General features: G+C 71.2%; 50 protein-coding genes and 1 riboswitch. Of the genes, 21 read left to right on the forward strand and 29 right to left on the reverse strand.

Features of this window, described 5'->3' with window-relative positions; genetic code table 11:
- Positions 1-147 precede the first annotated feature (147 nt).
- Positions 148-492 (reverse strand): DUF1330 domain-containing protein, encoded by a 345-nt coding sequence (locus ABTY04_RS18090; protein WP_352214325.1) that lies wholly within the window; start codon positions 490-492, stop codon positions 148-150.
- Between the two features lie 93 nt (positions 493-585).
- Positions 586-1584, reverse strand: a complete 999-nt coding sequence (locus ABTY04_RS18095) for a GlxA family transcriptional regulator (RefSeq protein ID WP_352214326.1) — start codon at positions 1582-1584, stop codon at positions 586-588.
- Between the two features lie 123 nt (positions 1585-1707).
- Here ABTY04_RS18095 and ABTY04_RS18100 point away from each other — a divergent pair, with 123 nt between their 5' ends.
- Positions 1708-2631: an NADP-dependent oxidoreductase gene (locus ABTY04_RS18100; protein WP_352214327.1), complete on the forward strand. Its 924-nt coding sequence runs from the start codon at positions 1708-1710 to the stop codon at positions 2629-2631.
- 94 nt (positions 2632-2725) lie between these two features.
- Here ABTY04_RS18100 and mnmA read toward each other — a convergent pair whose 3' ends face one another.
- Positions 2726-3862: a tRNA 2-thiouridine(34) synthase MnmA gene (mnmA, locus tag ABTY04_RS18105; protein WP_352214328.1), complete on the reverse strand. Its 1137-nt coding sequence runs from the start codon at positions 3860-3862 to the stop codon at positions 2726-2728.
- A 69-nt stretch (positions 3863-3931) separates the two neighbouring features.
- Here mnmA and ABTY04_RS18110 point away from each other — a divergent pair, with 69 nt between their 5' ends.
- Entirely contained in the window at positions 3932-4606 is a 675-nt protein-coding gene (locus tag ABTY04_RS18110) for an N-acetylmuramoyl-L-alanine amidase (RefSeq protein WP_352214329.1), read from the forward strand.
- Here the strand turns inward: ABTY04_RS18110 and ABTY04_RS18115 are convergent.
- The 11 genes from ABTY04_RS18115 to ABTY04_RS18165 form a co-directional block, all read right to left on the reverse strand.
- Positions 4603-5766, reverse strand: coding sequence for a cysteine desulfurase family protein (locus tag ABTY04_RS18115; RefSeq protein WP_352214330.1), 1164 nt, complete (start codon positions 5764-5766; stop codon positions 4603-4605). The two genes, ABTY04_RS18110 and ABTY04_RS18115, sit on opposite strands and share 4 nt — an antisense overlap.
- A 117-nt stretch (positions 5767-5883) precedes the next feature.
- Entirely contained in the window at positions 5884-6735 is an 852-nt protein-coding gene (locus tag ABTY04_RS18120; protein ID WP_352214331.1) for a thioesterase family protein, read from the reverse strand.
- Positions 6736-6793: 58 nt separating this feature from the next.
- The gene (locus tag ABTY04_RS18125) at positions 6794-7450 is read right to left on the reverse strand and encodes a trimeric intracellular cation channel family protein (protein WP_352214332.1); all 657 of its coding nucleotides are present in this window, start codon (positions 7448-7450) and stop codon (positions 6794-6796) included.
- 342 nt (positions 7451-7792) lie between these two features.
- Complete coding sequence (locus tag ABTY04_RS18130) at positions 7793-8887, reverse strand: ABC transporter ATP-binding protein (RefSeq protein WP_352214333.1); 1095 nt, start codon at positions 8885-8887, stop codon at positions 7793-7795.
- 5 nt (positions 8888-8892) lie between these two features.
- A complete protein-coding gene (locus ABTY04_RS18135; RefSeq protein ID WP_352214434.1) occupies positions 8893-9909 on the reverse strand; it encodes an ABC transporter ATP-binding protein in 1017 nt (338 codons plus the stop codon).
- Positions 9910-10040: 131 nt separating this feature from the next.
- On the reverse strand, positions 10041-11042 hold the full coding sequence (locus ABTY04_RS18140) for an ABC transporter permease (protein WP_352214334.1): 1002 nt from the start codon (positions 11040-11042) through the stop codon (positions 10041-10043).
- A gap of 141 nt (positions 11043-11183) precedes the next feature.
- Positions 11184-12947 carry an ABC transporter substrate-binding protein gene (locus ABTY04_RS18145; protein WP_352214335.1) on the reverse strand — a complete coding sequence of 588 codons (1764 nt, stop codon included), beginning with the start codon at positions 12945-12947 and terminating at the stop codon, positions 11184-11186.
- A gap of 41 nt (positions 12948-12988) precedes the next feature.
- Positions 12989-13981 carry an ABC transporter permease gene (locus ABTY04_RS18150; RefSeq protein ID WP_352214336.1) on the reverse strand — a complete coding sequence of 331 codons (993 nt, stop codon included), beginning with the start codon at positions 13979-13981 and terminating at the stop codon, positions 12989-12991.
- 504 nt (positions 13982-14485) lie between these two features.
- Positions 14486-15226 carry an enhanced serine sensitivity protein SseB C-terminal domain-containing protein gene (locus ABTY04_RS18155; protein ID WP_352214337.1) on the reverse strand — a complete coding sequence of 247 codons (741 nt, stop codon included), beginning with the start codon at positions 15224-15226 and terminating at the stop codon, positions 14486-14488.
- Between the two features lie 56 nt (positions 15227-15282).
- Positions 15283-16017 carry an enhanced serine sensitivity protein SseB gene (locus ABTY04_RS18160; RefSeq protein ID WP_352214338.1) on the reverse strand — a complete coding sequence of 245 codons (735 nt, stop codon included), beginning with the start codon at positions 16015-16017 and terminating at the stop codon, positions 15283-15285.
- A 97-nt stretch (positions 16018-16114) separates the two neighbouring features.
- Entirely contained in the window at positions 16115-16795 is a 681-nt protein-coding gene (locus tag ABTY04_RS18165; RefSeq protein WP_352214435.1) for an AAA family ATPase, read from the reverse strand.
- 192 nt (positions 16796-16987) lie between these two features.
- Positions 16988-17091: riboswitch (glycine riboswitch) on the forward strand.
- Positions 17092-17275: 184 nt separating this feature from the next.
- Here ABTY04_RS18165 and gcvT point away from each other — a divergent pair.
- From gcvT to ABTY04_RS18195, 6 genes are all read left to right on the forward strand, one after another.
- Positions 17276-18391 carry a glycine cleavage system aminomethyltransferase GcvT gene (gene gcvT, locus ABTY04_RS18170; protein ID WP_352214339.1) on the forward strand — a complete coding sequence of 372 codons (1116 nt, stop codon included), beginning with the start codon at positions 17276-17278 and terminating at the stop codon, positions 18389-18391.
- A gap of 80 nt (positions 18392-18471) precedes the next feature.
- Positions 18472-18855, forward strand: a complete 384-nt coding sequence (gcvH, locus tag ABTY04_RS18175) for a glycine cleavage system protein GcvH (RefSeq protein ID WP_352214340.1) — start codon at positions 18472-18474, stop codon at positions 18853-18855.
- Between the two features lie 14 nt (positions 18856-18869).
- Complete coding sequence (glyA, locus tag ABTY04_RS18180) at positions 18870-20126, forward strand: serine hydroxymethyltransferase (RefSeq protein WP_352214341.1); 1257 nt, start codon at positions 18870-18872, stop codon at positions 20124-20126.
- A gap of 389 nt (positions 20127-20515) precedes the next feature.
- Positions 20516-21898, forward strand: a complete 1383-nt coding sequence (locus ABTY04_RS18185) for an L-serine ammonia-lyase (protein ID WP_352214342.1) — start codon at positions 20516-20518, stop codon at positions 21896-21898.
- Between the two features lie 291 nt (positions 21899-22189).
- Positions 22190-22597 (forward strand): SsgA family sporulation/cell division regulator, encoded by a 408-nt coding sequence (locus tag ABTY04_RS18190; RefSeq protein ID WP_352214343.1) that lies wholly within the window; start codon positions 22190-22192, stop codon positions 22595-22597.
- A gap of 115 nt (positions 22598-22712) precedes the next feature.
- Positions 22713-23216 (forward strand): AMIN-like domain-containing (lipo)protein, encoded by a 504-nt coding sequence (locus tag ABTY04_RS18195; protein ID WP_352214344.1) that lies wholly within the window; start codon positions 22713-22715, stop codon positions 23214-23216.
- A 40-nt stretch (positions 23217-23256) separates the two neighbouring features.
- On the opposite strand, the gene ABTY04_RS18200 is transcribed toward ABTY04_RS18195, so the two are convergent.
- Positions 23257-23970 (reverse strand): flavodoxin family protein, encoded by a 714-nt coding sequence (locus ABTY04_RS18200; RefSeq protein WP_352214345.1) that lies wholly within the window; start codon positions 23968-23970, stop codon positions 23257-23259.
- 175 nt (positions 23971-24145) lie between these two features.
- Between ABTY04_RS18200 and ABTY04_RS18205 the strand changes: the two genes are divergently transcribed.
- The gene (locus tag ABTY04_RS18205) at positions 24146-24706 is read left to right on the forward strand and encodes a PadR family transcriptional regulator (protein WP_352214346.1); all 561 of its coding nucleotides are present in this window, start codon (positions 24146-24148) and stop codon (positions 24704-24706) included.
- A 124-nt stretch (positions 24707-24830) separates the two neighbouring features.
- Here the strand turns inward: ABTY04_RS18205 and ABTY04_RS18210 are convergent, their stop codons facing one another.
- Complete coding sequence (locus ABTY04_RS18210; protein ID WP_352214347.1) at positions 24831-25043, reverse strand: EF-hand domain-containing protein; 213 nt, start codon at positions 25041-25043, stop codon at positions 24831-24833.
- Between the two features lie 255 nt (positions 25044-25298).
- On the opposite strand from ABTY04_RS18210, the gene ABTY04_RS18215 reads away from it, so the two are divergent.
- Together ABTY04_RS18215 and ABTY04_RS18220 are read left to right on the forward strand one after the other, a co-directional pair.
- On the forward strand, positions 25299-26078 hold the full coding sequence (locus tag ABTY04_RS18215) for a tRNA-dependent cyclodipeptide synthase (RefSeq protein WP_352214348.1): 780 nt from the start codon (positions 25299-25301) through the stop codon (positions 26076-26078).
- On the forward strand, positions 26059-27303 hold the full coding sequence (locus tag ABTY04_RS18220; RefSeq protein ID WP_352214349.1) for a cytochrome P450: 1245 nt from the start codon (positions 26059-26061) through the stop codon (positions 27301-27303). The genes ABTY04_RS18215 and ABTY04_RS18220 overlap by 20 nt, the downstream gene beginning before the upstream one ends.
- A gap of 75 nt (positions 27304-27378) precedes the next feature.
- On the opposite strand, the gene ABTY04_RS18225 is transcribed toward ABTY04_RS18220, so the two are convergent.
- From ABTY04_RS18225 to ABTY04_RS18250, 6 genes are all read right to left on the reverse strand, one after another.
- Entirely contained in the window at positions 27379-28569 is a 1191-nt protein-coding gene (locus ABTY04_RS18225; RefSeq protein WP_352214350.1) for a YncE family protein, read from the reverse strand.
- Positions 28566-29360 (reverse strand): polysaccharide deacetylase family protein, encoded by a 795-nt coding sequence (locus tag ABTY04_RS18230; protein WP_352214351.1) that lies wholly within the window; start codon positions 29358-29360, stop codon positions 28566-28568. The genes ABTY04_RS18225 and ABTY04_RS18230 overlap by 4 nt, the downstream gene beginning before the upstream one ends.
- Positions 29361-29741: 381 nt before the next feature.
- Positions 29742-30245: an ATP-binding protein gene (locus ABTY04_RS18235; RefSeq protein WP_502996665.1), complete on the reverse strand. Its 504-nt coding sequence runs from the start codon at positions 30243-30245 to the stop codon at positions 29742-29744.
- Between the two features lie 228 nt (positions 30246-30473).
- Complete coding sequence (locus ABTY04_RS18240) at positions 30474-31241, reverse strand: enoyl-CoA hydratase/isomerase family protein (RefSeq protein WP_352214353.1); 768 nt, start codon at positions 31239-31241, stop codon at positions 30474-30476.
- Positions 31242-31327: 86 nt separating this feature from the next.
- The gene (locus ABTY04_RS18245; RefSeq protein WP_502996666.1) at positions 31328-32578 is read right to left on the reverse strand and encodes a L,D-transpeptidase; all 1251 of its coding nucleotides are present in this window, start codon (positions 32576-32578) and stop codon (positions 31328-31330) included.
- 202 nt (positions 32579-32780) lie between these two features.
- Complete coding sequence (locus ABTY04_RS18250; RefSeq protein WP_352214437.1) at positions 32781-34001, reverse strand: L,D-transpeptidase; 1221 nt, start codon at positions 33999-34001, stop codon at positions 32781-32783.
- A 182-nt stretch (positions 34002-34183) separates the two neighbouring features.
- Between ABTY04_RS18250 and glgX the strand changes: the two genes are divergently transcribed.
- The 3 genes from glgX (at position 34184) to ABTY04_RS18265 (ending at position 38571) form a co-directional block, all read left to right on the forward strand.
- Positions 34184-36514, forward strand: coding sequence for a glycogen debranching protein GlgX (glgX, locus tag ABTY04_RS18255; RefSeq protein WP_352214354.1), 2331 nt, complete (start codon positions 34184-34186; stop codon positions 36512-36514).
- A gap of 74 nt (positions 36515-36588) precedes the next feature.
- Positions 36589-37788: an MFS transporter gene (locus tag ABTY04_RS18260; protein ID WP_352214355.1), complete on the forward strand. Its 1200-nt coding sequence runs from the start codon at positions 36589-36591 to the stop codon at positions 37786-37788.
- Between the two features lie 60 nt (positions 37789-37848).
- Complete coding sequence (locus tag ABTY04_RS18265; RefSeq protein ID WP_352214356.1) at positions 37849-38571, forward strand: CDP-alcohol phosphatidyltransferase family protein; 723 nt, start codon at positions 37849-37851, stop codon at positions 38569-38571.
- 34 nt (positions 38572-38605) lie between these two features.
- Here the strand turns inward: ABTY04_RS18265 and ABTY04_RS18270 are convergent, their stop codons facing one another.
- On the reverse strand, positions 38606-39076 hold the full coding sequence (locus ABTY04_RS18270) for an FAD synthase family protein (RefSeq protein ID WP_352214357.1): 471 nt from the start codon (positions 39074-39076) through the stop codon (positions 38606-38608).
- Positions 39077-39248: 172 nt separating this feature from the next.
- Here ABTY04_RS18270 and ABTY04_RS18275 point away from each other — a divergent pair, with 172 nt between their 5' ends.
- Genes ABTY04_RS18275 through ABTY04_RS18285 form a run of 3 tightly spaced genes read left to right on the forward strand, consistent with a single transcriptional unit; the run spans position 39249 to position 43410 of the window.
- Positions 39249-40454, forward strand: a complete 1206-nt coding sequence (locus ABTY04_RS18275; protein ID WP_352214438.1) for a glycosyltransferase family 4 protein — start codon at positions 39249-39251, stop codon at positions 40452-40454.
- Entirely contained in the window at positions 40451-42184 is a 1734-nt protein-coding gene (locus ABTY04_RS18280; RefSeq protein WP_352214358.1) for a lipopolysaccharide biosynthesis protein, read from the forward strand. Before ABTY04_RS18275 ends, ABTY04_RS18280 begins: the two co-directional genes overlap by 4 nt.
- The gene (locus ABTY04_RS18285) at positions 42181-43410 is read left to right on the forward strand and encodes an MATE family efflux transporter (RefSeq protein WP_352214359.1); all 1230 of its coding nucleotides are present in this window, start codon (positions 42181-42183) and stop codon (positions 43408-43410) included. The genes ABTY04_RS18280 and ABTY04_RS18285 overlap by 4 nt, the downstream gene beginning before the upstream one ends.
- Before the next feature lie 12 nt (positions 43411-43422).
- Here ABTY04_RS18285 and ABTY04_RS18290 read toward each other — a convergent pair whose 3' ends face one another.
- A complete protein-coding gene (locus tag ABTY04_RS18290) occupies positions 43423-44922 on the reverse strand; it encodes a hypothetical protein (RefSeq protein WP_352214439.1) in 1500 nt (499 codons plus the stop codon).
- 137 nt (positions 44923-45059) lie between these two features.
- Between ABTY04_RS18290 and ABTY04_RS18295 the strand changes: the two genes are divergently transcribed.
- Together ABTY04_RS18295 and ABTY04_RS18300 are read left to right on the forward strand one after the other, a co-directional pair.
- The gene (locus ABTY04_RS18295) at positions 45060-45599 is read left to right on the forward strand and encodes a WcaF family extracellular polysaccharide biosynthesis acetyltransferase (RefSeq protein ID WP_352214360.1); all 540 of its coding nucleotides are present in this window, start codon (positions 45060-45062) and stop codon (positions 45597-45599) included.
- On the forward strand, positions 45596-46735 hold the full coding sequence (locus ABTY04_RS18300; RefSeq protein WP_352214361.1) for a glycosyltransferase: 1140 nt from the start codon (positions 45596-45598) through the stop codon (positions 46733-46735). The genes ABTY04_RS18295 and ABTY04_RS18300 overlap by 4 nt, the downstream gene beginning before the upstream one ends.
- Before the next feature lie 64 nt (positions 46736-46799).
- Here the strand turns inward: ABTY04_RS18300 and ABTY04_RS18305 are convergent, their stop codons facing one another.
- The 3 genes from ABTY04_RS18305 to gmd all read right to left on the reverse strand — a co-directional run bounded on the left by ABTY04_RS18305 (position 46800) and on the right by gmd (position 51615).
- Positions 46800-47477 (reverse strand): hypothetical protein, encoded by a 678-nt coding sequence (locus ABTY04_RS18305; RefSeq protein ID WP_352214362.1) that lies wholly within the window; start codon positions 47475-47477, stop codon positions 46800-46802.
- Positions 47478-47577: 100 nt separating this feature from the next.
- Positions 47578-50358, reverse strand: a complete 2781-nt coding sequence (locus ABTY04_RS18310; protein ID WP_352214363.1) for a CBM96 family carbohydrate-binding protein — start codon at positions 50356-50358, stop codon at positions 47578-47580.
- Positions 50359-50601: 243 nt separating this feature from the next.
- The gene (gene gmd / locus ABTY04_RS18315) at positions 50602-51615 is read right to left on the reverse strand and encodes a GDP-mannose 4,6-dehydratase (protein WP_352214364.1); all 1014 of its coding nucleotides are present in this window, start codon (positions 51613-51615) and stop codon (positions 50602-50604) included.
- 218 nt (positions 51616-51833) lie between these two features.
- On the opposite strand from gmd, the gene ABTY04_RS18320 reads away from it, so the two are divergent.
- Positions 51834-52778 (forward strand): GDP-L-fucose synthase family protein, encoded by a 945-nt coding sequence (locus tag ABTY04_RS18320; RefSeq protein WP_352214365.1) that lies wholly within the window; start codon positions 51834-51836, stop codon positions 52776-52778.
- Positions 52779-52797: 19 nt separating this feature from the next.
- Here ABTY04_RS18320 and ABTY04_RS18325 read toward each other — a convergent pair whose 3' ends face one another.
- Complete coding sequence (locus ABTY04_RS18325; protein ID WP_352214366.1) at positions 52798-54285, reverse strand: sugar transferase; 1488 nt, start codon at positions 54283-54285, stop codon at positions 52798-52800.
- Between the two features lie 382 nt (positions 54286-54667).
- On the opposite strand from ABTY04_RS18325, the gene ABTY04_RS18330 reads away from it, so the two are divergent.
- A complete protein-coding gene (locus tag ABTY04_RS18330; RefSeq protein ID WP_352214367.1) occupies positions 54668-56938 on the forward strand; it encodes a M4 family metallopeptidase in 2271 nt (756 codons plus the stop codon).
- 134 nt (positions 56939-57072) lie between these two features.
- Here the strand turns inward: ABTY04_RS18330 and ABTY04_RS18335 are convergent, their stop codons facing one another.
- Complete coding sequence (locus ABTY04_RS18335; protein ID WP_352214368.1) at positions 57073-57648, reverse strand: hypothetical protein; 576 nt, start codon at positions 57646-57648, stop codon at positions 57073-57075.
- Between the last annotated feature and the right edge of the window lie 23 nt (positions 57649-57671).

Below are 57671 nucleotides of genomic sequence, written 5' to 3' on the forward strand. Positions count from 1 at the left end.
CTGTTCGACGTGGCCGCGACGAAGGCGCTGCCGGACGTGTGGAAGGAACGGGCGCTGGAGCGGCTCGCCGCCCGGCTGGTGGACGGGGTGCTGACAGAAGCCGTGGCCGTCGGCGCCGACGCATCACGAAGGCGGCCCGGTTGCCCGTCAGAGACCGGCTTCGGCCCGCAGGCTCGCGGCGGTCTTCACGGCGTCGTAGCCGGCCGGGACGCCGTCCACCAGGATGATCTCGCCGGGGATGTGGCGGGCGCGCAGCGGGATCAGGGCCTGGTAGGCCGGGGAGGCGTACCAGGCGCGGGCCCGGTCGATGTCCGGGAAGGCCAGGACCACGACGGTCCCGGGGAAAGCGCCCTCCATGACCTCGACCTGTGCTCCGTGGACGAGGAAGCGGCCCTCGAAGGGGTCCATCGTGGACTGGATCTCCTCGATGTAGCGGAGGATGTCCTCGTTCATGGTATCGGGCCGGATGTGGGCGATGGCGTAAGCGGTCACGGTCGTGGCCTCCGCGGTCTCAAGTGGCGCTCAGGATCGGGCTGTTGGTCCGATCCTGCCAATCCGGGGAGCCGAATGCCATGGCCTCCGGGGTCATGCCGCCGCGGTCGCCTCGGCCGCCGGGCTGCCGGGCCGGAAGGTCCGGCGGTAGGCGATCGGCGAGATGCCGAGAGAGGTCCGCATGTGCTGGCGCAGCGAGTTGGCCGATCCGAAGCCCGCCCGGTGTGCGACCAGGTCGACCGGCAGGTCGCTGGACTCCAGCAACTGACGGGCGACTTCGAGGCGTTGGACGGTGAGCCACTGCACGGGGGTCATGCCGACCTCGTCGCGGAACCGCCGGGTGAAGGTGCGCAGGCTCATCCGGGCGTGGGCGGCCAGCTCGGGCAGCGTGACCGGCTCGGCGAGCCGCTCCAGGGCCCAGGCGCGGGTGGCGGTGGTGGTGGCGACCGTGGGTTCGGGGACGGGCCGGTCGATGTACTGGGCCTGCCCGCCGTCCCGCCAGGGCGGTACCACGCACAGCCGCGCGGCGCGGTTGGCGGTGGCGGTGCCGTGGTCGGCGCGGATCAGGTAGAGGCAGAGGTCGATGCCGGCGGCCACTCCGGCCGAGGTGAGGATGTCGCCGTCGTCGACGAAGAGGACGTCCTCGTCGAGGTTGACGCGCGGGAAGGCCCGCTGGAACTCGGGCGCGTGCGCCCAGTGCGTGGTGGCGCGCCGGCCGTCGAGGAGTCCGGCGGCGGCGAGCACCTCGGATCCCGTGCAGATCGACACGATCCGGGCGCCGGGGCGGATCCCGGCGAGCGCCTCGGCGAGCTGCCGCGGGAGGGGATCGCCGGAGAGCAGCCCGGCCATGGCGTGGGTGGGCGGGACGATCACGGTGTCGGCCTCGGCGAGGGCCTCGGGGCCGGCGGTGACGCCGATGGTGAAGCCCGCGTCGCTGGTCACGGGCAGGCCGTCCGCGGTGCAGACGGTGACCTCGTAGAGCCTGCCGCCGCCCTCGGCGCGGGCGTTCCCGAAGACCCGCGAGGGCATCCCGAGCTCGAACGGGGCGACGCCTTCGAGGGCGAGTACGGCAATTCGGTGCACAGCAGGCATGGCCAAATCCTGTCACATGGTGGCCGTACGGCCAACACCACGAGCGGCTCCCGGGCCGGAAGCTGGTGTCACCTTCCGGAAATCCGGGAGGAACCAACAGGAATCAGATCCAAGGAGTCATCCATGCGCGCCGTCGTCGTCAGCCAGTGGGGCGGGCCCGAGGTCCTCGTCGAGACCGAGATCGACCGTCCCGAGCCCGGCCCGACCGAGATCCTGGTGCGGGTGCACGCCGCCGGGGTGAACCCCGTCGACTGGAAGGTGCGGGGCTCCGGCGCGCTCATCGCCTGGGACGCGGTGCCGGTGGTGGGCTGGGACGTGTCCGGCACCGTGGAGGCCGTGGGCGTGGGCGTGACCCTCTTCGCGCCGGGCGACGAGGTCTTCGGCATGCCGCACTTCCCGAAGCAGGCGAGCGGCTACGCCGAGTACGTCACCGCGCCCGCCCGGCAGTTCGTGCGCAAGCCCGCTGCCCTGGACCACGTGGCGGCGGCCGCGCTGCCGCTGGCGGCGCTCACGGCCTGGCAGAGCCTGGTGGACACCGCCGACGTGCGGCCGGGGCAGCGGGTGCTGGTCCACGCGGCGGCGGGCGGGGTGGGCCACCTCGCGGTCCAGATCGCCAAGGCGCGCGGGGCGTACGTGATCGGCACCGCCAGCTCCGCCAAGCACGAGCTGCTGCGCGAGCTGGGCGCGGACGAGCTGATCGACTACCGGAGCACCGACTTCGCGGTGGCGGTCCGGGACGTGGACGTGGTGCTGGAAACCATCGGCGGGGACTACGGGCGGCGCTCGCTGAAGGTGCTGAAGCCCGGCGGGCACCTGGTCACGATCGCCGGCGCCGAGGGCCTGGAGCCGGTCACCGACGGCGTGCGGGTCAGCTCGGTGCTGGTGGAGCCGGACCGGCAGGGCATGGCCGCGATCGCCGCCCTGGTCGAGGAGGGCCGGCTGCGGCCGCTGATCGACACGGTGCTGCCGCTGGCGCAGGCCTCGAAGGCCCACGAGATCGGCGAGCTGGGCCGCACCACCGGGAAGATCGTCCTGACGGTCGACTAGACGGCCCGGGACTCAAGGGCGGTCACAGGGGCTTCGCGAACGCCTCCGCGGAAGTCTGGCCGCGTCGCCCCGCTCCCGCACCCGGGGCGGGGCCTCACACGGACGCGGCCGTGGCCCGGGTGGTCGTCGCGATGGTGGCGGAGCCGACCACGCGGGTGCCGTCGTAGAGCACGATCGCCTGGCCGGGGGCCACGCCGCGGACCGGCTCCGTGAAGCGGACCCGCAGCTCGCCGTCCACGAGCTCGGCGAAGACCTCGGTCTCGCCGCCGTGCGCGCGCAGCTGGGCGGTGTACGTGCCCGGGGCGGCGGCCGTGGAGCCGCACCAGCGGGGGCGGATCGCGGTGAGGGCGCTGACGTCGAGGGCCTCGGCGGGGCCGACGGTGACGGTGTTGTTCACCGGGGAGATGTCGAGGACGTAGCGCGGCTTGCCGTCGGGGGCGGGGTGGCCGATCCGCAGTCCCTTGCGCTGGCCGATGGTGAAGCCGAACGCGCCGTCGTGGGTGCCGACCTTCTCGCCGGTCGCCTCGTCGACGATGTCGCCCTCGGCCTTGCCGAGACGCTTCGCGAGGAAGCCCTGGGTGTCACCGTCGGCGATGAAGCAGATGTCGTGGCTGTCGGGCTTCTTCGCCACGGCCAGGCCGCGGCGCTCGGCCTCGGCACGGATCTCGTCCTTGGTGGTGACCGTGTCGCCGAGCGGGAAGAGGGCGTGGGCCAGCTGCTTCTCGTCGAGGACGCCGAGGACGTACGACTGGTCCTTGGCCATGTCGGAGGCGCGGTGCATCTCGCGCGAGCCGTCCTCCTTCTCCACGATGGTCGCGTAGTGGCCGGTGCAGACGGCGTCGAAGCCGAGGGCGAGGGCCTTGTCGAGCAGCGCCGCGAACTTGATCTTCTCGTTGCAGCGCAGGCACGGGTTCGGGGTGCGCCCGGCCTCGTACTCGGCGATGAAGTCCTCCACCACGTCCTCGCGGAAGCGGTCGGCGAGGTCCCAGCAGTAGAAGGGGATGCCGATGACGTCGGCCGCGCGGCGGGCGTCGCGGGAGTCCTCGATGGTGCAGCAGCCGCGGGCGCCGGTCCGGAAGGACTGCGGGTTCGCGGAGAGCGCCAGGTGGACGCCGGTCACGTCGTGCCCGGCTTCGACCGCGCGGGCGGCGGCGACGGCGGAGTCCACGCCGCCGGACATGGCGGCCAGGACGCGGAGGGGGCGGGCGGTGCGCGGCAGGTTCTCAGTCATAGCACCGTCCAGAGTACGGGGGAACCGCCCGGGGTCACAGCGCGTTATCGGGTACGGGGGGTGGATCACATGGGGATCAAGGGTGGCAAGGTCGGCGGAGCGCCCGAGGCGGCGCCGCGCAGGACCCGCCGGGCTGTGCTGTTCGGGGGGCTCGGGATCTTCGCGGTGGCGGCGGTCGCCGGGCACGAGGATCTGCAGCGCGCCTGGTGGCTGCTGCCGGGGGTCGGCAAGCCGCGGCAGGAGGGGGCGGTGGACCACCCGGGCGTGGGCTGGACGGCGGCTTCGCCGGCGAACTGGCGGATGGCGGACCGGCCCGACGACTACCGCGTGGACCGGATCGTCGTCCATGTCACACAGGGCAGCTTCGCGACCTCGGTGGAGGCCTTCAAGAGCCCGTGGCACCAGGCGTCGGCGCACTACATAGTGGGCCAGGACGGCCGTATCGAGCAGATGGTGCGCGAGCTGGACGTCGCGTTCCACTCGGGCAGCCGCTCGATGAACGAGCGCAGCGTGGGCATAGAGCACGAGGGCTTCGTGGACCGGCCGCAGGACTTCACGGACGCGATGTACGCGGCCTCGGCGCGGCTGGCCGCCGGCATCTGCCACAGGTACGGCATACCCGTGGACCGTAGGCACATCCTGGGCCACTCCGAGGTCCCGGGCGCCGACCACACGGACCCGGGGCCCCACTGGGACTGGGACCGGTACCTGGGGCTGGTCCGCTCGGAGCTTGCGGCGGCCTAGCTGAGGCCTGCCGTACGGGCGCGTTCGACGGCCGGTCCGATGGCGGCGGCCACGGCCGCGACGTCCTCCTCGGTGGAGGTGTGGCCGAGGGAGAAGCGCAGGGTGCCGCGGGCCAGCTGCGGGTCGGTGCCGGTGGCCAGCAGCACGTGGCTGGGCTGCGCCACGCCCGCGGTGCAGGCGGAGCCGGTGGAGCACTCGATGCCCTGGGCGTCCAGCAGGAGCAGCAGCGAGTCGCCCTCGCAGCCGGGGAAGCTGAAGTGGGCGTTGGCCGGGAGCCGGTCGTCCGGGTCCCCGCCGAGGACGGCGTCGGGCACTTCCCGGAGCACGGCGGCGACCAGTTCGTCGCGCAGGGCGCCGACCTCGGCGGCGAACCGCTCGCGCCGTTCGGCGGCGATCACGGCGGCCACGGCGAAGGCGGCGATGGCGGGCACGTCCAGGGTCCCGGAGCGCACGTGCCGCTCCTGGCCGCCGCCGTGGAGGACGGGTACGGGGCTCTGGTCGCGGCCGAGCAGCAGCGCGCCGATGCCGTAGGGGCCGCCGATCTTGTGGCTGCTGACGGTCATCGCGGCGAGGCCGCTGTCGCCGAAGCGGACGTCGAGCTGTCCGAAGGCCTGGACGGCGTCGGAGTGCAGCGGTACATCGAACTCGCTCGCGACCGCGGCGAGTTCACGGACCGGCAGGACCGTGCCGATCTCGTTGTTGGCCCACATGACGGTGGCCAGGGCCACGTCGTCGGGGTTGCGCGCGATGGCTTCGCGGAGGTCCTCGGGGTGCACGCGGCCGTAGCGGTCGACGGGCAGGTACTCGACCCGGGCGCCCTCGTGCTCGCCGAGCCAGTGGACGGCGTCGAGGACGGCGTGGTGCTCGACGGGGCTGACGAGCACCCGGGTCCGGGCGGGGTCCCGGTCGCGGCGGGCCCAATAGAGGCCCTTGACGGCGAGGTTGTCGGCCTCCGTGCCGCCTGCGGTGAAGACCACCTCGCTCGGGCGGGCGCCGAGCGCCTCGGCGAGGGCCTCGCGGGCCTCCTCGACGGTGCGGCGGGCGCGGCGGCCGGCGGCGTGGAGGGAGGACGCGTTGCCCGTGGCGGCGAACTGCGCGGTCATCGCCGCAGCGGCCTCCGGGAGCATCGGGGTGGTGGCGGCGTGGTCGAGGTAGGCCATGATCCCCTGATTCTACGAGTCCCCTCCGGGGGGCCGGACCCCGCGGGGCCCGCCCGGCCGGGAGCCGCCGCCGCCCGGAGACCGGCGCGGGACCGGGGGCAGCGGGCCCGACGGGGTTCAGCGGGGGGCGCGGGCCAGCTGGCGGGACTGGGCGACCAGTCGGTCCTCGGAGTCCCAGACCTCGGCGTCCTCCTCCAGGAAGCCGCCGGCCAGGTTCCGGGTGGTGATGGAGATCCGCAGCGGGCCCGGGGCGGGACGCCGGCGGATGTGGGTGGTGAGCTCGATGGTCGGGCTCCAGCCCATCAGGCCCAGGTCGAAGCAGGTCGGCGGCAGCGCGTCCACCGCGAGCAGCAGCGAGAGCGGATCCGCGTCCCGGCCGTCGGACAGCTCGAACCAGGCGCGCATCTCACCCTTGCCGGACGGCGCACCGACCGCCCAGCCCGCCGTCGCCGGGTCGAGGCGCAGCCGGAGCCGGTCCACGATCGCGTTGCTGCCGGGGATCGGGGCCGGGCCCGCCTCCGGGCCGAGGCAGTCCGCGTAGGGCGGGATCACCGGCGGGAGTGCGGTGGTGCGGACGTCGTCCGGGAGGGAGGCGAGGTCGCCGTACGAGGCGACGACCCGGATCCGCTCGATCTCCGCACCGTTCTCGTCGTACTGGAACAGGGAGGCCTGGCCGGTGGAGAGGGTGCGCCCGACGCGGACGACCTCGGTGCGGATCACGGCGGGGCCGGGGACCGACGAGGTCAGGTAGTGGGCGGAGACGGTGAAGGGGTCCGGGTGCGGCAGGGCCGCCGACAGGGCTCGGCCGACCAGGGCCAGCAGATAGCCGCCGTTGACGGCGGTGATGATCGTCCACCCGGCGGAGAGCTCCGTGTCGTACACCCCGGACTCGCCCGCGCGCGCGGTGACGGTGGTGTCGCGGTCGAACTCGCTGTCGCCGATGGATGCCTGGGCCGCTGCGTATGCCATGAACTCGACACTACAACGCGAAGCTACTAAGCGGTAGCTTTCCATTGTGACGTGCTGGTTACGGCTCTTCGGCCACCGAGGAGCGGCGGTTCCAGGCCAGCGGGGCCCGCCAGTGGTAGCGCATGGCCAGGAGCCGGAGCACGAAGGTGGTGACGATCGCGAGGGCGGTGGTCACGGCGTTGAGGACGTCGAAGGCGATGAACTCGGCGACCATCGAGGCGCCGACGATGGCGGGGACGGCGTACATCTCGCGGTCGCGCAGCAGCGACGGCACCTCGTTGGCCAGTACGTCGCGCAGGACGCCCCCGCCGACGGCCGTGGCCACGCCGAGGGCCGCGGACGCGGTGAGTCCGAAGCCGAACTCGTACGCCTTGGTCGTGCCCGTCACGCAGAACAGGCCGAGGCCGGCGGCGTCGAAGACGTTGATGGCGCGGTTGATCCGCTGGACCTCGGGGTGGAGGAAGAAGACGATGACCGCGGCGATCAGCGGGGTGACGAAGAAGCTGAGCTCGCCGAAGGCGGCCGGCGGGACGGCGCCGATGACGAGGTCGCGGAAGAGGCCGCCGCCGAGGGCGGTGACGAGCGCGAGGACGCAGATGCCGAAGACGTCGAAGTTCTTGCGTACGGCGAGCAGGGCGCCTGCGGTGGCGAAGACGAAGATGCCGGCGAGGTCCAGGACATGCTGGATCCCGGGCGGGAAGAGATCGTGGAGCACGGCCCCATCGTGCCATTCGCCTGGCCGGCGGTCTGACGGGCCGGGCGGCTACCGGTCCGGCACCCCGGACCGAACCGCCCGCCCGAACGCCAGAACCGGGACCGGGCCGGGGGCAGAGCCGTGCCCGAGCCAGGGCCGGGGGCCGGAGCCGAGCCCGGACGAGCCCGCCCGGGGCCGCGCCCGGACCGGGCCGGGCCGGGAGGCTGCGGCAGAGACGGGGGCAGGGGGCGCCCGGAAGTCGGAGCCGAGCGGGCCCCGGCGGGCACGCCGGTGGTCAAGCCGGTGTCCCGGGGGGCCGACCGCTACTCGGGCACCCGGGACACCGGACGATGTGGGCTCGGGTTACTCCGAGACCGTCACCACCGCTTCGGACGCGCCGGGCAGGGCGGGGTCGCCCGGGGCCTGGTCGGCGGCGTTCTCCGGGTGGTGGCAGGCCACCTGGTGGCCCGTGGCCAGGGCCAGCATCGGCGGTTCCTGCGTCGTGCAGATCTGCGTGGCCTTCCAGCAGCGGGTGTGGAAGCGGCAACCCGACGGCGGGGAGATGGGGGACGGAACGTCGCCCTTGAGCAGGATGCGCCCGCTCTTCGCGCCGCGCCGGCGCGGGTCCGGCACCGGCACCGCCGACAGCAGCGCCTTGGTGTACGGGTGCATCGGGTTCTCGTACAGCGACTTGCGGTCGGTCAGCTCCACGATCTTGCCGAGGTACATGACCGCGATGCGGTCCGACACGTGCCGGATGACCGACAGGTCGTGCGCGATGATCACGTACGTGAGGCCGAGCTCCTCCTGGAGGTCGTCCAGCAGGTTGACCACCTGGGCCTGGATCGACACGTCGAGGGCCGAGACGGGCTCGTCCGCCACCACCAGCTTCGGCTTGAGCGCGAGCGCGCGGGCGATGCCGATGCGCTGGCGCTGGCCGCCGGAGAACTCGTGCGGGTAGCGGTTGTAGTGCTCCGGGTTCAGGCCCACCAGGGACAGCAGGCGCTGCACCTCCGCCTTCAGGCCGCCCTCCGGCTCCACGCCCTGGAGCTTGAAGGGGGCGCTGACGATCGTGCCGACCGTGTGCCGCGGGTTCAGCGAGCCGTACGGGTCCTGGAAGATCATCTGCACGTCGCGGCGCAGCGGGCGCATCCCGGAGACCCCGAGGTGCGTGATGTCGCGCCCCTCGAACTCGACCGTGCCGCCCGTGGGTTCCAGCAGGCGCGTGATCAGCCGGCCCATCGTCGACTTGCCGCAGCCGGACTCGCCGACCACGCCCAGCGTCTCACCGCGCCGGACGTCGAAGTCGATCCCGTCCACGGCCTTGACGGCCCCGACCTGCCTGCGCAGCAGCCCCTTGTTGATGGGGAAGTGCTTGACCAGGCCGGTCACCTTCAGCAGCGGCTGTTCCGCCACGGCGGCCTCGGCGCCCGCGGCGGCCTCGGAGTCCTTCTTCATGTCGGTCACAGCTTCGGCGCAATCTCTTCGGTCCAGATCCGGGTCCGCTCCTCCTGCGACATGTGGCAGGCGGACCAGTGCCGGCTGTCGTCCTCGGTGAGCTCGGGCCGCTGGGTGCGGGTGATGCCGCCCTTGGGGACGTCGGCGTACGGGCAGCGCGGGTTGAAGGCGCAGCCGCTCGGGATGTTGATGAGGCTGGGCGGCGAGCCCTTGACCGGGATCAGGCGCTCGGTCTGGTCGCGGTCGATGCGCGGCATGGACCCGAGCAGGCCCCAGGTGTAGGGGTGGCGGGGTTCGTAGAACACCTTCTCCGCGGTGCCGCGCTCGACGCACCGGCCTCCGTACATCACGAGGATCTCGTCGGCCATCTCGGCGACCACGCCCAGGTCGTGCGTGATCATGATGACGGCCGAGCCGAACTCCTTCTGCAGGTCGCGGATCAGGTCGAGGATCTGCGCCTGGACGGTGACGTCCAGGGCGGTGGTCGGCTCGTCCGCGATGAGCAGTTCGGGGTTGTTGACCAGTGCCATCGCGATCATCGCGCGCTGGCGCATACCGCCGGAGAACTCGTGCGGGTACGCGTCCACGCGCCGGTGGGGCTCGGGGATGCCGACCCGGTCGAGCATCTCGACCGCGCGGGTGCGGGCGGTCTTCTTGTCGACGTTGTGGTGGGTCCGGTACGCCTCGATGATCTGCTTGCCGACCGAGTAGTACGGGTGCATCGCGGACAGCGGGTCCTGGAAGACCATCGCCATCTTGCGGCCGCGCAGCTTGCGCACGTGGTCGGCGTCGGCCCGGACGAGGTCCTCGCCGTCGAGCACGACCTGGCCCGAGATGTGCGGGCGGCTGCGCGCGTTGCCGGTGCGGTGCAGGCCCATGATGGCCAGCGAGGTCACCGACTTGCCGGAGCCTGACTCGCCGACGATGCCGAGCGTCTTGCCGCGCTCCAGGTCGAAGGTGAGCCCGTCGACGGACTTGACCAGGCCGTCGTCGGTCGGGAAGTGCACTTTGAGGTCGCGCACGGAGAGGAAGGCCGCGCTTTTCGATGAGTCGGCCTTCGGCGGTCCGGCCTGCTCCGGGACGAACGCGGGCCCGCCGACGAGGGGTTCGCGGTCGCCGGAGTCGGGGCCGGGGCCGGTGGTGGGGTTCTCGGTCACGTCAGCCTCACGCGCGGGTCGATGACGGCGTACAGCAGGTCCACGATCAGGTTGGCCATCACCACGAAGAGTGCGGCGAGCAGGGTGACGCCCATGATCACGGGCAGGTCGCCCTGGCCGATGGCGGCCACGGCCGCCGTCCCCAGACCCTGGAAGTTGAAGGTCGTCTCGGTGAGCACCGCGCCGCCGAGGAGTCCGCCGAGGTCCAGGCCGAACATCGTGACAATCGGGGTGAGGGTGGAGCGCAGGGCGTGCTTGCGGATGACCACGCCCTCCTTGAGCCCCTTGGCCCGGGCGGTGCGGATGTAGTCCTCGCCGAGGACCTCCAGCATCGTGGCGCGGGTGATGCGGGCGTAGGTGGCGGCGAAGAGGAAGGCCAGGGTCACCCAGGGCAGGATCAGGGAGTTGAGCCAGGCCACCGGATCCTCGGTGAACGGTTTGTAGTTGGACACGTCCAGCCAGCCGAGGCTGTAGACGAAGATCGCGGGCGCCACCATGCCGGTGAAGAAGATCGGCAGGGAGACGCCGGCGAGGGCGCCGACCATGACGGTGCGGTCGATGGCGGTCCGGCGTTTGAGTGCCGAGATCACGCCCGTGGCCACACCGGCGATCACCCAGATGACCGCCGCGCCGAGGGCGAGCGAGAGGGTGACCGGCATGCGGTCGACCATGGTCTCCCAGACGGGCGCCTCGGTCTTGAACGAGTAGCCGAAGCAGGGGGCGGCGCAGTGGGTGACATCGGTGCCGCCGTCGTAGTCGCGGCCGACGAAGATGCCCTTGACGAAGGTCAGGTACTGCTCGGAGATGGGCTTGTCGAAGCCCATCTTCACGCGGATGCCCGCCAGGGCGGTCTCGTTGGTCTCGCGGCCGGCGTACATGAGGGCCGGATCGCTGCCTGTGATCTTGGGGACCGCGAAGAAGATGCCGAAGGTGACCACGGAGACCACCAGCAGCGTGGCGACGACGTTGAACAGCCGCCGTATGAGGTAGACGAGCACTGCAGTCGGCCGCCCGGGGCTGGCGGCTGCCGTCCCTCGTGGGGACGGCAGCCGCCGCCTGCGACCTTCACCTGCCCTTCGGACTAGCGCATGTGCGGTGAAGGCACTTGCCTGTTGTTACGTGACGACTCGACCACTCGGCTACTTGGCGGCGATGCCGACCGTGGCCAGGTCGATCTTGCCCATGGAGTCGTTGAAGTAGACGTTCGTCAGACGCGGGTTGTGGTAGACGAAGGCCTTGTCGAAGTTGATCGGGAGGTAGAGAGCCTTCTCCATGATCTTCTTGTTGATGTCCGTGTAGAACGGAGCAGCAGCATCCGGAGTCGCGGCGGCCGCGGCCGTCTTGAACAGCTGGTTGATCTCCGGGTCGTTGATCATCGTGTAGTTGTTGTTGCCGTTGGGCTGGATGAACGATCCGTCAACGAGCGGCTGGAGGAAGCCCGAGCCGGAGTTGTAGTCGGCGCCCCAGCCCATCACGATGATGCCGTAGTTCTTCTTCTTCACGTTCTCGGGCGAACCGATCACGGAAGAGGAGAGCTTGCCGTCGTACTGGTCGATGGTGACCTTGATGCCGACCTTGGCGAGCGACGCCTGGAGGGACTCGGCGGTCTTCACCTCGGGGGCGCGGTTGTTGCGCACCGCGATGGTGGTCTCGAACCCGTCCGGCTTGCCACAGGCCTTGAGGGCCTCCTTGGCCTTGGCCTCCTGCGGCTCGCCCTTGGTCAGGCCGAACGGGTCGTAGCCCTTGTCGGAGCCGGGGATGCCGGGCGGCAGCATGTTCGCGCCGAGGTCACCGCTGGTCGGGCCGCCACGGGCGGTCTGCAGGGACTTCGGGTCGGCCGCGTAGATGACGGCCTTGCGGCACTCGACGTTGTCGAACGGCGCGACCGTGGTCGGGAAGGCGAAGTAGCGGATGTAGCCCGTGAACGGGTTGTCCGCGTTCTTCTTGAGGTTCTCGTCCTTGAGGACCTTGTTCTTGCCGGCCTGCTGCATGCCCGTGCCGTCGATGGCGAGGTCGATGTCGCCCGACAGCAGACGCGCGTCCATGTCGTCCGGGTTGGTCGTCACCGTGAAGGAGACCTTGTCCGGCAGGCCCTTGCGGATCGGGTCGGTCTTCGGGTCCCAGTTCTCGTTGCGGACGAAGGTCGCACCCTTGCTCGCGGTGAAGCTCTCGACCTTGTACGGGCCGGTGGAGACCGGCTTGTTGGTGTACGTGGCGCCCGTGTCCTTGGCCGCCGGGACCGGCGAGGAGGACGGCATGGCCAGCAGGTAGCTGAAGTCGGAGTTGGCGCTCGCCAGGTTGAAGACGATCGTCTTGTCGTCCGGCGTCTCGACGGACTTCAGACCCATCTTGTTGGCGTCGGTGTCCTTGTACGGGCCGGGGTACTTCTGGCCCTGGTCGAGTATGTCGATCAGGTACGTGGGACCGCCGGACAGCACGTCCTGCGCGAAGACGCGCTCGATGCCGTACTTGATGTCCTTCGAGGTGATCGGCGAGCCGTCCTCGAACTTCACGCCGTCCTTGAGCTTGAGGGTGTACGTCTTGCCCTCGTTGCTCAGGACCGGCAGGGCCTCGGCGAGGTCGGGGACGAGCTTGCTGCCGTCCTTGCCCGGCTTGCTGTCGTACGCGAGCAGCTGGCGCACGTAAAGACGCTGCATGTCCCACACGAAGCCGTAGTAGGCGCGCGCCGGGTCGAGGTAGTCGACGTCCTGCGGCGACCAGAGCTTGAGCTCACCGCCCTTGGCGTCCGAGGGGTTCACCATGCCGGTGGTGGCGGCGTTGAAGGCGGCACCGCTGCCCTTGCCCTCGGTCGTCTTGTCGCCGTCCTTGCCACCGCACGCGGCGGTCAGGGACAGGGCGGCGATCACGGCGGTGATCGCGAATGCCTGCTTTCTGCGGATCACGTTGGTCCAACCTCCATTGGTGGGTGAATCGATGAAGCGGTTCAGCTGCCCTTGGGGTCGAGTGCGTCACGCAGCCCGTCCCCGAAGAGGTTGAACGCCAGGACGGTGATGAAGATCGTGATACCGGGGACGACCATGTACGCGGGGTCGTCCTGGTAGATGGGGATGGCGTCGGAGAGCATCTTTCCCCAGGAGGCGGTGGGCGGCTTGACGCCGGCACCGAGGAAGCTGAGGGCCGCCTCCGTCAGGATGTTGGTCGGGATGAGCAGCGTCGTGTAGACGAGGATCGGCGCGACCAGGTTGGGCAGCAGCTCCTTGATGAGGATGTAGCCGCGGCCCGCACCGAGGCTGCGCGCAGCCTCGACGTACTCGCGCTCCCGCAGGGAGATCGTCTGGCCTCGCACGATACGGCCGATGTAGGGCCATCCGAAGAAGCCGATCACGACGATCAGTACGCCCATCCGGACGCCCGAACCCGAGAACCCCCAGAGGGAGTTGGGGACGACGGACACCAGGGCGATGGTGAACAGCAGCTGCGGGAAGGCGAGCAGCAGGTCCATCAGCCGGCTGATGAGCCCGTCGACCCAGCCGCCTATGAACCCGGCGAGCGCGCCGAGCAGGCTGCCTATGGTGACCGACACGAAGGCCGACAGGAAGGCGACGACCAGCGAGATGCGGGCGCCGTAGACGATCCGGCTGAACACGTCGCGGCCGTTGGTGGGTTCGACGCCGAGCAGGAAGTCGGAGTTCATGCCGCCGAAGGAGCCGAGCGGCGTGCCCAGGTCGGGGTCGATCAGATCCTCGTGGAACTCGTTGGGCGGGTGGCCCAGCAGGCTCACGATCTGCGGTGCGAAGACCGCCACCAGGATCAGAAAGATCACGACCACGCCGCCGGTCAGCGCGACCTTGTCGCGCTTGAGCCGCATCCAGGCGATGCGGCCGGGCGAGCGGCCTTCGATGGCCTTGGCTGGGACGTCGGCTACGGACACGGGTGCGGGTGATTCCGCGCTCGTGTCATGCAGTGGTGCCGTCATCGTGGTGGGGACCCCTCTCGGCCGACGGGTTGCCGGCCCATGCCCGCCGCTGTGGCGGCGTTGGTGCGGAGTGGCGCTCGGAGTGCGTGGTGACACGCAAGACGCGTGTTGAGGTGCAGGAACTGCGGGAAATGCTGTGCAAAGCCACAAGCGAAACGCATATGCCGAACCGGGGTTTGGAGGACTCACCGGCTCTTGGGTGGGGAGTCTTCATGGGCGCTGCGATCAGCCGCCAGACCCGCAGATGAATGGATGCGCAACCGTGATGTGAGGGCCGAGTTCCCGTTATCCGGACTTCGCTCTCGCCTGAGCGGATCAAGACCGTCCGTTCGGTACGCAATCGGACATGGCGCGCAACTCGCGGTAGGAGCATGCCTTTTGGGCGCACAACAGCGACGAAATCCGGACAAGACGAAGGCCGCAGGGAACGTTGCTTCCCTGCGGCCTCGGTTGGCTTGATACCGCCGTCTCAATGTCCGGGCGGCCCCTGGACAGCGGTCCGGATCAGTAGGCGGGAGCCTGGCCCTCTCGGTCGTAGAAGGGGCGGGTCTGGGCGCGCAGCCACATCGCGACGGGATCGTGCTCGTCCGCGAGCGCGACCGTGCACACCGGCACGCCCTCGGGGACCGCGCCGACCGACTGGCGCATCATCTCCCGTACGGATTCCAGCGCGGGCGCTGAGGCGTCGTACAGGTCGAGCCCGACCGCGAGGTACGGCGAGCCCAGCGAAGGCTGTACCCAGGCGCGGCGCAGCGAGCGGACGGCGGGGGTGCGGTGTGCGTGCTGGGTCAGCAGCCCGTAGAACTGCGGGAGCTCCAGGGCGGGCTCGGACAGCCGCAGCGGCCCGGCCGGCATCCGGTCGAGGCCTGTGGCGATCCGGCGCAGGTCGGCCCAGGGGATGCCGAGGCCGCCGCCCTGTGCATGCGGGTTGAGCCACAGGCCCCAGCGGTCCGGGTAGAGGGCGCGGGCGATGTCGCGGCCGGTGACCACCTCGTAGCCCCGGTTCCAGCCGCTGGCGGCCAGCTCCTGGGGGGAGGTCACGCAGGGCGCGTACCCGAGGCCGTCGATCTCCATGCCGCCGTACTGGGCGTCCGGGGAGCCCGGCTGGCCCTGCCAGAGCAGCATCCACAGGCGGCCCTCGGCGAGGGCATGCAGAAGCGACTCGTAGCTTTCATAGCGCCCGGGAGTCACCTGGCGCATCATGTGCTCGACCTGCCCGGCCGCGGCCGTGCCTGACGCACTCACCCGGTACCCCTCTTCGTCCGCCCGTCCACCCGTATCCGCACCCAGCTTAAGCGGCGCTAGGCCAGGTAGAAGGGGCGTACGCGCGTAACCATGTAGTCGACCACCGGGTCCTGGGCGGCGTCCAGGAGGATCAACTGCACGGGCCAGGGCGGCACCACGCGGGTCAGGGCCCGGCCGAGGGCCTCCATCGGGGTGTTCCGCATCCCGGGCTCCCATCCCAGCATCCGGACACCGATGTAGAGCTCGGGCGCCCCGCCCTCGACGCTGGCCAGGCAGCGGTGGGCGGCGACGACGACGCCGGTGGCGCGGAACTCCTCGGCGGCGGCGGTCAGGAAGTCCACCGGGTCGTCCTGCCAGTCGGGCTCGTAGAGCCGGACGCGGCCGCCGGTGGCCGGGCCGTCGAGCGGGGTGCGGCCGGTGCGGCAGAGCTCCGCGACGGCGGGCGGGGGCAGCGGGACGCCGACGGCGCCCTCGGGGTTCACGGCGATGCCGAGCTGCGGGGGCAGGCCGCGGGCGAACTCGACGGCGGGGGCCACGGCGAAGTCCATGGCGGATCCGACGCAGGCCCGGAACTGGGCCTCGGAGCTGTAGACCGGGACGTACGCCGCGCCGTTGATCTCCATGGTGGGCAGCGTGAGGCCGGCCCCGTCCGGGCCGACTCCGCCGGGCAGGGGCACCCAGACCTGGCTCCGCCCGAGCACCTCGACGATCCGGGCCCCGGCGTCCGCCTGCCCGAGCGCCGCCCCGAGCACGTGCTCCAGCTCGTTGTCCGGCCAGCCGCCGCCGTGCATCTCCGCCTCCGCTTGTGGTCGCTCTCGCTGCCTTGCTGTCAGGCCGAGGCTAGTGGGTCCCCGGGCGCCCGCTCTCCGCGGCTCCCGCACCGCGGAGTCAGGCGGCCCCGGAGCCGGGGGCGCGGAAGGCTATCCGGGTCACGTGGGAGGCCGAGCCGCGGTCCAGCAGGACCGCCGAGGCGCAGCCCGCGGGGAGGCGGCCGGATTCCGCGTCGCGCAGCAGCCGGGCCACCGCGCCGCGGTGGCGGGCGAAGGCGTAGGCCGATACCCCGCGCCCCCGTGCCGCCTGCCCGGCCAGGGCCTCCTCCGGGGTGGTGTCCAGCAGCAGCAGGTGCAGTGCCCGGCCCCGGCGCCGTGCGACCGCAGCGAGCAGGCTCCGCACCCAGGTCTGCGTTCCGCAGTCGTGGACCACCGCCGAGGCCCCGGAGCGCAGCGTCCGCCACAGTCCCCAGTAGTGGGCGCAGCGGACCAGCGGCCGGTACACCGCGTACGGCAGCATGCGCGGCATCCGCCGCTCCCAGCGCTCGCGCACGTCCTGCGAGTCGATGCCGCCGCCCTCCGCGGCCCTCTTGATCAGCGTGCTCTTGCCGCCGCCCGGCAGGCCGGACACCACGACGATGTCCCCTTCGGCGAAGCCGAGCCACCGCGGTCCGTGCGGGCCCCGGCCGCGCAGGTCCCGTACGAGACCGGCCTCGGAACGTGCCCGCCGCGCCGCCGGCGCCCTGTCCACGGCCCCCGTCCCGGTCGACGCCAGCACCCCGAATCTCCGCACGGTGATCGCTCCCCCCATCGGGCCATGCATGCCCCATGCCCACTGAGTGTAAAGAGACGGTAATCCGACAGCCCCGGTTCCGGTCCGCCCTTACCCGGCCGCATGACCGGTCCGTACGTTCTTCCGGGCCCGCACGACCGATCACCCGGACGGCGTGCAATGATGTGCGCCATCTGGACCAACTGCATACCGGCCGCTTGAATCCGCGCGGGAGAGTCCCGGCACGCCGTGAGGCGGTGCCCGGGCGCCGAAGGAGCAAGTTCCTCCCTTGAATCTCTCAGGCCCCGTACCGCGTGGATGAGGCAGATCTGAAAAGCGAGCCGCGCCGCCGTCCCTCACGACGGCATCCGCGTGCGCTCCACCCAAGGTGCAAGTCGACGTTCCCCGGGTCCGACCGGGAACTCTCGGCGAACCTCTCAGGTTCCGATGACAGATGGGGAGGATCGTCCTCGTCATGTCATGCCCTGGGACCCGGGAGCCACACCCATGAGCACTGCCCCCCGCCTGACCGCCCTCGATGCGCTGCACCGTTCGCTCGGTGCGACCATGACCGATTTCGCGGGGTGGGACATGCCCCTGCGGTACGGCAGTGAGCGCGACGAGCACAACGCCGTCCGTACCAAGGCCGGTCTCTTCGACCTGTCCCACATGGGCGAGATCACGCTGACCGGCCCGGAGGCCGTCAAGGCCCTGGACTACGCGCTGGTCGGCAACATCTCCACCGTCGGCGTCGGCCGCGCCCGCTACACGCACATCTGCCAGGAGGACGGCGGGATCGTCGACGACCTGATCGTCTACCGCCTGGGCGAGACCGAGTACATGGTCGTCGCGAACGCCTCCAACGCCCAGGTCGTCCTGGACGCCCTCACCGAGCGCGCCGCCGGCTTCGACACCGAGGTCCGCGACGACCGGGACGCGTACGCACTGATCGCCGTGCAGGGCCCGGAGTCCCCCGGCATCCTCGCCTCCCTCACCGACGCCGACCTGGACGGCCTGAAGTACTACGCCGGCCTGCCGGGCACGGTCGCGGGCGTGCCCGCGCTGATCGCGCGTACGGGCTACACGGGCGAGGACGGCTTCGAGCTGTTCATCGCCCCCGAGCACGCCGTGGAGCTGTGGCAGGCCCTGACCAAGGCCGGCGAGGGCGTCGGCCTGGTCGCGGCCGGTCTGTCCTGCCGCGACACCCTGCGCCTGGAGGCGGGCATGCCGCTGTACGGGCACGAGCTGACCACCTCCCTCACCCCGTTCGACGCGGGGCTGGGCCGGGTCGTGAAGTTCGAGAAGGAGGGCGAGTTCGTGGGCCGCGCCGCCCTGGAGGCCGCCGCCGAGCGCGCCGCCACGAACCCGCCGCGCAAGCTGGTCGGCCTGATCGCCGAGGGCCGCCGCGTCCCGCGCGCCGGCTTCCCGGTGGTCGCCGACGGACAGGTCATCGGCGAGGTCACCTCGGGTGCCCCGTCCCCGACGCTCGGCAAGCCGATCGCGATGGCCTACGTGGACGCGGCGCACGCCGCGCCCGGCACCTCCGGCGTCGGCGTGGACATCCGCGGTACGCATGAGCCGTACGAGGTCGTGGCCCTGCCGTTCTACAAGCGGCAGAAGTAGCGCCCGTACGCCGTACCGGCCGTCTCACTCCGCAAGACCACTGTTCGTATCCACTCCCCCGCATCCAGGAGAATCAGGTCATGAGCAACCCCCAGCAGCTGCGTTACACCAAGGAGCACGAGTGGCTGTCGGACGCCGAGGGCGGCGTCGCGACGGTCGGCATCACGGAGTTCGCGGCCAACGCGCTCGGTGACGTCGTCTACGCCCAGCTCCCCGCGGTCGGCGACACCGTCACCGAGGGCGAGACCTGTGGCGAGCTGGAGTCGACCAAGTCGGTCAGCGACCTGTACTCCCCCGTCACCGGTGAGGTCGTCGAGGCCAACCAGGACGTCGTGGACGACCCGGCCCTGGTGAACTCCGCCCCCTTCGAGGGTGGCTGGCTGTTCAAGGTGCGCATCTCGGAGGAGCCGAAGGACGTGCTCTCCGCCGATGAGTACGCCGCGCTCACCCTGTCCGACAACTGACCTCAGGGGATCTGATGTCTGTGCTGAACACCCCTCTCCACGAGCTCGACCCGGACGTCGCCGCCGCCGTCGACGCCGAGCTCGTGCGCCAGCAGTCCACCCTGGAAATGATCGCGTCGGAGAACTTCGCTCCGGTCGCCGTCATGGAGGCCCAGGGCTCGGTCCTGACCAACAAGTACGCCGAGGGCTACCCCGGCCGCCGCTACTACGGCGGCTGCGAGCACGTCGACGTGGTCGAGCAGATCGCGATCGACCGCATCAAGGCGCTGTTCGGCGCCGAGGCCGCGAACGTCCAGCCGCACTCCGGTGCGCAGGCGAACGCCGCCGCGATGTTCGCGCTGCTCAAGCCGGGCGACACGATCATGGGCCTGAACCTGGCCCACGGCGGTCACCTGACCCACGGCATGAAGATCAACTTCTCCGGCAAGCTCTACAACGTGGTCCCGTACCACGTCGACGAGACCGGCGAGGTCGACATGGCCGAGGTCGAGCGCCTCGCCAAGGAGTCCAAGCCGCAGCTGATCGTCGCCGGCTGGTCCGCCTACCCCCGCCAGCTGGACTTCGCCGCCTTCCGCCGCATCGCGGACGAGGTCGGCGCGTACCTGATGGTCGACATGGCACACTTCGCCGGCCTGGTCGCCGCGGGCCTGCACCCGAACCCGGTGCCGCACGCCCACGTCGTCACCACCACCACGCACAAGACCCTCGGCGGTCCGCGCGGCGGTGTCATCCTGTCGACGCAGGAGCTGGCCAAGAAGATCAACTCCGCGGTCTTCCCCGGCCAGCAGGGCGGTCCGCTGGAGCACGTGATCGCGGCCAAGGCGGTCTCCTTCAAGGTCGCGGCCTCGCCCGAGTTCAAGGAGCGCCAGGAGCGCACGCTCGAAGGCGCGAAGATCCTCGCCGCCCGCCTGGTCCAGGACGATGTCAAGGCCGTGGGCGTGGACGTCCTCACCGGCGGCACCGACGTGCACCTGGTCCTGGTCGACCTGCGCAACTCCGAGCTGGACGGCCAGCAGGCCGAGGACCGCCTCCACGAGGTCGGCATCACGGTCAACCGCAACGCCATCCCGAACGACCCGCGGCCGCCGATGGTCACCTCGGGTCTGCGGATCGGTACGCCGGCCCTGGCCACCCGCGGTTTCGACGCCGAGGCCTTCACCGAGGTCGCCGAGATCATCGCGCAGGCGCTGAAGCCGGCGTACGACGCCGAGGCCCTCAAGGCGCGCGTCTCCGCGCTCGCGGCGAAGTTCCCGCTGTACCCGACGCTCTGACGTCCGGGTTCCATGAGGCAGGGCCCGGTTCCGCGGTTCACGGGACCGGGCCCTTCCCCATAACCGGAAGCCCTGGTCAGGCCGCGGCCGGGCCGCCCTGCCGCCCCCGGTACGGGCCGTTCGCCCCGGGGCGCCCGGGCCCGCTGTGCCAGCCTGCCGGGGCCGGGGCCCGTCCTGGACCCGGCGGCCGCCGGCGCCCCCGCCGTGGAGCGGGAACGTGACCTGACCCACGCCGGACCGCAACCTCGCGCACCGGTCAGGCAGGCGAAACGTTCACTTCGCCGCGTTAAGCTCGTCTGTCGGACAAAATCCGAACAATCACCCCTCCTGCACCGTCCGCCCTCTCCCGCCCCCTCCCACCCCACGAGCAGACAAGGGAGTCCGCCACCGTGGCCATCTCCGTCTTCGATCTCTTCTCCATCGGCATCGGCCCCTCCTCCTCCCACACGGTCGGTCCGATGCGGGCCGCCCGCATGTTCGTGACCCGGCTGAAGAAGGACGGCGTGCTCGCCCAGACCGCGGCGGTCCGGGCCGAGCTGTACGGCTCCCTCGGCGCCACCGGCCACGGCCACGGCACGCCCAAGGCGGTGCTGCTGGGCCTGGAGGGACACTCCCCCCGCACGGTGAACGTGGAGACGGCCGACGACGAGGTGGAGCGCATCCGGCAGACGGGCCGCCTCCGTCTCCTCGGCACCGAGATAGGGAGCGCGCACGAGATCGCCTTCGACGAGCCGAGCCAGCTGATCCTGCACCGCCGCCGGTCCCTGCCGTACCACGCGAACGGCATGACGCTCTTCGCGTACGACGCCTCGGGCACGCCGCTGCTGGAGAAGACGTACTACTCGGTCGGCGGCGGCTTCGTGGTGGACGAGGACGCGGTCGGCGAGGACCGGATCAAGCTCGACGACACGGTGCTGAAGTACCCCTTCCGCTCGGGCGACGAAATGCTCCGCCTGGCCAAGGAGACAGGCCTGTCGATCTCCTCCCTCATGCTGGAAAACGAGAAGGCCTGGCGCACTGAGGAGGAGATCCGCGAGGGCCTGCTGGAGATCTGGCGGGTCATGCAGGCCTGTGTCTCGCGCGGCATGTCCCGCGAAGGCATCCTCCCGGGCGGCCTGCGGGTCAAGCGCCGGGCCGCCTCCACGGCGCGCCAGCTGCGCACCGAGGGCGACCCGATGATGCACCGCAGCGAGTGGACGACGATCTACGCGATGGCGGTCAACGAGGAGAACGCGGCCGGCGGCCGCGTCGTGACGGCCCCGACGAACGGCGCGGCCGGCGTCCTCCCCGCGGTCCTGCACTACTACATGAACTTCGTCCCGGGCGCCGACGAGGACGGCGTGGTCCGCTTCCTCCTCGCGGCGGGCGCGATCGGCATGCTCTTCAAGGAGAACGCCTCGATCTCCGGCGCCGAGGTCGGTTGCCAGGGTGAGGTCGGCTCGGCCTGCTCGATGGCGGCGGGCGCCCTCGCCGAGGTCCTGGGCGGCACCCCCGAGCAGGTCGAGAACGCGGCCGAGATCGGCATGGAGCACAATCTCGGCCTGACCTGCGACCCGGTCGGCGGCCTGGTACAGATCCCGTGCATCGAGCGCAACGGCATGGCGGCGGTCAAGGCGGTCACGGCGGCCAAGATGGCGATGCGCGGCGACGGCACCCACAAGGTCTCCCTCGACAAGGTCATCAAGACCATGAAGGAGACGGGCGCCGACATGAAGATCAAGTACAAGGAGACGGCCCGCGGCGGCCTCGCGGTGAACGTCATCGAGTGCTGATCCGGCGCACCTGACCACAGAGGGGCCCGACGGCGCGTCGGGCCCCTCCGTCGTTCGCGCCGGGTCCGCGGCGGGCGCCGGCGTCGCCGGCTTCGTCCCCGTCCCCGTCCCGTGGCGGACCGGTGACACAGCGGCCCGCCCTGAGGGCGGGCCGCCGCGCATTCCTGTGACAAGACGGGTCCAGCGGCCCACGGGGTCGGGACCTTCGGCCCGCAAGGGCGGCCGCGAGGTGGACTAGCTTGCCCGAGGGGGTGCGGATCCCCCGGGAGAGCCGACAGAGAGGCGCAGCGCATGGACGGCATCGAGCACCGCGTCCTCCCGCTCCGGCTGGAGGCCTCGCCCGCGCCCGTGCCGATGCACGGGGCCTTCACGTACCGCCGCGACCGGCCCTACGAGCTGACGCTCGACCTGCAGGGAGCCGGGATGCACCTGGCGCGCTGGGTGTTCTCCCGGGACCTGCTGCTCGACGGGGAGGGCTGCTCGACGGGCGAGGGCGACGTCCACGTGTGGCCGCGGTGGCAGGGCAGCGAGCCGCGCGTCTTCCTCGGCTTCAGCAACGGCGAGCAGAGCTGCGTGGTGTCCGCCCGGGCGAAGGACGTGCGCGCGCTGTGCCGGCGGCTGGCCGCGCTGGTGCCGCGGGGCGAGGAGCACCGGCACTATGACCTCGATGCGGAGCTGAACATCCTTCTGTACCGATAGGCGGCTATTTTCCGGTTCGTTTCGATTGCACCGCTTCGGATGCAACCGCGAAGGATGCCGGGGGCGTCTTCGCCGGTGACACCGGTCCCCGTCTCTTGAGAATCAGGGGGACGTCATGAACCGTCTCCGCCGCCGGCAGGTCGTGGCCCTCGCCACCGGGACCCTGCTCACCGCCGGGATCACCCTCGCCGTACCGGCCTCCTCCGCCGTGGCCGCACCCGCCCCGCTCGTCGTCAACGCCCGCTGGGGCGGGCACTGCACGTACGACCGCATCGTCATCGACCTGCGGGGACGCGTCCCCGGGGTCACCGTCACCCGCGTACCGAAGCTGGTCCAGGACGGGTCCGGGAAGCCCGTGCCGCTGCCCGGGAAGCACTTCCTGCAGATCCGCCTGCATCCCGCCCAGGCCCACGACGCGGCCGGGCGGAGCGTCTACCGCGGGCCCAGGCTCGTCAAGATCCATCTGCCTCGGCTGAAGGGTCTCGCCATGACGGGCGACTACGAGGGGTACGTCACCTTCGGCGCCACCTTCGACGGCAAGCCCGCCTTCACCTCGTTCACGCTGCACGCGCCCGAGCGGTTCGTGCTGGACGTCGCGCACCGCAACGTGTGCTGCTGAGGCCGGCCGGTGGGCGGGTGCCCCGGGCACCCGCCCACCGTCACCGGTGCTCGGGGTTCGGGAAGTCGAAGCGGCAGCCCGCGTCCCACAGGGACCGCTGATTGCCGTGCGCCGGGATCCCGCCCGCCCGTTTGAGCAGGGCGGCCAGATGCATGAGGTTCCAGGACATGAAAGTGGTGTTCCGGTTGGTGAAGTCGTTCTCGGGGCCGCCCGAGCCGGGGTCCAGGTACGAGGGCCCGGGCCCGGCCTCGCCGATCCAGCCCGCGTCGGCCTGCGGCGGGATCGCGTAGCCGAGGTGCTGGAGGCTGTAGAGGATGTTCATGGCGCAGTGCTTCACGCCGTCCTCGTTGCCCGTGATGAGTGCGCCGCCGACGCGGCCGTAATAGGCGTACTGGCCCTGCTCGTTCAGGATCGAGGAGCAGGCGTAGAGCCGCTCGATGACCTGCTTCATGACGGAGCTGTTGTCGCCGAGCCAGATCGGGCCGCACAGCACGAGGATGTCGGCGTCCATGATCTGGCTGTAGAGGACGGGCCATTGGTCGCTCTGCCAGCCGTGCTCGGTCATGTCGGGCCAGACGCCGGTGGCGATGTCGTGGTCGACGGCGCGGATGAGGGAGGTCCGGGCGCCGGCCGCTTCCATGACGGCGCGGCTCTTCTCGATCAGGCCCTCGGTGTTGCTGGTCTCGGGCGAACGCTTGAGCGTGCAGTTGACGTAGACGGCGGTCAGGTCGGAGTAGTCGAAGTCGGCAGTCACGCGCCCAGCCTGTGAGCCGGCGGGTGTCCCCGCCACCGGACCGCACCCGTTCGGGCCGGGTCGGTACCGGTCCGTCCTTCCGGCCTGCGCAGCTTCCTGCGGGGCATGGAGGAGCCGGCCCGGCGCCGTCCCGAGTTCTTCGGCCGGGGCCGGTGTCCGTACCTAGGATGGCCGCATGTCGCTGCCGCACGCCATCCTCACCGCCCTGCTGGAGAAGCCCTCGTCGGGGCTGGAGCTGACGCGGCGGTTCGACAAGTCGATCGGGTACTTCTGGTCGGCGACGCACCAGCAGATCTACCGCGAGCTGGGCCGACTGGAGGAGGCCGGGCTGATCCGGGCGCTGCCCAGCGAGGTGCCCGTACGGGGGCAGAAGAAGCAGTACGAGGTGCTGTCCGCCGGAAGCGCGGAGCTCGCGCGGTGGGTCGGCGAGAGCCAGGACCCGAAGGCCATCCGGGATCCGCTGCTGCTGCGGATCCGGGCGGCCGCCGTGGTGGGCCCGCACGGGCTGGCCGGGGAGCTGCGGCGCCATCTGGATCTGCACCGGCGCCAGCTGGCGGTCTACGAGGCGATCGAGGAGAAGGACTTCCCGCCGGGGCGGGACTCCGACGAGGACCGGCTGCGCCGGCTCGTGCTGCACGGCGGCGTCGGCCTGGAGACGTTCTGGCTGCGCTGGCTGGAGGAGGCCCTCGCCGAGGTCGAGGACATGACGCCGCCGGGCGGTGCCGCCCGGGCCTGAGCACAGCCCCCGGCGCGGCGGCACGAGGGTGGCGCGAGGGCAGCACGAAGCCCCCGTCATGCCCTGCTTGCGGGCGTGACGGGGGGCTGCGGCCCCTCCCGGCGCCGGCCGGGAGGAACAGGGCTTACTTGTTCAGGGAGGCCCAGAACTCGTCGAAGCTCAGCAGGCCGTCGCCGTTGGTGTCCTTGGAGGCGATCACGGCCTCCGCGACGGCGCCGGTGACGTACGCGTCGCCCATCGCCTTCATGGCCGCGCTGTACTCGTCGGCCGTGACGAAGCCGTCACCGTCCGCGTCGAACTTGCCGAACGTCGCCCGCGCGCTCTCGATGTCAGCCACTGGGATCCACCCCTTCTCGGTGCTTCTTGACCGGCTCAGGGTAGCGGCATCCGGACCCCGCCCGTCCCGCGGGTCCCGTTCGGGCGGCAGATATGAATTCAATTACTCTTCCGTAATGCGGAAGGGATAATTCCGGCCAAGAAATCCGACCTGGACTTGTCACGTTCCGGGGTCACGGCATAACGTACCGGCATTGCCGCCACACCAGGAGCGCAGGGCTCCCAGGGACATGCGGCAACAAGGGCGATCACACAGGTGACGATCACAGCCGACGCATCATTCGAAGTTCTGCCCTTCACCCGCACCTGCCGCCATATCTGGGAAGACGGCGACCATGTGCTCATCGGAGTCAGCCCTGGAAACAGCTACTTCAGCGCCGAGCGCATCAGCAGTCTCGCCCGGTGGGCCGTGAGCCGTTTCGCGCAGGTCGACTTCGTGTACGCAGACCTCCACGTGGACCGGATGTTCGCCGCCTTCGGCTACACCCAGGAGCATGCGGAGAAGCGGGCCGCGAAGGAGATCAAGGCGGTACGGCGACGCATCCTCAAGGGCGTGGAGGAATCAGGACACCCCCAGGCGGAAATCCGTGTCAGGGCACTGTCCGAGTTCCAGCAGAACCCCGTCTACCAACTTCTGCACCGTCGTGTCCTGCATTTCCTGGAGACGGACGACGAATTTCGCAAGGGCTGCGAGGAGATGGCCTTGCATTTTGTCGGATCCAAGTTGCCGGAAGGCGAATCCATCACGGACGCCCAGTTGCAGGTCTGTTTCGACTACATGGCGGCCGAACTGCCGTTCTTCGTGGACACCCCGAGCATTCTCGACGTCCCGTCCTCCGTGGCGGCCTACCACGTCAAGATGCCGCTCACGGATGTCCTCTTCGCCCGCGGCGGGGGCCTGCGGGCGACGCGCAACCAGGCGTACGCCGTCGTACGGCCCGAGGCCGCGGAGGCCGCTCCCCCGGCGCCCGCGCCGGCAGCACCCACGAACCACGCACCGACCGAAGGGACCGTCGATGAGCGTCGAGCAGCTTGAGGACAGCCGGGCCGTACCCGGCCGGGAGGCCCTCCTCGACTTCCCGCTCTCGCGGCGCGGCGACGTCCTGCCCGAGGAGTGCGCGTGGCTGCGCGAGAAGGCGCCGGTCGCGAAGGTCCGCACCCTCACCGGCGACCCGGCCTGGCTGGTGAGCAACTACGCGCTGACCAAGCAGGTGCTGGAGGACGACCGGTTCAGCCTCAAGGACACGGCCAATGCCGGGGTCCCGCGCCAGTACGCGCTGACGATCCCGCCCGAGGTCGTCAACAACATGGGCAACATCAACAGCGCCGGCCTGCGCAACGCGGTGATGAAGGCGCTCAACCCGCGCCAGAAGGGGCTCCAGGACTGGCTGCGCGCCAAGGCCGGCGAGCTCGTCGACCTGATCGTCGCCGAGGGTGCGCCGGCCGACCTCCGTGCGGGGTTCGCCGACCCCTTCTCGGCGGCCCTGCACTGCCAGGTGCTCGGGGTTCCGTTCGAGGACCGCCGGCGCCTGATGTCGGGGCTGGACGTCGCGTTCATGACCGCTCGCGAGCCGTTCGCCGACTCGGCGCTCAACTGGTACAAGGACGTCGGCTACTTCGTCGACCAGCTGAACGCGCAGCTCGCGCGGCCTGCCGAGGAGCGTACGGGGCTCCTCGGCAGGTTCGCGGACCTGAAGGAGGCGGACCCGGAGTCGGCGCACCTGACCGACGACATGTTCGCGACCGTCGCCGTCTCGCTCTTCGGGGCGGGCGCGGTCTCCACGTCGGCCTTCCTCGTGCTCGCCGTCCTCGCGCTGCTCCAGAAGCCGGAGCTCATCGGCTACTTGCGCAAGCACCCAGAGCGCATGGGCAAGGCCGTCGACGAGCTGCTGCGCTGGAACCTGTCGGTCGGCGACGGCCTGCCGCGCATCGCGATGGCGGACGTCCAGGTCGGCGACGTGCCGGTCAAGGAGGGCGAGCTCGTCCTGGTCCTGTTGGAGGGGGCCAACTTCGACCCGGAGGTCTTCGAGAACCCGCACGAGCTGGACCTGGAGCGCGAGAGCTCCCACCCCAACCTGGCGTTCGGCGCCGGCCGGCACTTCTGCCCGGCCTCCGCGCTGGGCCGGGCGCACGCCGAGATCGCGCTCGAAGTGCTGGTGGAACGGCTGCCCGAGCTGCGGCTCGCAGTGCCCGCCGAGAACCTGGTGTGGCGTACGGGCTTCATCAAGCGGCTGCCGGAGCGGCTTCCCGTCGCCTGGTGATGCCACCGGGGTGTCCCGGGAGCCGTGCGAGCTCCCGGGGCGCCGCCGCGCCGCCGTGTCCGCGGTCTGCGCGGTCTAGCGGAAGATGCCGGTGTGGCCGAGCGAGTAGCGGCCGGGCTGGGGGTAGACGGCCAGGCCGTGGGGGCCGCCGCCCACCGGGATCCTGGCGAGCTGGCGGCCGGTCGTCGTGTCGATCGCGTAGACCTCGGAGTTGTAGCGGCCCGACAGCCACAGCACCTTGCCGTCGGCGGAGACGCCGCCCATGTCCGGGCTGCCGCCGTCGGGGAGCTCCCACTTCTTGGTGATCTTGTTCTGTTTGAAGTCGAATACGGAGATGCTGCCCTCGCCGCGGTTGGAGACGTACATCTCCTTGGAGTCGCGGCTGACGTACAGGCCGTGAGTGCCCTTGCCGGTGGGCAGCAGCTTCGGGGTGTCGAACTTGTCGCCGCTGAACACCCACATGCCGTGCGCCATCATGTCCGCGACGTAGAAGGTCTTTCCGTCCGGCGAGACCTTCACGTCCTGCGGCATCGCGCCCTCGTAGGGCAGTTTCTGCTGGGCGATGACCTCCATCTTCTCGGTGTCGACCTTGAGGAGTTCGCCGGAGAACTCGCAGCTCACGATGAAGTAGCGGCCGTCTGCGGAGAAGTCCGCGTGATTGACGCCGAAACAGGTCACCGGGACGGTTTTCACTCGGTTCATGGTGCGCGCGTCGCGGAAGACGAGCTCGCGGTCCATGGACGCCATCACCACGGCGTACTTGCCGTTCGGGGTGAAGTACAGGTTGTACGGGTCGTGCACCTCGACGGGTTCGCCGACCTCGCCCGTGGCCGGGTTGATCGGGGTGAGCGTGTGTCCGCGGTTGTTGTTGACCCACAGGGTCTTCATGTCCCAGGACGGGACGACGTGCTGGGGCTGGGCGCCGACGGGGATGGTGTCGATGACCTTGTACGTCGCCGGGTCGATGACGGACACCGTGTTGGAGATGGTGTTCGGCACGTAGACGCGGGACGGGAAGTCCCTGACCACCGGGGAGAGGTTGTTCGGCCGGTCGGCCGCGTACACGTCGTTCGGGTCGAGGAGCGGCGGCATGCCGGCCAGTCCGGGCGGTACGGCGGGGACGGCTTTGACGGGCTGCCGGGCCGGCGCCGCCGAGCCGGGCGCCTCGGCGGGCTCCCTGTCGGCCGATCCGCAGCCGGCCAGGGCGGCGAGGACCAGACCGGCGAGCAGCACGGTGGCCTTCCGGGGAAGGCGGATGGTCGTCATGAGGTCAGCAGCTCCGTGGTGGTCACCGCGCGCAGCTTGCGGCGCGCGAGTTCTTCGAGGAGGGGCGGCATCGCGTCGACCGTGTCCGCGTAGCCGAAGTGCAGACTCACCACCGATCCGCCTTGGATCGTCCCGGTGACGGTGCGGATGACGGCCGCGGCGCCGGGCGAGGTGAAGTCGAGGGAGTCCACGTCGTACGAGAGGACGTGCGGGTAGCCCGACTGCCGGGCCAGCTTCTTCACCAGCGGGGTGGCGTACTGGGTCTGGGAGGGCCGGAACCAGGTGCCGATGGAGCCGGTGAGCCGCTTGAGCCGCCGGGCGCAGCCGGTGATCTCCGCGTAGGCCTCCGCCTCGGGCATCGCGTTGATCGCGAGGTGGCGCTCGGTGTGGTTGCCGAGCTCGTGGCCGCCGTCGAGGACCCGGCGGGCCATGTCCGGGTGGGCGTCGAGCCAGCTGCCGATCGCCAGCACGGTGACCCGCGCGCCCGCTCTCTCGGCCTCGGCCAGGACGGCCCGGGCGGTGGCGGGGTCCCCGTTGCCGTGGAAGGTGAGGGCGACCCGGGGGCGGTCGCGCGGGCCGTGCGCGATCTCGTCGGGCTGTCCGGGGAACCGGCGCGGGGCCGGCGCGGGTGCGCGGCTGGCCCGTCCGGCGGGCGCGGTGGCCGGGCCGGCGGCGGTGGCCGGGGGCCCGGAGGGGGTCGGGCCGCCCGCCCCGCAGGCGGCGGTGAGGGCGCCGGCGGCGGTCGCCGCGCCGGCGCGGAGGGCGGATCGACGGTCCGGGTAGCAGAGCACCTGCCCATTTAAGGGCCAGATGGGGCGAAATATGATGATTGACCCTATTCAGGACCTTCGCCGGAGTGCACCCGTCCGAGGGAGCGCCCATGATGCGATCAACGAATCACACGGAGGGGTGGATAGTTATTCATCGATTGCGAGGTGCGTGGCCCACCTCACCTAGGATTTAACTGGAAACTAATAGTATTTGTATACTTATGTCCAAGTTGGGACTTTTGGCGTTTGGTCACCCGTCTGCCATAGTCGGAACCACGGCTTCCCCATTGACCCGAGCGAAGTCGCCACGCCGAGGATCACACCCCCTTCGATCCTCGGCGCACCCGTGAAGCCCCCACGACGCCCCACCACGGCGACCGGGGGCTTCAGGCGTTCCGGGGGTCAGCGGTCGGCCACCCGCATCTCGAACCAGGTGATCTTGCCGCGCGGCAGCAGGTCCGCACCCCAGCGGTCCGAGAGCTTGTCGACGAGGAAGAGGCCCCGGCCGGTGGTGTCCAGTTCGTGGACCGGCATCAGGCAGGGCAGCCCGCGCGAGGGGTCGCGGACCTCGACCCGGATCCAGCCGCGCCGCCGCAGCATGTGCAGGCCGAAGGAGCGGGCGCCGGTGTGGCGCACCGCGTTGCCGACGAGCTCCGACACCAGCAGGACGGTGTGCTCGGAAACCTGCGGAGAAAAGCCCCAGAAGCGGATCACCACGTACCGGGCGAGCCGGCGGGCCGCGCTCGCCGACTCGGGCCTGGACGGGAGCGTCACTTCCGACTCGGCCGGATTCCCGTACAACTCCAGCGCCTTGAGACCCTGTTCGTCCTCAAGAGCCGCCGTGAGCTGTACGGCGGAAGCGCTGCTGCGCTGCCGCGGCTGTTCCACACCCTCCAGGCCCGCCATGAACCCATCATGGACGGCCGGTACGCCCGTCCGGGCCGTTCCACGGGAAAACACCCCCCGGAATGGTCGGTCCCAAGGGGGCGTCCCGACATATGCGTTGGGTTCTCGGACGGCAGTGAAACCATCCTGATCTGCGGTGACGATCCACTCCCGGAGGATCACCGCGAGTGGATCTCCACGGCTCCTTAAGGATGCCTTAAGGCCTGGCTAATCAACCCCCAGGGAGGACTAGAGGAACTTCGCCTTGCCCGGGCCCTCCTCGACGAAGCTGCGCATGCCGCGCTCGCGGTCCTCGGTGGCGAACAGGCCCGCGAACCAGTTGCGTTCGATGGTCAGGCCGGTGTCGATGTCCGCCTCCAGGCCCGCGTCCACGCATTCCTTGGCGGCGCGCAGTGCGATCGCGGGCCCCTGGGCCAGCTTGGCGGCCCAGGCGTGCGCCTGCTCGTACACCTCGGCGGCGGGCACGACCCGGTCCACGAGCCCGAGGGCGAGGGCCTCGTCGGCCTTGACCATGCGGCCGGTGAAGATCAGGTCCTTGGCCTTGGACGGGCCGACCAGCCGGGACAGCCGCTGGGTGCCGCCGGCCCCCGGGATCAGGCCCAGCAGGATCTCGGGCTGGCCGAGCTTCGCGTTGTCGGCGGCGATGCGGTAGTCGGCGCACAGCGCGAGCTCGCAGCCGCCGCCCAGGGCGTAGCCGGTGACGGCGGCGACGACCGGCTTGGGGATCCGCGCCACGGCGGTGAAGGCATCCTGGAGTGCGCGGGACCGGGCGACCATCGCCGTGTGGTCCATCGTCTGCATCTCCTTGATGTCCGCGCCTGCCGCGAACACCTTCTCGCCGCCGTAGATGATCACCGCGCGGACGTCGGCCCGGTCGGTGGCCTCCACCGCGAGCTCGCGCAGCCGGTCCTGGGTGGCGATGTCCAGGGCGTTCATGGGCGGCCGGTCCAGGCGGAGGGTGCCGACGCCTTCGGAGACTTCGAGAGAGAGGGTCATACGGGGAAGGTTAGCCGCGGTTAACACGAAGTGGCCCGGTGCTGTGGGTCACAGCACCGGGCCACTCGGCTACGTACGGGAGGGGACTACTTGATCCACTCCGCCCAGTCCATGTTCCAGCCGTTGAGGCCGTTGTCCGGGGCGATCTGCTTGTCCTTGGAGTTCTTCACGATGACCACGTCGCCGATCAGCGACTCGTTGAAGAACCAGGCGGCGGGCTGGTCGCCGTCGCCCGCACCGCGGACGTCCTTGAGGCCCACGCAGCCGTGGCTGACGTTCTCGGAGCCGAACGTGCCCGAGGAGGCCCAGTAGTTGCCGTGGACGAAGGTGCCCGAGTTCGACAGGCGCATCGCGTGCGGGACGTCCGAGATGTCGTACTCGCCGCCGAAGCCGACGGTCGCGCCGTTCATCCGGGTCACCTTGTACTTCTCGCTGATGACCATCTGTCCGTTGTACGTGGTCGTCGACGGGGCGCCCGCGGTGATCGGGAGGTTCTTGAACACCTGGCCGTCGCGGACGACCTGCATCGTGTGCTCGCTCGCGTCGACGGTGGAGACCTGCGAGCGGCCGATGGTGAAGGTGACCGTGCGGGTCTGCTTGCCGTAGACGCCGGGACGTCCCTCGACGCCGTCGAGGGCGATCTTCACGGTGACCTTGGTGCCCGCGGCCCAGTACTTCTCGGGACGGAAGTCGAGGCGGTCGTTGCCGAACCAGTGGCCCTCGACCGGAACGGACGGCTCGGCCGTGACCGTGATGGCCTTCTCGACGGCCTCGGTGTTGGTGATGCCGCGGGTGAAGTTGAACGACACCGGCATGCCCACGCCGACGGTCTCGCCGTCCTCGGGGGCGTAGTGGCCGACAAAGGTGTTCGTCGGGGTCAGGGTCGTGAAGGTGGTGTCCTTGGCGGATTCCCGGCCGGCCTCGTCCTTGGCGACGGCGTGCACCTTGTACTCGGTGGCGGCGGCCAGGTTGCGGGCCGGCTCCCAGCTCGCGCCGTCCGCGGCGAGCTTGCCGTCCACGGCGTTGCCCTTGGTGTCGGCGACGGTCACCGTGGTGAGCTTGCCGCCGGTGGTGGATATCTTCAGGATGCCGCTGGTGGCGACCTCCTTGGACCCGTCGTCGGGCTTGACGTTGACGACAGCCTTGGATGCCTCGGTACCGGTCTTGCCGCCGCCTCCGCCACCGCCGCCGTTGTCGCCGCCTCCGCCGCCGCCGGCGGTGCCGCCTCCGCTGCACGCGCTGGTGAGCAGCAGGGCCGCTCCGAGCAGCAGGGCCGGCAGGCCGGTGCGGCGGGCGCGGCCGCGTATCGGCTGCACGTTCACTCTTGTTCTCCCCATGTCCCCCGCGCGCGGACAGTCGCGCGCATGTCGACAGGAAATCACACGGGGGGATCACGAAGAGAAACGGTCTTGTCACCGTTCCGTCCCAAGAGTGGGAAAGGCCGGCGCGCCGGATGCGCGGCCGGTCCCCCGCACCCGGTCCGGCCCCGGACGCAGACCATCCGGCAGGACGATCACCCGACCGGTGTGCCGGTGCGCGTCAGCTGATGGCCGAGCCGGCGGCCCAGTCCGCCCAGGACATGTTCCACCCTCCCAGCCCGTTGTTCGGGGCGACCGTCTTGTCCTGCGAGTTCACGACCTCCACCACGTCCCCGACCAGGGTCCGGTCGAAGAACCAGCCGGCCGGGGTGTCCGAGCCGCCGCCCTTGTCGTCGCGCAGTCCCACACAGCCGTGGCTGGTGTTGGTGGAGCCGAAGGTGTCGGGGCTCACCCAGTAGTTCCCGTGCAGGAAGGTCCCGGAGGTGGTGAGCCGGACGGCGTGCGGGACGTCGGGGATGTCGTACTCGCCGCCGAACCCGACGGTCTGGCCGTTCATCCGGGTCACGTCGAACATCTCCAGCACCACCATCTTGCCGTTGTAGGTGGTGTGCTTGGGGGCTCCGGCGCTGATGGGGAGGGTGGAGACCAGCTTCCCGTCGCGGCGGACCTCCATCGTGTGCGCCTCCGCGTCCACGGTGGAGATCTGGGAGCGGCCGACCGTGAAGGCGACGGCCTTGTCCTGGATGCCGTACGAGCCGGGCGCGCCCTGCACGTCCCGCAGGTGCATCGTGACGGTGACCTCGGTGCCGGGCTTCCAGTAGTGCCTGGGCCGGAAGTCGAGGCGCTCGTGGCCGAACCAGTGTCCGACGACCTCGACCGGAGGCTTGGAGGTGACGGTGATGGCCCGCTCGACGTCGGCGCGGTTCGCGATGGACCGGCTGAAGTTGAAGGAGACGATCATGCCGGTGCCGACGGTGGAGCGGTTCTCGGGTTTGAAGTAGCCGATGAACCGCTCTTCGGGGACGTAGGTGGTGAAGGTGGTGTGCCGGGCCTGGCGGCGGTTGTGGCCGTCGAGGGCGACCGCGTCCACGGTGTACTTGGCGGCGAGCACGAGCCTGCCGCTCTCGGAGTCGGGGCTCCAGCTGAGGCCGTCGGGGGCGATGGAGCCCGGGACGCGTTCCTCCTGGTCGTCCTCGACCTTGGTGACCACGACCCTTTCGAGGCGGCCCTCGGGGACTCTGACGGTCAGCGGGCCTTCGGCCGGGACGCCCTTGGCGTTGTCGTCGGGGGTGATCCGGATGGCCTCGTCAGGCGACCGGGGCTTGCCGGGCAGCTGGATCTCGACCGGGGAACCGCCGCTCGCGGTGCATCCGGACAGGCCGCCCAGCAGGCCTGCCCAAGCCGCCGCGCCGGCCAGGCCCGCCACTGCCCGCCTCGTCAGAAGTGTCACGATCCCTCCAACGACGGCCCCCCTCCGGGGGAAACGTGAGGGCGGGCCACGTTCCGGGCAGATCTCTCCGGGCAGAACAGTGGGAAGGACCAGACGGGGGCGGGCTCCGGCCGGGACGCCGGGGCCGCACTTCCCCCACCCCTGCCGGTACCCAGGAGCCGTGGAGGCGGGCAGTGTCGAGCGCAGCCGAGCAAGAGGCGGTGGATGCCGCCGCCATGGAGGCAGTGGAGGCGGGGGACGCCGTGCGCGGCGGCGGAGCCGCGCCACCCGTCCCGCACGTCAACGGCCGGGTGAACGGCGCGGTGATACAGGACCGCGAGTCGGCCTTACGGGCCGCCACGCGCTCGCGGCCCCCGGTGTGGCCGGGCTCCTCGCACCCCCTGGGAGCGCGTTTTCGCACCGGCCCGGACGGGACGGCGGGCACGAACTTCGCGCTGTGGGCGCAGGGCGCGGAAGCGGTGGAGGTGTGCCTCTTCGATGCGGACGGCGCCGAGACGCGGTGCGCGCTGAGCGAGCTGACGCACGAGATCTGGCACGGCTTCCTGCCCGGTGTGTTCCCCGGGCAGCGGTACGGGTTCCGGGTGCACGGCCGCTGGGACCCGTGGACCGGGGCCCGGTTCAATCCGGCGAAGCTGCTGCTGGACCCGTACGCACGGGCCGTCGACGGCGACTTCGCGCTGCCGCCGGAGGTGTACGGGCACGTCCGCGACTGGCCGCAGCAGTACATCGCGGACACCGTGCGCGACGACCGCGACTCGGCCCCGCACGTCCCCAAGGGGGTCGTCGTCCACGATGACGACGACTGGGCGGACGACGTCCGGCCGAAGACCCCGTGGGCCGATTCGGTGATCTACGAGCTGCACGTGCGCGGGTTCACGATGCGCCATCCGGGTATTCCCGAGGAGCTGCGCGGCACGTACGCGGGCCTGGCCCATCCGGCGGCGATCGAGCACCTGACCCGGCTCGGGGTGACGGCGGTCGAACTGCTGCCGGTGCACCAGTTCGCGCACGAGGACCACCTGCTGCGCCGGGGGCTGCGCAACTACTGGGGCTACAACTCGATCGGCTACTTCGCCCCGCACGCCGGCTACTCCTCGTCCGGTACGGCCGGGCAGCAGGTCGGCGAGTTCAAGCGGATGGTGAAGGCCCTGCACGCGGCCGGGATCGAGGTCATCCTCGACGTGGTCTACAACCACACGGCGGAGGCGGGCGAGCTGGGCCCGACGCTGTCGCTGCGCGGCACCGACAACCGGGGCTACTACCGGCTCCAGTCGGACCAGCGCCGGTACGCCGACTACACGGGCTGCGGGAACACCCTGCACGCCGGGCGCCCGCAGGTGCTGCGCCTGATCACGGACTCGCTGCGGTACTGGGTCACGGAGATGGGGGTGGACGGCTTCCGCTTCGACCTGGCGGCGGCGCTGGCCCGCTCGATGCACGACGTGGACATGCTCTCGCCGTTCCTCGCGGTGATCGCCCAGGACCCGGTGCTGCGGCGGGTCAAGCTGATCGCCGAACCGTGGGACGTGGGCTCGGGCGGCTACCAGGTGGGGGCGTTCCCGCCACTGTGGACGGAGTGGAACGACCGGTACCGGGACGCGGTGCGGGACTTCTGGCGGGGCGCGCTGCCCGACGTACGGGACCTCGGGTACCGGCTGTCGGGCTCCAGCGACCTGTACGCGTGGGGCGGGCGGCGGCCGTACGCCTCGGTGAACTTCGTGACGGCGCACGACGGTTTCACCTTGCGCGACCTGGTCTCGTACGAGCGCAAGCACAACGAGGCCAACGGGGAGGCGGGCCGCGACGGGACCAACGACAACCGCTCGTGGAACTGCGGGGTGGAGGGGGATCCACCGGGGGGCACGGATGCCCGGATCGGGGCCCTGCGGCGGCGGCAGCTGCGCAACCTGCTGACCACGCTGCTTCTGTCCACCGGGGTGCCGATGCTGGTCGCGGGCGACGAGTTCGGCCGTACGCAGGGCGGCAACAACAACGCGTACTGCCAGGACAACGAGACGGGCTGGGTGGACTGGTCGCTGCTGGAGGACCCGGCCTGGCGGGACCTGTTCGCGCTGGCCGCGCGGCTGGTGGCACTGCGCCAGGCGCATCCGGTGCTGCGCCGGCGGGCGTTCTTCTCGGGGCGGCCGCAGGGCGCGGACGGGCTGCGGGACCTCGCCTGGTTCACCCCGGCGGGCGCGGAGATGACGGAGCGGGACTGGTACGCGCCGGCGGCGGCGCTCGGGATGTACCTGTCGGGGCGGGACATCCCGGGCCGCGACGAGCGGGGCCGCCAGGTGAGCGACGACAGCTTCCTGGCGCTGCTGCACGCCGGGGACCGGCCGGTGGAGTGGGTGCTGCCGGGCGCGCCGTGGGCGGCGGGCTACGAACTGGTGCTGGACACCGCGCGGGAGGACCAGTCCGCGCCTCCGCGCACCCGGCACCGGGGCGGGGAGACGCTGACGGTGCCGGCCCGGTCGGTGCTGCTGCTGCGGGTGGCGCTCTGAGGGCCGCGGGCGGGAGGCGCAGCTCCACATCGACCCGGCGGCGGTCCCCCGTCGGCGAAATACATTTTACTGTCATGACCTCGTCGATCTGGCGGCTGCTCGCCGGGCGCACCTTCGCCGCCTTCGCCTCCGCCCTCATCCCCACCACCCTCACCCTGGCCGTCGTACGCACCGGTTCGGCCGCAGCCCTGGGGATCGTGCTCGCGTGCGAACTGCTCCCGATGCTGCTCCTGCTGCCCGTCGCGGGCGTGGCCGCCGACCGCTTCCCCGCCCGGCGGGTCGTACTGGCCGCCGACCTGGTGCGCGCCGGCGCGCAGTGCGCGACCGGAGCCCTCCTGCTGGCCGGCCCGGTACGGATCCCCGGGCTCGCGGCGCTCGCGGCGGTCACCGGCGCCGGCGTCGCGTTCGGCAACCCCTCGGCCCGTACGCTCGTCGCCGCCGTCGTCCCCGCCGAGGGCCGGCTGCGGGTCAACGCCCGGCTCGGGGTGGCGAGCGGGCTCGCGCAGATGGCGGGGCCCGCAGCGGCGGGCACGATGATGCTGGCCCTCGGCGCCGGCTGGTCCTCCCTGCTCACCGGCGTGCTGTTCGCCGCATCCGCGCTCACCCTCGGCGGGTTGCGGACCGCCCCGGTCCCGCGGGTCCGCAGGCGCGCCGGGTTCACCGCCGAACTGCGGGCCGGCTGGTCCGAGACGCGCCGCCACCCCTGGTTCCTGGCCAATGTGCTCGCCCACGGGGTCTGGCATCTCGCGGCCGGTCTGCTGCTCACCCTCGGACCGCTGATCGCCGTGGAGAGCCTGGGCGGGGCGGCGACATGGGTGGTCATCGCCCAAGTGGGCACCATCGGCATGCTCATCGGCGTCTGGGCGGCCGGCCGGCTGCCTGTACGGAGGCCGCTGTACGGGGTCGCCGTCGGGGCATCCGCGCAGGCCCTGCCGCTCACGGCCCTCGCACTGCGGCTGCCCGCGGCGGTGACGGCGACCGCCTTCTTCGTCGCGATGTCCGGCCTGGGCGTGCTGAGCCCCTTGTGGGAGACGGAGATGCAGCGCCGCATCCCGCCGGAGACGCTGGGCCGGGTCGGTTCGTTCGACACCCTGATCTCCTTCGCCGCGCGGCCGTTGGGACTTGCGGTGGCGGCGCCGCTGGCAGGGGTCACCGGGGCCGCGGCGCCGCTGCTGGTGGCAGCGGTCCTCAGTTCCGCCGCGAACCTCTCGGTGCTGCTGCTCCCGGACGTCCGCAGGGAACCGGAGCGGGAATCCTCGGCCGCCCTGCGATGATGTGGCCTCGTACACACGTGCACCCGTACACGTGTGCAGCCGCAGGAATCAGGGGTACGCATGGCGAGATTCGGGACCGCGCTGCAAGAGCTGCGCGGGGCGCAGAAGTCGGCGAAGGGGGTGTCGCTCTATTCACGGTTCGTCAACCGGCCCGCGGGGCGCTACCTGGCCGCCGCGTCCCATGCGCTCGGGCTGACCCCGAACCAGGTGACGCTGGTCAGTGCCGCCTTCAGCTTCGCTGCGATCGCCGCTGTCGCGCTCGCCGCGCCCTCGTGGGGGCTGGGCGTCGCCGTGTGGGCCGCGCTCGCGGTCGGCTTCGCATTCGACTCCGCCGACGGGCAGTTGGCCCGGCTGCGCGGGGGCGGCAGCGCGGCGGGCGAGTGGCTCGACCACGTCGTGGACTGCGCCAAGCTCACCGCCCTGCACACCTGCGTACTGATCGCCTTCCACCGCTTCCCCGACGCGTACGGGACGAGTGGGGACGGCTGGCTCCTGGTGCCGCTGGGCTTTCAGTTCGCCTCGGTCGTCACCTTCTTCGGCGGGCTGCTGACCGAGAAGCTCAAGCCCAGGCCGGCGCCGGGGAGCCCCGCCGCGGCGCCGTCGACCGTGCGCGCGGTGGCGCTGTTGCCCGTGGACTACGGGGTGTTCTGCCTCGTGTTCCTGGTGCTCGGGGGCGGAGCGCTGTTCCGCTGGGCCTACGCGGGGCTCGGCGCCTTCGCCGTGCTGTTCCTGGCGGCGTTCCTCGCGAAGTGGTTCCGGGAGCTCAGCGCCGTGCCGCGCTGAGGCTCCGGGCCGCGCCGACCGGTTCCGTACCCGGTCAGCGGCGCTCCGCGCCGAGCGGCTCGGACAGCGCGTCCAGTGCCCGGCGCAGCTGGGTGCTGGACGTGTGCACGGTGTAGGGGAAATAGACGACGTCGACCCCGACGGCGGCGAAGTCCTTCTCCAGCTTGTCGCCCTTGGGGGTGCCCCGCCAGTCGTCGCCCTTGAAGATCACGTCGAAGCGGACCTGCTTCCAGGTCTCCACCTTGTCCGGGACGGTTTCGACGAACGCCGCGTCCACGTACCGCACGCTGCGGACGATTTCCAGGCGCTCGACGAGCGGGATCATCGGGCGGCGCCCCTTGGCCAGTTCGGCCATCTCGTCGGAGACCACTCCGGCCACCAGGTAGTCGCACTGACTCCGGGCGTGGCGAAGGATGTTGAGATGTCCGATGTGGAACAGATCGTAGGCGCCCGGGGCATACCCGACCCGGTACGGTCTGTGCGCAGGTGCGCCAAGGTCGGACATGTCGCGCTCCGTCATGAGTTACCCCCCAGCAACCACACCCCCCGGTGTGGCGGATTAGCCGACAATAGCGTGCACGTTCCGCAGCCTGCCGGTGAACGAATAGGGTGACGTGCGCATCATCCTGGGGAGAAGGGGACGTTCAGTGTCGAGATCCGGTCACCGGCGGCTGCTGCTGGTTTCCACCAATTACGCTCCGGAGCACGCGGGGATCGGGCCGTACGCCACCCAGATCGCGGAGCACTGGGCGGATCTCGGCCACGACACCCATGTACTCGCCGGCATGCCGCACTACCCGTCCTGGTCGTTGGAGCCGGAGTACAAAGGGGCGCTCCGGCGCACGGAACAGCGCGCGGGGGTCACTGTGCACCGGCGCGCACACACGGTGCCGCCCCGTCAGACCGCCGTCAAGCGCGCCCTTTTTGAAGGATCGATTCTGCTGCACGGAGCCGTGGCGCCGCCCCGGATGCCGCGCCCGGACGCGGTCATGGCCCAGATGCCCAGCCTGGCCGGCGGCGTCCTCGCCGCCCGGCTCGCCGCGCGCTGGAAGGTCCCGTTCGTCCCGGTCGTCCAGGACCTGATGGGCGCGGCCGCCGCGCAGAGCGGGATCAGCGGCGGCGACAAGGCGGCCGCGATCGCCGGGCGCGCCGAGGCGTACGCCCTCAAGCGGGCCACCCTGGTCGGCGTCATCCACGAGACCTTCGTGGACCGGGTCGTGGGCATGGGCGTGGACCCGGGGAAGATCCGCCTCGTGCCCAACTGGTCCCACGTCCCGCAGCCCACCAAGCCGCGCGGCCAGACCCGGCACCACCTCGGCTGGGCACCCGGCGAACCGGTCGTCCTGCACTCCGGGAACATGGGTCTCAAGCAAGGCCTTGAGGTGCTCGTCGGCGCCGCCCGCCTGGACCCGGGCGTTCGCTTCGTCCTCATGGGCGACGGCAGCCAGCGCTCGGCCCTCGCCGACCTCGCGGCCGACGTACCGAACCTGGACATCATCCCCCCTGCCGCCGACGGAGAGTTCCCGGATATCCTCGCGGCGGCGGACGTGCTCGCCGTGACGCAGCACGCGGCCGTGCTCGACATGAGCGTGCCGTCCAAACTGACCTCCTACTTCCAGGCCGGCCGGCCCGTCGTCGCCTCCGTCGCGGCGGAGGGCGGTACGGCCCAGGAAGTGGAACGCTCGGGCGCGGGGGTGCTCGTACCACCGGAGGACCCCCACGCCCTGCTGAAGGCCGTACGGGCCCTGGCCGAGGACCCCGACGGCGCGGACGCGCTGGGGGCGGCCGGGCCCCGCCACGTGGCGGCCCACCTGAGCCGTGACGCGGGCCTGGCCCGTATCGACGCACTGATAGACGAAGCACTTGGGGGTCCGCAGCCGTGATCGAGACGAACCGCCCTGCGTCCGTCCCGGCGGAGGACGAACCGGACCTCCTCAGGGACCAGTTCAAGCAGCTCCTGCGCTACCGCCGCCTCCTGGGGGCGGGCGTCGGCATCGGCCTGCTGGGCGGCGTCTACCTCGGAATCTCCACGTCCGACACCTACGTGGCCACCACGGACATCGTGCTGCGTGCGCCCACCGACGACCCGTTCAACCCGAGCCTCGCGCCCGACAAGGCGATCAACATCGGCTCGGAGCGGCAGGTCGCGCTCAGCTCCTCCATAGCCAACGAGGCCGCGAAGAAGCTCGGCGTGACCTCGAAGGACTTCTCCGGCCTGCGCAGCGGCCTCCAGGTGACCAACCCGCCGCAGACGATGGTGCTGCGCTTCACCTACACCGCGTCCTCCCCCAGGGAGGCCGCCACCCGCGCCAACGCGATGACCGAGGCCTACCTGCTCAAGCGGCAGGAAGCCCTCGACGTCACCCGCGACAAGATGGTCAAGGGCTACCAGGAACAGCGCGATCCGGTCGCCAAGAACCTCGACGAGCTCGTCAAGCAGATCAACTCCATGCCGGCCGGTCCGGGGCGCGACGCCGCGTACTCCTCGAAGACGGACCTCCAGCAGAAGGTCAACACCCTCAACAGCAACATCGCCAAGCTCCAGGCCCTGGACATGACCCCGGGCCGGGTCACCAGCCCCGCAACGCCGCCGTCCGGCACCGACGGTCCGGGCATCCCGATGTCGCTGGCGCTCGGCGCGGCCGTGGGCCTCGCCCTCGGCCTGCTCGCCGCATGGGTCCGGCTCGTCTTCGACCCCGCTGCGCGCTCCGAGGGCGATGTCGCGCGGGCCCTGCGCGCCCCCGTACTGGGCCGTCTGCCGCGGACCAAGACCGGCGGCGGGCCGCTGCTCGCGGCCGGCGAGGAAGACCCCCGGCTCGCCGAGGAGTTCCGCTCGGTGGCCTTCCGGCTCGCCTACGACTCCCGCTTCGCCGACCGGCGCCGGCTGCTCGTCGTCGCCCCGCGCGGCAGCAGCGAGACGGCCGCGGCCGTGGCGGTGAACCTGGCCGCCTCCTTCGCGGAGACCGGCAAGGACGTCCTGCTCATCGAGGCCGACCTGCGCACGCCGGTGCTGGCCAGCCAGCTGCCCACCGGGGCCGGCGGGCGGCCGCGCTGGAGCCAGTCGGCCGGCGGTCCGGCGCAGGGCGAATCCGACTGGCCCGACGGACGCCAGCTCGTCGTCGACGCCGGCGAATCGGGCGCCTTCGACCTGATCCCGGGCGAGCCGGTCCGCAACGTGGCCCGCGCGCTGACCTCGCCGCGCGCCACCCGGCTCATCTCCGAGGCCGACTCCCCCAACTCCACCGTCGTCGTGCTCGCGCCGCCCGTGCTCTCGTACGCCGACGCCCTCGCGCTCGTCGACCGCGTCGACGGCGTCCTGGTCGTCTGCGATCCGCGCGCCGTCCACCGCACCGACCTGTCCCGGATCCGCGAGCTGATCAGCGGCGCCGGCGGCACGGTGCTCGGCGCGGTGGTGCACGCCCCGCTGCCGGGCGAGAAGCGCGGCCGCGGCGGCAGGCAGAAGGGCGCGGCCGCCCCGGCCCGGGACTCCCGGCCGCCCGCCCCGCAGCCGCTCACCCGCGAGCCCCACCAGCCCGACCGGCAGGAGCAGCACATCCCGGGCGACGGCACGGACACGGTGGCCCTGCGCACGGTGCGCATGGGCCGCAGATGAGCCGGCGCGGCCTCGCCGCCGTCTCCTCGGTCCTGGACCAGGCCGCGTCCAGCGCCACCAACATCCTGGTGCTCGTGCTGGCCGCCCGGCTGTCCTCGGCGTCCGGCTTCGCCGACTTCTCGATGGTGTACGTGACGTTCAGCGTGCTCCTCGGGCTGAACATGGCGTACGTCGGCCAGACGGTGGTGCTGGAGAAGGACGAGGACCGGCTCGGCGCGGTCTGCCGCTCGGGCCTCGCGTTCACCGGGGCCGCCTCCGCGGCGGTGGGCGCGGCGCTGGCCGTCGTCGGCGCCGCCCTGCCCGGGGCGGGCGGCCGGGCGTTCCTCACGCTGGGCCTCGTACTTCCCCTGGTGCTCGTCCAGGACGGGCTGCGGTACTGCTTCTCCGCACTGCGTGCCCCCGAGCGGGCCCTGGCCGCGGATGCGCTGCGGCTGGCGTGTGTCGTCGCCGCGCTGCTGCTCCAGCCCGAAGGGGCCTCGGCGGGGCGGCTGGTGCTGGTGTGGGGCGTCTCGGCGCTTCCGGCACTCGCGCTGGGCCTGTTCCTGCTGCGCCCGTACGTGCGCGGGGCGCGGGCCGACCTGCGGCCGTACCTGCGGCGCGGCCACCTGGGGCAGCGGTTCGTCGTCGAGTTCGCGGTGGGCAACGGCTCCAGCCAGCTCGCGGTGCTCGGCCTCGGCGTGTTCGCGACCCCACTGGCCGTGGGCGCGCTGCGGGGCGCGACCACCGTGTTCGGGCCGCTGAACGTGCTGTTCAACTCGGCGAACGCGTTCGGGCCGCCGGTGGTGGGGCGGGCTTCGGGCAAGCGGGGCGTGGTCCGGCTGACGGCGGCGATGGGCGGCGTGCTGGCGGTGCTCGGCGCCGGGTGGGGGGCCGTGCTGTACGCGCTGCCGGACCGGGTGGGACGCCGGCTGCTCGGCGAGACCTGGGCTGCCGCCTCCTCCCTGCTCCCGGCCACGGGGGTGCAGTACGCGGTGATGGGGCTGGGCACGTGTGCGCTGCTGACCCTGCGCGTGCTCAACCCGAAGGCCACGCTGTCGTTGCAGGTGGTCTTCTCGCTGCTGTCGGTGGCGCTGCTGCTCGGGGGGTACGCGGTGGGAGGCGTGGCCGGCGCCGCCTGGGGCCTGGCGGCGGGCTCGGCCCTCAAGGCCGCGGCGGCCTGGCTCCGCGTCTCCCGGCTCCCGGCCGCGCCCGCGAACGCCGACGCGGAACCGGCCCGCGCCGCCTGACCGCGCGGTGGGTCAGCGCAGGGTGGTGGACCTGTCCTGGCGGTACGTCGCGATCAGCGCGAGGCACAGGCCTGCGATCGCCACGCGCCCCGAGGCCTGCAGCAGCGGTCCCCGCAGCAGGATGAACGAGTAGCCCGCCACCAGCGGGACCACCACCGAGATCAGGCTCCCCGGCGCGGACCTGCGGGTGGCGCGCTTGGCGTAGCGCCGGTCGACCCGGGCCGCGGCGTACCCCGTGGCCAGCAGTCCCGCGCCCATCCCCAGCGGCCCGAAGTCGAGCCACAGTTCCGCCCAGATCGGGGAGGAGAGGTTGGTGTTGACCGTCCCCATCCATTCGCCGATCATCACGCCGGTGTCCTTCGGCTTGCCGGGCCAGACCGAGCGCGGCACCGCGAAGAAGAGGGATCCGGCGAGCTGACGGCCGTACAGGTGCCCGGGACCGGAGTTCGAGTAGGTGATGGTGTTCGCGAACATGCCGATCTGGTCGTAGTCCTTCAGCGCCATCGGCTCCAGGAACGACGTCGTCTCGACCGGCTTGTAGTTCTTCTCGTCGTACCGGAAGCGGTCCGCGAACGGGAACACGAGCAGGGCGACGACCACGGCCATCGACAGCGCCACCCGGTACATCGCGGCGCTCACCGGGAAGACGGTGAACAGCAGCGCGAACAGGACCGTGAGGAACCAGTAACGCGGGTTCGAGACCGGGTTGTTGACCACCAGGTTCAGCAGGGCGAGTGCCCCCCAGGCGACGATGACCGAGATTTTGCGGCGGGCGTACGTCGAGGTGATCAGCCAGCGCGTGTACAGCAGCAGGGCGAGCAGCGCGGGGACGGTGCCGAAGCCGCGGAGCAGGGCCTGGCCGGCCTGGCCGTCGCCGTTGGACACGCCCGCCTCCTGGATGCCCGCGATGATCTCCTGGCGGCTGGAGAAGAAGACCGCCGGGCCGCCGAGCTTCACGATGAACGCCGTGCTGCACAGGAAGGCGACGGCGGTGAGCACTTGGAGGCGGCGCCGGTGGACCATGACCGGCCGCGGCTCCTTCTGGGAGCCGCCGGCCCGCCCGGCCGGCCGGTGGCGGGCGAGCAGGACGCCGACGTCGAACGCCGTGCAGCCGAGCAGGACCAGGCCGATGGCGATGGTGAGGTCGGAGCGGGGGCCGACCACGGGGGTCGGGACCCGGCCGAGGACGGCCTGTGCGAGCGGGGCCACGCCCATCGCCATGTAGACGAAGAGCCAGAAGGAGCCCTGGAGCAGCTTGCGGCGGCTGGTGAGGACCATCGCGGAGAGCCGGGCGCCCGCGTACATCGTGAGCAGGAGCTGGAGCCAGAAGGCGGCGTCGCGCTGGCCGTCGCCGGACTGGACGGCGACGAACAGCGGCAGGAAGACGGTGAAGCCGAGGATGAGCGGGACGGACAGCGCGCGGGAGAGCAGGGTGCGCGGGCTGGTGACCCGTCCCCACGTGTGGGGGTCCTCGGACTCGGGGACCGGCCTGGTGACTGAGGGCTTGCGTATGTCCGTTGCCACTGCTGCCCCCACCCCATGTGCCTGGTCCGCGCGCAGTCTAATCTGAACGGGCGGCGCCCGGGGAGGCGCGCCTGCGGGGGTCTGCCCGGACGGGTTCCGGGGTGGAGCACGATGAGGGGCGACAGTTGCGCGATCTTCCTTCCTTCACGCTGGCCGGGTACGACAAGGGGCGCGGGCTGCTGACGCAGGCGCTCTGGTTCGCCGTGATGAACACGCTGTTCATGGCGTGGTTCTGTCCGGCCCGGCTGCGGGTCGCACTGCTGCGGGCGTTCGGTGCGCGGATCGGCGAGGGAGTGCTCATCCGGCACCGGGTACGGGTGCTGTGGCCGTGGAAGCTCACCGTCGGCGACCACACGTGGATCGGCGAGGGCGCCTGGCTGCTGAACCTGGAGCAGGTGACCGTCGGGGCGAACGTGTGCATCTCGCAGGAAGCCCTGCTGTGCACCGGCTCGCACGACCACCGGGCCGCCGACTTCCGCTACCGCAACGCGCCGATCGTGGTCGAGGACGGCGCGTGGGTGGCCGTACGGGCGACCGTGCTGGCCGGGGTCACGGTGGGCCGGTGCGCGGTGGCGGGCGCCGGATCCGTGATCCACAGAAACCTTCCTGCACTGACCCTGCAGACGATGGACGGGCAGCGCCGCCCGGTCGAGGAGCCCAATTGAGAGTCCTGCACGCCGTCACGCTCCACTCCCCCTCGCACGCTTTCGGCGGCCCGGTGCGGGTCGCGCTGAACCTGGCCGGGGGGCTGCGGGCGCGCGGCCACGAGGCCCGCCTGCTGGCGCTCGGCGAAGGCTTCCCGGATCCGTGGCCGACCTCCGTGGAGGGGGTGCCGGCGAAGCTGTTCCCGGCCCGGCGGATCCTCCCCCTGGGCTTCAGCGGGATGACCTCGCCGGCCCTGCTGGCCTCGGCGGGCCGGCTGGTCCGGGACGCGGACGTGGTCCACGTCCACCTGGCCCGGGACCTGGTGACCCTGCCGGTGGCCCTCGCGGCGCTGCGGGCCGGCAAGCCGCTGGTGCTCCAGACCCACGGGATGGTGGACCCGAGCGGGAAACTGCTGGCCAAGGTGCTGGACGCGGTGGCCGTACGCCGGCTGCTGCGCGGCGCGGACGCCGTGCTGTACCTGACCCCGCACGAACGCGAGGGCCTCGACGCGGTGATGGGATACCCGCTGCCGGGGGCGGTCCGGCTGGTGAACGGAACCCCCGCCCAGGAGGAGCGCCCGGCACCCGCCGGTCCGCCGCGCATCCTGTACTCGGCCCGCCTGCAGGCCCGCAAGCGCCCGGTGGACTTCGTGGACGCGGCCCCGGCGGTCCTGGCGGCGCACCCGGACGCGGAGTTCGTGGTGGCCGGCCCGGACGAGGGTGAACTGGCGGGGGTCCGCGCCCGCATCGCGGAGCTGGGCCTCGGCGACCGCTTCACGGTCCCGGGTGCGCTGCCCACCGCCGAGGTCCTGGCGGAGCTGCGCCGGGCCCGCGTGTACGTCCTGCCGTCGGTGGACGAGCCGTTCCCGATGTCGGTCCTGGAGGCCCTGTCGGTGGGCGTTCCCACGGTGGTGACCCACTCCAACGGGCTGGCCCGCGCCATCGCCTCCGCGGGGGCGGGCCGTGCGGTGGACCCCGGCCCCGCGGCCGTTGCAGCCGCCGTCCTCGCCCTCCTGGACCCGCAGGCCAACGCCTCCGCCTCACGGGCGGCCCGCCGACTGACCGCGGAGTCCTTCTCCATGGAAGCGGTCCTGGACACCCTCCTGCCCGTCTACGAGGGGGCCAGGCGCGCGAAGGCGCAGCCGGCGGGCAGGTGAAAACGCCGCCCCCGTCCCCCGGTTCGGGGTGCGGTGGCGGCGTTCTCGGACGGTGCCGGGTGTGTTACGCCGGGATCCAGGCGTAACAGCCCGAAGAAGTGAACTCCGCCGTCCCCGAGGGAATCGCAGCCGTGATCTTGTCGCCGGCCTTCGGAGCGGTCTCCGGGCCCGAGGCCAGGACCGCGCCGTCCTTGCCCTTGGCCTCCCAGCTGCACGTCGTGCTCTGGGTCAGCGCCCGGTACGTACCCGCCGCGGGCGATTGGCGGGTGCCGTCGCCGAAGCCCTTGGACGCCGCGTCCAGGATGGGCTTCTGCTCGGGGCACAGGTAGGTGATCGCGTCCTTGGCGTCCGGGATCTCCCCGGCGACGATGGACCCGGTCGCCGCGTCCTTGTCGCGCTTCGCGGTGCGCTCCACCCGCTGGCAGGATTCCTGGCCGGTCTGGAGGACCGCAGCCGGGTCCGTCTTCTCCGGGACCCGCCCGCTCAGGTACTGCTTCTCGTTGGCCTTGAAGCTGCCCGTCTTCGGGGTGAGCTTCGCGTCCGGGAGGACGGGGCCGGTCGGCTTGGCGTCGGGCGCCGCCGGCGCCGCCGGGGCGTCCGCCGGATCCGGGACCGCCGAAGAGGCCGGGGGCTTCGGCTTCGCCGCCGCGGCGTCGGCCTTGCCGTCGCCGCCCGAGCTGCAGGCGGTCAGGGTCAGAGCTGCGGCCAGCAGAACAGCAGCCGCGGCGGAACGTCGGTACATCAAGGGCTCCCGTACTTGCCGGTTGATCGGGTGGGACTCGGTGGGGAAAGGGGTGCGGGGCCCGGCGTGGCACGGCCGGGCCCCGCACTCCGTCAGACGGCTACTTCGCGCCGAAGGTGAGGACGAGCTGCGGAGCGGCGTCCGCTGCCGTCGACTCCATGGACCAGATCCACAGCGGGTCGGTGCCCGTGCTCGTCAGGCCCAGGCTGTAGCTGCTGCCCAGCACCGCGGAGAGCGCGGCGGTGTCCAGCGGGGTGCTCTGGACCGCCGAGCCGTCCGGCACGCCCGCGAACTCGCCGAGCGGGGTGGCGCCGAGGGTGGGCTTGTTCTTGAACGTCGTCGCCGCGCCGCTCCAGGTGCCGGTGACCGGGACCACGGACACCTTGTCGGTGGTTCCGGCGCTCGCCTGGCTCGACGTCTTGACCTGCAACGACGCCGACTTCAGGACCTGCCCGGCCGGCGCGGCCGGCAGGTCGAAGCGCAGGTACGTCTCGTACGCCGAGGTGCCCCGGACGGCGAGCGAGGTGGAGGTGCCGTAGGCGGTGCTCGGGGCGCCCTCGTTGATGTAGGTGTCCTCGGTCGCGGTGACCTTGGAGACCGTGTCGGTGGGCGCCTTGGCCAGGTCGTAGTGGTTCTTGGCCTGGGCCGCGGTGAGCGCCTTCGGGTAGACGGCCGTCTCGTCGATCTGGCCGGCGAAGAAGTTGCTCGTCGGCTTGGTCGGCCAGTTGGCGAGGTTGTCGCCGCCGACGTGCCAGAAGCCCTCGTACGAGGCGGAGCTGGTGACGTTGTTCAGCGTGCCCTTGCTCTGGCCGTCGACGATCAGCTCCATGCCGCCGGCGCCCATGGCTCCGACGACGTGGTGCCACTTGTTGTCGTTGTACGTGTCGAGCAGACCGGTGGAGACGGTGCGGGTCGATCCGTTGTAGACGCCGAAGACCAGACGACCGGTGTTGGTCATGTAGATCTGCTTGTCGTACGAGCCGCTGTTGCGCGTGGTGTTGTTGCCGAAGCCGATCAGCTTGCCGCCACGCGTGGTGTTCGTCTTGAACCAGGTCTCGACCGAGAAGGTGTTGCCCACCGTCTGGCGGTGGTCGCTGTACACCTGCTGGCTCGTGCCGTTGAAGCCCATCGCGGTGCTCGGGCCGCTGACCGCTCCGGGCGTCTGGCGCAGCGCCGGGGCGTTGACCTGGACGCCGCTGGTGTTGCCGGCGGCCGAGGAATCGGCGACGTACGGGCTGACGGTGTCGTCGTAGCGCCAGTACAGGGTGGCGCCGTCGGCACGTACCTGGTTCGGGTACGACTGGACCGAGGACGGGACCGTGACCGAGGCGGTGGCCGACAGGGCGCTGGTGTTGCCCGCCCCGTCGGTGGCCGTCACGCGGTAGGTGTAGGTCTGGCCGGCCTTGACCGTGGTGTCGTTCCAGGAGGCCTGGGGACGCTCCCACTCCAGGGACTCGGCGGCGACGGTGGCGATGGGGGTGGCGGAGCCGTTGCGGTAGATCCGGTACGTCAGCTTGCTGTCGTCGGCGTCGTAGCTCGTGCGCCAGCGGACCTGGACCTCGCCGGGCTTGACGCTGCCGGCGCTCGCGACCGGGGTCGTCGGGGCGCCGACGTCGCCGGTGGACGCGAAGCGGGTGAGCGCCTGCTGCGGCTTGCCGTTGATCTGGGTGAACTCGCCGCCGACCCACATGTACTTGACGTCGTTCTTCTCGGCGATGCTCATGACGCGCGGGCCGATGCCCTCACCGATGCCGTCGTTGGCGGTGGGGTGCCAGCCGAGCTTGCGCGGGCTGCGCACGAAGCCGTCCACGGGCGCGGGGGCGGTGCCTTCGTAGTTGGTCAGCTGCGCGTTCAGGAAGTTGCGCTTGCCGTCGGGGAACTGTCCCTCCAGCGAGCAGTCGTGCGCGTGCGAGGAGCTGTAGAGCACCCCGTCGTACGGCAGGACGGCCTGCGTCGCGCCGAGGCAGCGGTCGCGCCACTTCTCGCTGAAGTCGCTCAGGTTCAGGCCGATGCGGCCGTCGAAGACGCCGCCGCCGGAGCCTTCGTTGCCGGTGTAGAAGCCGGTCGAGTCGGTGGCGATGTCCTTGACCACGGAGTTCGACGGGATGTTGCTGTACGTCTTGGCGACCGCGCCCGTGGTGGCGTTCACGACGGCCAGGGCGTGCGTGTTGGACCCGTTGACCGAGAAGAAGTCACCGCCCAGCAGGACGTTCTTGCCGTCCGGGGTGACCTCGACCGCGCGGCCGACCTCGTCGGCGTTGGCGACGAAGGGCTTGAGCGCACCGGTGCCGGCGTCGACCGCGGCGAACCGCTCGCGGGTCTGGCCCTCGACGGTGCCGAAGTCGCCTGCCGCGTACAGGGTGTCGTCGGAGACGGCGAGTCCGCGCACTGTGGCGGGGAAGCCCGGGTGGAAGGCGGCCTTGGGGGTGCAGCTCTCGATGTCGATCGCGGCTAGGCTGGAGACCGGGGTGCCGTTGACGGCGCCGAAGTAACCGCCTGCGTAGAGGGTCTTCTTGTCCTTGGAGACCGCCAGCGCCCGTACCGTCGCGGTGCCCTCGCCGACCGTGAAGGCGAGCTTGCACGAGGTCGGGTTGCCCGTCGCGGCGTCGAGGGCCGTGAAGTTGACCGCTTCCTGCTCTGCGCCGCCGGTGCCGTCGGGCGGGCGGACGGCCGAGAAGGTGCCGCCCGCGAAGACGGTGCCGTTCGCCTCGGCCATCGCGAAGACGATGCCGTTGGGCTGCCAGGTCGGCAACTCGTCCGCGGTGAATGCCACGGGAGGCGTGATGGCGGACGCCTCGGGCATCAGCACCAGGCCCATACCGGTGCCGGCGCCGGCCAGTGACAGGACGAGGGCAGCAGTCAGCCCTCTGGATCTACGCATGAGCCCCCCAGGGCAATCGCCCGGTTTGATGGCTGGAACTATCCGAACAGCCATATGTACTGGCGCAGACTAGGGCTCGCACGAGGGCCCGGTCACCTCCCTTGACCCATTGCATACCAACTTGGAATCAACAGGGTTCAGCGCGGAGGGCGCACAGACATACGGCAGGTTTGACCCGGCCACACCCACCGATACCTGTGGAGATGACCGGGACACGGCAAATCGTAGGCGAAATATACGGCCTCAGCGGTCGATACGGACCGTCACGCCCGCCAGTTGGTCCTCGACCTGCCGGATGTCGGCGTCGACCATGATGCGCGCGAGTTCGGCCACCAGAACCGTCGGCTTCCAGCCAAGCAGCTCCTGGGCCTTGGAGGCGTCGCCGATCAGGGCGTCGACCTCGCTCGGGCGCTCGTACTTGGGGTCGTAGCGCACGTGGTCGGCCCAGTCGAGGCCCGCGTGGGCGAAGGAGGACTCGACGAACTCCCGGACCGTGGCGGCCACTCCGGTGGCGACGACGTAATCGGTCGGCTCGTCCTGCTGGAGCATCCGCCACATGGCGTCCACGTACTCGGGGGCGTAGCCCCAGTCGCGGACCGCGTCGAGGTTGCCGAGGTAGAGGTGCTCCTGGAGACCCGCCTTGATCCGGGCGACCGCTCGGGTGATCTTGCGGGTCACGAAGGTCTCGCCGCGGCGCGGGGACTCGTGGTTGAAGAGGATCCCGTTGACGGCGAACATGCCGTACGCCTCACGGTAGTTCACCGTGGTCCAGTACGCGAAGACCTTGGCGGCGCCGTACGGGCTGCGCGGGTGGAACGGGGTCTTCTCGTTCTGCGGGGGCGGCGTGGCCCCGAACATCTCCGAGGACGAGGCCTGGTAGATCCGGGTGTCCACACCGCTGGCCCGGATCGCTTCGAGCAGCCGCAGGGCCCCGAGCCCGGTCACGTCGCCGGTGTAGAGGGGGGCGTCGAAGGACACCCGCACGTGCGACTGGGCGCCGAGGTTGTACACCTCGTCGGGCCGGATCTCCCGGAGCAGGTTCACGAGCGCGACCCCGTCGGACAGGTCGGCGTGGTGCAGGACGAAGGACCGGTTGGCGGTCTGCGGGTCCTGGTAGATGTGGTCGATCCGCTCGGTGTTGAAGCTGGAGGACCGCCGCACGAGGCCGTGCACCGTGTAGCCCTTGGAGAGCAGCAACTCCGAGAGGTAGGAGCCGTCCTGTCCGGTGACGCCGGTTATCAGTGCGGTCTTGCCCATGTGGGGTCCCCCTGTGAATCGTGTCGGTCTGTTCTGGCGAGCGGGGCCCGCCCCGGCCCCCCATCCGTTCGAGGCTGCGCCTCGCCCTGCACGGGCCTTCGCACCGCGCGCGTGCGTACACCCGGTCCCCGGGGGCTGGATGCGTACCGTACACGGCCCGCGTCCGGCGGCCGGACCTCGGCCGCACCCCGAGGCAACGGACTGGCATCATCGGCGGTATGACAAGTTCGCTGCCGCTCCTGCCCCCGAACGCCCGCGTCTTCGTCGCGGGCCACCGCGGCCTCGTGGGCTCCGCGGTCGCCCGCCGGCTCACCGCCGACGGCCACGAGGTGCTCACCCGGGGCCGCGCCGACCTCGATCTGCGCGATGCCGCGGCAACGGAGGCGTACCTGAGGGACGTTCGCCCCGACGCCGTCGTGCTGGCCGCCGCAAAGGTCGGCGGGATCATGGCCAACAGCACGTATCCGGTGCAGTTCCTGGAGGACAACCTCAAGATCCAGCTCAGCGTCATCGGCGGCGCGCACGCCGCCGGGGTCGGCCGCCTGCTGTTCCTGGGCTCGTCCTGCATCTACCCCAAGCTCGCCCCGCAACCCATCGGCGAGGACGCCTTGCTGACGGGCCCTCTGGAGCCGACCAACGAGGCGTACGCCCTGGCAAAGATCGCCGGCATCGTCCAGGTCCAGTCGTACCGGAAGCAGTACGGGGCCTCGTACATCTCGGCGATGCCCACGAACCTCTACGGCCCGGGCGACAACTTCGACCTGGAGACCTCGCACGTGCTGCCCGCCCTGATCAGGCGCTTCCACGAGGCCGCCGCCGAGGGCCGCGAAGAGGTCACCCTGTGGGGCAGCGGCACCCCGCGCCGCGAGTTCCTGCACGTGGACGACCTGGCGGCCGCCTGTGCGGTGCTGCTCGGCAGCTATGACGGCGACGAGCCGGTCAACATCGGCTGCGGCGAGGACCTCACCATCAAGGCCCTCGCCGAGACCGTCGCCGAGGTGACCGGCTTCCGCGGACGGCTCGCCTGGGACACCTCCAAGCCGGACGGCACCCCGCGCAAGCTCCTGGACGTCACCCGCCTGACCTCGCTGGGCTGGAAGCCGGAGATCGGGCTGCGGGACGGCATCGCCGCCACCTACCGGTGGTGGCGCGAGCAGGGCTGAACGCACGTGCCGCGGCTCCTCAGTACGCTCCGCGACCGTCGACGACGGCGCGGAGCGTACGGCCCATGACGTCGACGTCGCTGGTGAAGGACCAGTTGTCGACGTACTGCAGGTCGAGCTGGATCGTCTCGTCCCAGGACAGGTCCGACCGTCCGCTGATCTGCCACAGCCCGGTCATGCCCGGCCGCACGGTGAGCCGGCGCAGTTCGACCTCGTCGTACTGCGCCACCTCCTCCGGCAGCGGCGGGCGCGGCCCGACGAGCGACATGTGGCCGCTCACCACGTTGAACAGCTGGGGCAGTTCGTCCATGGAGGTACGGCGCAGCAGCCGGCCCACCCGGGTCACCCGCGGGTCGCGGCGGATCTTGAACATCAGGCCGTCGTTCTCGTTGGCCCCGGAAAGCTCACGCTTGAGCCGGTCCGCGTCCACGACCATGGTGCGGAACTTCCACATGACGAACGGGGCCCCGTCGCGCCCTATGCGCCGCTGGCGGTAGAACGCCGGGCCGCGGGATCCGAGGCGGATCGCCAGGGCGATGCCGAGGAAGACCGGGGAGAGCAGCAGCAGCCCGGCCGCGGCCCCGACGCGGTCGAGGACCGACTTGAGCAGGGTCTGGACGCCCCGGCCCACCGGCGGCGCCACGCGCAGCACGGCGAGCCCGCCGGCAGACACGGTCTCCAGCCGCTTGACGGAGACCTCCACGAGGCCGGGGAACACGGCGAGTTCCAGCCCGGCGTCGTGCAGCGCCCAGGCGACCCGGCGCAGCCGCTCCCCCGCGATGCGCGCGCCGGGGGCGACCAGCACGAGGTCGGCGTGGTGGCTGCCGACGGCCGCGAGCACGGCGGCGGAGTCCGCGTTCGGGGCCTCGGGCGCGGCAGCGTCGAGCCGGGCCGCGACGGGCACCCCGCCTTCGAGCCGTCCGGCGCCGACCGGCACCACGCCGACGACGACGTACGGGTGGTCGGTGCGTGCGGCGAGGTGCTCGATGACGGACTCGGCGGCGCCGGGCTCGCCGACCACCAGGACCCGGCTGACGGCGTGTGCTTCGCGGCGGGCCGCCGAGAGGTGGCGGTAGGTCAGTTTGTGGCAGGACACGGTGATGAGGAGGGCGGGCAGCAGGGCGCCGAGCGCGGACAGCCGGGGCGTGCTCTCGCCGGTCACCACACGGGCGACGGCCAGCACGCCGATCAGAATCAGCCAGTCGTGGACGACGGGCAGCACACCGCGGGACTCTCCGAGCACGCGGGCCGCGTAGCGCCGGCGCACCGCCTGCACCCCGGTCCATGCCAGGGCCGCGCCGAGCGCGCAGTACAACGGCCTGACCTGCTGCGCGGCTTGGAAGACCAGCGCTACGGGGACGGCGGCGCCGAGGAAGTCGGCCGCGAAGGCGGCGGGCAGGTACCAGCGGGCCTTGTCGCCGATCCGCCTCGCCGGGGCGGCGGCGAGCCCCGGCGGTTCATCGGCCGCTGCAGCCAGTCTTTGCGCAGGAAAATGGACATGCCTCATTGGCCCCCCTGGCACGTGGTCTATGACAGTGGCGCATGCCCATGGCTTCCCCTGGCGACGGACATCTGGCGCACCGGGAAACAGTACGACAAACACCCGTACGACAAACGCCGATTGCCCGAACGGGAGCCCTTGTTGCGCAAGTGTTAGCAACCGGTACCAACCGTTCCAGATATCGGAGTCCTCCCTCGCACGCGAAGGTGAATGGTTCGGATACCGGATACGTCTCTTCGGTCAACGGACCGCTTCCAGCCAATCTTTTGACGCGGCCCTGACATTGACGCGTGCAGCTGGCACTCTTCGATCCGTTCTTCGCACCAGACCTGCTCTGCCCGGAGGCCCACCCAGCCATCCGGAACCGCCCTTGCAGAAGGAGTCTGCGTTGAGTCACACCCCCCACAGGCGTGCCACCGCGGCCGGCGCGCTCGTTGCCGCAGCAGCGCTGCTCGCCGTCGGCATACAGGCCGGCACCGCATCCGCCGACGCCACCGCGTCGCAGGCACGCAAGGCCGCCCAGCCCAACCCGGGCGCGGCCGCCGCCAATCTGAGCCCCTCCGAGCGTGCGACGCTCATCGCCGAAGCCAACTCGACCACCGTCCAGGCGGCCAAGGCCCTCGGCCTCGGCGAGCAGGAGAAGCTGGTCGTCCGCGACGTCGTCAAGGACGCCGACGGCACCACGCACACCACGTACGAGCGCACGTACGGCGGACTCCCCGTGCTCGGCGGCGACCTGACGGTCCATGCCAAGGGCGGCGTCACCAAGAGCATCACCAAGGCGACCAACCACGAGATCAAGGTCGCGGACACCACGGCCACCGTGACCCCGGTCGGCGCCGAGGGCCAGGCCGTCTCCGCGGCGAACGCCGCGGGCTCCAAGGACGCCAAGGCCTCCAAGAGCGCCCGCAAGGTGATCTGGGCCGCCGAGGGCGCCCCCGTCCTCGCCTACGAGACCGTCGTGGGCGGCCTCCAGGACGACGGCACCCCGAGCGAGCTGCACGTGGTCACCGACGCCAAGACCGGCGCGAAGATCACCCAGTGGCAGGCCATCGAGACCGGCACCGGCAACACCATGTACAGCGGCCAGGTCACGATGGGCACCTCGCAGTCGGGCAGCAACTACACGCTGACCGACGCCGGGCGCGGCGGCCACAAGACGTACGACCTCAACGGCGGCAGCTCCGGCACCGGCAGCCTCTTCACCAACACGACCGACGTGTGGGGCAACGGCGCCGCGTCCAACCGCGCGACCGCCGGTGCCGACGCGCACTACGGTGCACAGCTGACCTGGGACTACTACAAGAATGTGCACGGCCGCAACGGTCTGCGCAACGACGGTGTAGCCCCGTACAGCCGCGTCCACTACGGCAACGCGTACGTGAACGCGTTCTGGGACGACTCCTGCTTCTGCATGACGTACGGCGACGGTACGAGCAACACGCACCCGCTGACGTCCATCGACGTGGCCGCCCACGAGATGACCCACGGCCTCACCTCGGTCACCGGCAACATGACCTACAGCGGTGAGCCCGGCGGCCTGAACGAGGCGACCTCCGACATCATGGCGGCGGCCGTCGAGTTCTACGCCAACAACCCGCAGGACGTCGGAGACTACCTGGTCGGCGAGAAGATCGACATCAACGGCGACGGCACCCCGCTGCGCTACATGGACAAGCCGAGCAAGGACGGCGGCTCCAAGGACGCGTGGTACTCGGGCATCGGCAACATCGACGTCCACTACTCCTCGGGCCCGGCCAACCACGTCTTCTACCTGATGTCCGAGGGCTCCGGCGCCAAGGTCATCAACGGCGTCAGCTACAACTCGCCGACCTCCGACGGCCTCCCGGTCACCGCGATCGGCCGCGACGCCGCCGCGAAGATCTGGTTCCGCGCGCTGACGGTCGGCTACTTCAAGTCGAACACCAACTACGCGGCCGCCCGTACCGCGACCCTCCAGGCCGCCGCCGACCTGTACGGCGCCAACTCGGTCACGTACAACAACGTGGCCAACGCCTGGGCGGCCATCAACGTCGGAGCCCGGCCGCCGCAGTCCGGCGTCTCGGTCACCGCGATCGCCAACCAGACCACCCAGATCAACACCGCCGTGAGCCTCCAGGTCCAGGCGACCAGCACCAACCCGGGTGCCCTGAGCTACGCGGCGACCGGCCTCCCGGCCGGCCTGTCGATCAACTCCTCGACCGGTCTGATCTCGGGCACGGTCACCACCGCGGGCACGTCCAACGTGACCGTGACGGTGACCGACTCGGCCAACGCGAAGGGCACGGCGTCCTTCACCTGGACCGTCGGCACGTCCCAGCAGAGCGTGTTCGAGAACACGAACGACTACCAGATCGCGGACAACTCGACCGTCGAGTCCCCGATCGCCGTGACCCGCACGGGCAACGCCCCGAGCACCCTCAAGGTGGACGTGAACATCGTCCACACCTACGTCGGTGACCTCCGGGTCGACCTGGTCGCCCCCGACGGCACCGTCTACAACCTGCGCAACCGCACCGGCGGCAGCGCGGACAACATCGTCCAGAGCTTCACCGTGAACGCCTCGTCCGAGGTGGCCCAGGGCACCTGGAAGCTCCGCGTCGCGGACCTCGCCAGCCTGGACACGGGCTACATCAACAGCTGGAAGCTCACCTTCTGACCCCACCGGGCAGGTGAAGCCGACGGCTGACCCATGAAAACGCGGGGCCGTCCGGGAGAGACCCTCCCGGGCGGCCCTGTCCCATGCCGCCGTCGAGGCGGCGCGGGAGGCGGTTCCACCCGATGGGCCCGAAGTCAGCCGAGGTGCTTGAAGACGGAGCCGAACAGGCCGGGGACCTTGTGGTGGTGCTTGCGGTGCTCCCCCCGCGGGCGCTGCTGCTCGCGCCCCGGCGTGTCCATCTGCGTGCGCCGGGTGCGGCGGTCATCGTCGTCGCGCCAGTCGTCACGGACGTCGTCACGGACGTCGTCACGGACGTCGTCACGGAAGTCGTCACGGAAGTCGTCACGGAGGTCGTCACGGCGGCGGACCGGCACGAAAGTCACCGAGAGGACCGAGACGTTGTGCACCACATCGCCCGGCTGCAGCTCCCGTTCCACCCGGCCGTTACAGGCGTGGTTCGGGTACAGCAGGGCACGCGACTTTGTGTCGTTGCGCACCGACGTCGCGGGACGGCTGCGCGACGTGTCCGTCAGCTCGTAGCAGGTGTCGTTGTCCGCCGGGCGGATCTGCGCGCGCCCGTCGTTGTCGATGATGTACTCCAGCCGGCCGAGCGTGCGACCCTCGTTGTCACTGGCCAGCGACTGGCCTGCGGTGGGCAGGACGAGCGCGAGGGTGCCGAGGAGCGCTGCGGCAGTGGGGCGAAGGCGCATGGGGAGGCAGTCCGTTCTGTGGG

The sequence above is a fragment of the Streptomyces sp. NPDC097981 genome (assembly GCF_040302565.1).
Lineage (GTDB): Bacteria > Actinomycetota > Actinomycetes > Streptomycetales > Streptomycetaceae > Streptomyces.

Coding starts and splice junctions, on each gene's coding strand:
- ABTY04_RS18095 (WP_352214326.1), bottom strand. CDS start 1,584: ATGCCTGCTGTGCACCGAATTGCCGTACTCGCCCTCGAAGGCGTCGCC.
- ABTY04_RS18100 (WP_352214327.1), top strand. CDS start 1,708: ATGCGCGCCGTCGTCGTCAGCCAGTGGGGCGGGCCCGAGGTCCTCGTC.
- mnmA (WP_352214328.1), bottom strand. CDS start 3,862: ATGACTGAGAACCTGCCGCGCACCGCCCGCCCCCTCCGCGTCCTGGCC.
- ABTY04_RS18110 (WP_352214329.1), top strand. CDS start 3,932: ATGGGGATCAAGGGTGGCAAGGTCGGCGGAGCGCCCGAGGCGGCGCCG.
- ABTY04_RS18115 (WP_352214330.1), bottom strand. CDS start 5,766: ATGGCCTACCTCGACCACGCCGCCACCACCCCGATGCTCCCGGAGGCC.
- ABTY04_RS18120 (WP_352214331.1), bottom strand. CDS start 6,735: ATGGCATACGCAGCGGCCCAGGCATCCATCGGCGACAGCGAGTTCGAC.
- ABTY04_RS18130 (WP_352214333.1), bottom strand. CDS start 8,887: ATGAAGAAGGACTCCGAGGCCGCCGCGGGCGCCGAGGCCGCCGTGGCG.
- ABTY04_RS18150 (WP_352214336.1), bottom strand. CDS start 13,981: ATGACGGCACCACTGCATGACACGAGCGCGGAATCACCCGCACCCGTG.
- ABTY04_RS18160 (WP_352214338.1), bottom strand. CDS start 16,017: ATGCACGGCGGCGGCTGGCCGGACAACGAGCTGGAGCACGTGCTCGGG.
- gcvT (WP_352214339.1), top strand. CDS start 17,276: ATGAGCACTGCCCCCCGCCTGACCGCCCTCGATGCGCTGCACCGTTCG.
- gcvH (WP_352214340.1), top strand. CDS start 18,472: ATGAGCAACCCCCAGCAGCTGCGTTACACCAAGGAGCACGAGTGGCTG.
- glyA (WP_352214341.1), top strand. CDS start 18,870: ATGTCTGTGCTGAACACCCCTCTCCACGAGCTCGACCCGGACGTCGCC.
- ABTY04_RS18190 (WP_352214343.1), top strand. CDS start 22,190: ATGGACGGCATCGAGCACCGCGTCCTCCCGCTCCGGCTGGAGGCCTCG.
- ABTY04_RS18195 (WP_352214344.1), top strand. CDS start 22,713: ATGAACCGTCTCCGCCGCCGGCAGGTCGTGGCCCTCGCCACCGGGACC.
- ABTY04_RS18205 (WP_352214346.1), top strand. CDS start 24,146: ATGTCGCTGCCGCACGCCATCCTCACCGCCCTGCTGGAGAAGCCCTCG.
- ABTY04_RS18220 (WP_352214349.1), top strand. CDS start 26,059: ATGAGCGTCGAGCAGCTTGAGGACAGCCGGGCCGTACCCGGCCGGGAG.
- ABTY04_RS18225 (WP_352214350.1), bottom strand. CDS start 28,569: ATGACGACCATCCGCCTTCCCCGGAAGGCCACCGTGCTGCTCGCCGGT.
- ABTY04_RS18235 (WP_502996665.1), bottom strand. CDS start 30,245: ATGGCGGGCCTGGAGGGTGTGGAACAGCCGCGGCAGCGCAGCAGCGCT.
- ABTY04_RS18240 (WP_352214353.1), bottom strand. CDS start 31,241: ATGACCCTCTCTCTCGAAGTCTCCGAAGGCGTCGGCACCCTCCGCCTG.
- ABTY04_RS18245 (WP_502996666.1), bottom strand. CDS start 32,578: ATGGGGAGAACAAGAGTGAACGTGCAGCCGATACGCGGCCGCGCCCGC.
- ABTY04_RS18260 (WP_352214355.1), top strand. CDS start 36,589: ATGACCTCGTCGATCTGGCGGCTGCTCGCCGGGCGCACCTTCGCCGCC.
- ABTY04_RS18265 (WP_352214356.1), top strand. CDS start 37,849: ATGGCGAGATTCGGGACCGCGCTGCAAGAGCTGCGCGGGGCGCAGAAG.
- ABTY04_RS18270 (WP_352214357.1), bottom strand. CDS start 39,076: ATGTCCGACCTTGGCGCACCTGCGCACAGACCGTACCGGGTCGGGTAT.
- ABTY04_RS18285 (WP_352214359.1), top strand. CDS start 42,181: ATGAGCCGGCGCGGCCTCGCCGCCGTCTCCTCGGTCCTGGACCAGGCC.
- ABTY04_RS18305 (WP_352214362.1), bottom strand. CDS start 47,477: ATGTACCGACGTTCCGCCGCGGCTGCTGTTCTGCTGGCCGCAGCTCTG.
- ABTY04_RS18310 (WP_352214363.1), bottom strand. CDS start 50,358: ATGCGTAGATCCAGAGGGCTGACTGCTGCCCTCGTCCTGTCACTGGCC.
- gmd (WP_352214364.1), bottom strand. CDS start 51,615: ATGGGCAAGACCGCACTGATAACCGGCGTCACCGGACAGGACGGCTCC.
- ABTY04_RS18320 (WP_352214365.1), top strand. CDS start 51,834: ATGACAAGTTCGCTGCCGCTCCTGCCCCCGAACGCCCGCGTCTTCGTC.
- ABTY04_RS18325 (WP_352214366.1), bottom strand. CDS start 54,285: ATGAGGCATGTCCATTTTCCTGCGCAAAGACTGGCTGCAGCGGCCGAT.
- ABTY04_RS18335 (WP_352214368.1), bottom strand. CDS start 57,648: ATGCGCCTTCGCCCCACTGCCGCAGCGCTCCTCGGCACCCTCGCGCTC.